The sequence below is a fragment of the Neiella litorisoli genome, assembly GCF_014773395.1.
GTDB classification, from domain to species: domain Bacteria; phylum Pseudomonadota; class Gammaproteobacteria; order Enterobacterales; family Neiellaceae; genus Neiella; species Neiella litorisoli.
In genome coordinates this window covers 1-41,346 of record NZ_JACXAF010000002.1, presented here as the reverse complement: position 1 = coordinate 41,346, position 41,346 = coordinate 1, and the positions used below count along the sequence as shown (strand labels likewise).

The following is a 41,346-nucleotide window of genomic DNA, read 5'->3' as shown; positions in this document are numbered from 1 at the left end:
TTATTAAGTTGTCGCGCAGGCAGGACGCCGGAGCGGGGCTTTGCAGAGGGCAGGAGCCCGCCAGCAAAGTATTTACGGCGTCTCGACGAGACAGCTCGCAAGCGGCGAAGATTTCTCACCAGAAGCAAACAGCATTCGCGAACAACTGCGAGAGCAAACCTCACCCCATGCTGACGCTCAAGCACATCCTTGTGTCGCTCTGCATGCGGCATCCATGCCGCCTGAAGCAGCAAGTTGCGAGGTTTGCTATCGCTTTGGGCATTCGGCAACTGAGTTGTTATTCCACCAAAGTGAACTCAGTCGATTTCACATCATCAGAGCTCGCTCCGATAAACAGCTCAAATTCGCCGGCTTCAATGGTGGGCTGATAGTCAATACCAACAAACGCCAACTTGTCTTTGCTGATGACAAACTCAGCACGCTTAGTCTCACCCGGAGACAAATCGAGAATGGTAAAGTCTTTCAGCAGTTTGACCGGTTGCACCACTGATGCCACTTTGTCGTGAAGATACAACTGGACGATTTCACGCCCTGCCACATCCCCCGTATTGGTCACATCCACTGACGCAGTGATTGAGCCATCCATGGTCATGGTGGCACTACTCAGCTCAATGTCAGAATAGCTGTAGTTGGTATAACTCAAGCCAAAGCCAAATGGATATAGCGGCTCATGGGGCGCATCGCGATAGGTAGTGGTGTAGCGATCTTCGGTGATCCCAGCAACAAACGGATGACTGGTTTTCTTGTAGCTATAGAAAATCGGAACTTGCCCCTGATGCTGCGGGAATGTCACTGGCAATTTCGCTTGCGGATTGAACTTACCCGACAAAATTTCCGCAACCGCAGTGCCGCCGGTTGTACCCGGCATCCACGCCTGTAATAACGCGTCGGAATGCTTCGCCACATCTGTCAAAACATACGGACGGCCAGAGACAATCACAGTTGCAATTGGCTTATTGGTTTTAGCAACAGCTTGCAATAGCTCTTCTTGCAGCCCAGGTAGGTGTAGTGACGCTGTACCACCGCCTTCACCACTCATCCATTCCTTCTCGCCCAACACCATGATCACCATGTCGGCCTGCTCTGCCGCTTTCACCGCCTCTGGGATCAACTCAGCGCCGGCTTTGTTAAAGCGGTCAATGGTCACGCCTTGGGCATAAGTCAGCTCAACCGAATCACCAAACTCAGCTTCCAAGCCCGCCATGATGGACACCACATCTTTGGCTTCGCCCAACCCCGGCCACCAACCCATCAGATCTTTTTGGGCATTGGCAAATGGGCCGATCACGGCAATTCTCTGAACCTTGTCAGAGATTGGCAAAGTCTGCTGATCATTTTTCAGCAACACCATACTCTTCAGAGCCATCTCTTTGGTGGCGGCAAGGTTTGCTGCCGATAGCAATTCCGCTTTTTCAGTCGCTTCATTCAGTCGACCATAAGGGTCTTGCAGTAGCCCAGCTTTGTATTTGAGCATCAGCACCTGACGCACGGCATCGTCGACCACACGTTCATCAACTTTGCCATCGCGCACCAACTGCGGCAGTAACTCCACATACTTCTTCGCCGCCATATCCATGTGAATACTGTTATTGATTGCGGTAATCGTGGCATCTTCAGCATTTGCTGAGACTCCGGCACGCTCTAAGTTATAAATGGTGGCCCAGTCGGTCATGATCAAACCGTTAAAGCCCAAATCACCTTGCAGAACGCCTTGCACCATGTACTGATTTGCCGTTAACGGCACCCCATCATGGGCAGTGTAAGCAACCATCACCGCCGCGACATCGGCATCAACCGCCGCTTTAAATGGTGGCAAATGCACCTCGCGCAGTTCACGCTCACTTAGATCCTGAATGTTGTAATCACGCCCTGCCAGCGATGCGCCATAACCAGCAAAATGTTTGACCGTAGCGAGGATGTTTTGGCCCGGCTCACCTGACTCCTGAAAGCCCTTTACTCGCGCGGCAGCGACCAGACTCGCCAAGTATGGATCTTCACCGGCGGCTTCGATAATTCGGCCCCAGCGCGGATCTCGGCTCATGTCGACCATCGGTGCATAAGTCAGCTGAATACCGCCAGCCGAAGCTTCGCGAGCGGCGATCGCAGCGGATTGTTGAATGGCAGGAATATCCCAGCTAGCCGCTTCAGCTAATGGAATTGGCGCAATGGTTTTGTAACCGTGGATGACATCTTCTTGAAATAAAATCGGCACCCCAGCGCGAGATTGCTCCACAGCAATTTTCTGAAGCTTGAGGTTTTGCGCCGCACCATTCGATTTCAGCAAGCTACCCACCTTACCGTCACGAATCATTTGGTAATGGGTTTCGCCTAACTCGCCTTCAAAGTTAATCAGATTTAGCTGGCCAGCTTTCTCTTCAAGGGTTAAATCGGCAAGGATTGCTTCAATGGTGGGGTTGGTCGGCACTGCCGCAGTTGTTGCTTTATCGTGAGCTGCGCAGGCAGTTAACACCGCCACAGAGCACACCAACAGTGATTTTAATTTGACAGCATTGAACATGCTTTTCTCCGGATAATAATGAGCTCGTCGTGGGTATCGAGCAGGGAGCAATAGACTGCGACAAATATCGCAGTTAAAATTTGCGCGCGATCACATGGTTAACTGTCAACAACGTAACAAACTGTAACATTGCAAAATGCAGCCATGACGCCAATGTAAGCGCATACATAAATCTTGCAAAAAACACGATTAGATACCAGCAACAATCTTACCTAATGCCAATCAGTGGGAGCCATATCACTGTTAAAACCACTATTGTTAAAAGCTTGTAGCTGTAATCGCGAGAACGACAAACCGTTATCCCAGCAATCCCTCTATAAAGAAAGCGCTATCTTTATTGTTCATTCGAGCATAACTACGTAGTCATTCAGGCATAAAAAAACGAAGCACTTTTGCTTCGTTTTTTTATCGCCGCCAGATTAAAGCTGGCTAATTGCCCCATCAATTATGGGCACATCTGGCCGCCGTTCACATCAAGAATCTGACCGGTGATGTAACCAGAGTATTTGTGCGATGAGAAGAACAAGAAGGTCGGCGCCACTTCTTCGATTTTACCGAAACGGCCCATGGCAATGGTGCTGGCAATGTGCGCTTTCAACTCATCGCTTTTGCCATCGTGGAATGCGGTATCAATGGTACCCGGCGCCACAATGTTGAAGCGGATATTATCTTTGGTGAATTCTTTCACCCAATTGCGGTGAATGTCATGCAACCAGGCTTTCGATGCGGCATAAATGCCTGCGCCAACGCCACCACCTTCACGAGCGGCGATTGAGCCAGTGCCAACAACGGCAGCTGTTTCGCCGCTCTCTTTGGCGGATTGACGCAAGTGTGGAATCGAGTACTTGGTCATCATCAGGACAGAGCGACCATTTAAGTCCATCACCCGATCGTAGAATTCATCGTCGATGTTTTCTAAGTTTTCACGGCCACCAAGACCGCCAGCGTTGTTAATCAACACATCCATGCCGCCAAATTCAGCAACGAATTCACTGACGCAGCGCTCGCACTCTGCGGTTTTCATCAGGTTAGCCTGAATAAAGACCACTCCTTGGGCACCGAGCTCTTGCAGTTCAGCAACTGCTTCTTCAGAACCTTCGGTCATATGACTGTTTATACCAATTTTGGCACCGTGCTTAGCAAATTCTCGAGCAGTGGCAAGTCCCATACCAGCTGTAGAGCCGGTGATCAGGACGCGTTTTCCTTTCAGATCTTCAAACATGTTTTGTCCCCGTTGAAATATGGTAATCAGGCTATTCACCCAGATGCCCGAGAACCATAATAAGACAAACAGGTAAAGTCAATTTGCATTACCAATTTAAAATAACTGGATTGACAAAAATAAATTAAAGAGACTCATGAAAAAGTGCTCAAAGCCTTGTTATTTGTGGCTCGAGATAAGATACGACCAATGACTCAATTTTTGGACATACCAATTTAAAGGGTAAAAACGATAGTCCCCAAGCAACAATTTAAACATCGTTGCTTAGGGACTCAGTTGTTCGATTGGAGGAAGTTGGCGCGTTTGAAGTAAGGTTTAGGATTCAACCGTGGCAATAACGACACCAACAGATTTGTCGATGTCTTCGGTCAAGCTGGCACACCCCCAGCCACCAGCCATGAGGTAGAAACCAAATTCCTCAAAGCCGAGAAATGGCTCTCGATCGGCCATATCATCTTCACTGCACAGCAAAAAGCGAATGGCCGGAAAACGCTGACGTAACCATTGCACCGTCTGCCAACTTGGGTGGTAGGCAATCAGCATGTCAGCAAGCTCGTTGAGAAATGCCATCGACAATTGGTTTGAGCTGGCCTCTGGCGTCGGTGAAAACTTCTGAACCAAGGGTGACTCTTCATAAACAGGCATATCAAGCATGGTAATTGTCCTCTGGTTGCTCAGTTTGACTGGTTTTCACTAATGGCTTTTTTCAGCCATGGCGGCGGCCCTTCATGCATCACTTGGCGAATACGACTGAGCATCAAATCGGCATCGGCAGGTGTTGTTTGTTTTAGCGGGTGAACATTGGCGCGCGTCACTCTGGCAGCGGCTGGGCCACCAATCGATAAGGTCGACAAGATCTGACAATCGGCCAGCAGCTCAATCATGAAGCTGGTTCGAGCATCGCCACTGGCGGTGCAAGTGACGGGGCGGACATCGACTAGTTGCCAAGAGTCGGCATTGACTTCATAGACCAAAACCCGCAGGCAAGAACCAAAATGGCCATCGATTTGCTGCTGATTATTGGAAGTCACCGCCACCTTCACCTTAGGCCCAGCAAGCGGCTCAGTGGCCGTTACTTCTGGCGCTTCCATAGTGGCAACTTCTTCGCCGGTCAGGACTGCATGAACTTGTGCCAGTTGCACCCGATCAGGCGGCTCAATCTGCGCAGGTAAATCTTCGCTGAACCAAGTGCGCAATTGCTTGGGGGAGATTGAACGCAGCTTTTTCTCAGTTAATACCTCACCCAATTGACTGACTAAGGTGGTCACCAAGGTCGCCAGTTGTAATTGCGGCACAGCCTTAGCAGCAAGTGCCAGCCGTAAAGCAACGGATTCAGATATGGCTGCATTTGATAACGTGGTGGTCATGACGTACCTCCTGATTGTTCGACTAACAAGTCACTGACGCTGGCGCAACGGTTTGGGTTAGATTCCAGCAACTGAGCGGAATCAAATGTAATCCAGCAAGACGCCGTGAAATCATCCCTGATGGCTCAGCCGCTGCTTCCCTGCAGCGGATGCATGCTGGCTCACATTTGATTCCGTTCACACCAAGCTCAACCCTTGCGTTATTAAGCCCTTCTGGCGCGCATGGTCATTGGTAATTTCGGCTCACCATCCAACGGCTCAATGTAATAACTGGTGCCATCGGCCAGTTCGATTTCGCCGCCCCAACGCTCTGGCTCATCAAATTCAATGGCCACAATGGCCTCTTCTAAATCTTTCTTGGCGATGTAGCACGACAACGCGCCATCGGCTTCTTTGCGGATCATGACGTTTGGCATGTCGGGTTCCTTTTGTTTTATCGCTTTGTTCGTTCTGCGAAATGCAAAGCTAAGCAACAAGACGTAGTGAATCCTTCCGTGGATACTCAGCCGCTGCCTCCATGCAGCGGATGCTTGATGCTTAGCTTTCCATTCCGCGTCTGTCAGTATGTTGCTGACATTTTAGGAATGATTTCTCGGCGTTTTGTTCACGCTTGAATTCACCCTGTGTCAACTCAGAAATATGCAATCCAGTGAATTAACGTAGGAAGAGAACAGGGGCTGATCATTCCTGTTCTCTTCCTCGCCATTCGGTATGACTTAATTAACGCACCAAGTCGTAGCCGTAGTCGGTTTTACCCATCTTGCGAGTATCGTCGTCCAACTTCTCAAGCACTGAATTAACCAAGGTGGTCAGCATGTACATGCCGCCTTCATAACCCAATGTGGTGTTGCGATGCAGATGGTGACGATCAAAGATTGGGAAGCCCAAGCGGATCAGAGGTACTTCAAACTCTTCACCTTTGGCTTTGGTATCGCGCTGAATAAACTTGGCGTACGAGTTACCAATCATGAAGTCTGGCTTGTTGGTGAATACCAGCGAACGGAAATGCCACAAGTCTTTACCAATGTGGATTTCGGCACCAGCCGTACCAGGCGCTTCAGCGATCAATGCTTCCATCTTCTTGCGCCAGCGTTTGTTACCGTTGTTGGCAAGAATATGCTTCACTTCACAACCCAACTCTTGCAGGAATTTGGTCAAGCCCAACAGGTAATCTGGATCGCCGTAGATAGAGAAGCTAACGCCGTGCAACCAAGTGTGTGAGTCGGTCATCATGTCAACCAAACGACCACGCTCTTTGGCCAATGATTCTGGGATCTCTTTGCCGCTGATTTCTGAAATCGTCATCAGGAATTCATCGGTCCAATCCAAGCCCATTGGGATATTGGTCGCCGGTACGTCATGCTTCCACGTGTTAGTGATAAACTTCTTGGTTTTCACCAATTGGTCTGGTTGCAACAAAATGGTGGTTTTGGCGTTTGGCGCATCTTTCATTTCCGCAATTGGCGTGCCGCCTGCGTACATGCGATATTCGCCGTCTGCTGGTGTATCCAATACTTCACTTGGATCGCACAGCAAGCTGTAATCAACACCCATTTCTTGCATCATGCGATGCATCACACGGTAGTTACCCAGATACGTTTCAAAGCCAGGCACTAAGTTGATTTTGCCATTGCTACCAACTTCTTTGTCTTCCATGTAGTTCAAGGTGAAGTAGCGAGCAGCACCTTCAAACATGTTGTCCCAGCCAGTCACATGGCTGCCAACAAAGCTTGGCGTGTGAGCAAATGGTGTTGGTAAATCTTCTGGGATGTAGCCTTCTTTTTTAGCGTTGCCAATAAAGGCGTTCAAGTCATCACCAATTACCTCAGCCATACAGGTGGTCGACACCATGATGACTTCTGGCTTGTAAAGTGCGAGCGAGTTTTGCAGACCATCGAACATGTTCTTCTGGCCACCAAATACCGCTGCATCTTCGGTCATTGAGTCCGAGACACACGCCACAGGCTCTTTGAAGTGACGGTTAAAGTAAGTGCGGAAATAAGCCACACAACCTTGCGAGCCATGCACATAAGGTAAGGTGTTTTCAAAACCCAAGGCACAAAGCACAGAGCCCAATGGTTGACACGCTTTTGCTGGGTTGATGGTGAGGCTCTTACGAGCAAAGTTAAGCTCTTTGTATTCTTCGGACGTGGTCCATTCGAATACTTCTTTGACCTTCTCGGCGTCATGACCTTCTTCGAACATTTCGCGTTTGCGGGCGATCATGTCCTGATATTCCGGCTGGCCGAATAACGGATAACCCGGTTTGATATCTTCTACTGATTGACTCATTTTCTTTCTCCTCCCGCGCCACTCATCTGTGAACAGACGGGTTGAGTGATACACATAAGCGCAATGCGCTCAATTCAGTGTTCTACTTGCCAAAGCGAGGCTTAAACCGCTTCTGCCAGCTCAGCTTCCTCAGACTTTTTCCAAGGGGCGGTGAGCTTGTCCCAGCAAGGGTTGTTCAACGTCATGTCCATATCGCGAGCGAAGATAGCGAAGCCATCAAAGCCGTGGTAAGGACCTGAGTAATCCCAGCTGTGCATCTGACGGAAAGGCACGCCCATTTTCTGGAAGATGTACTTCTCTTTGACACCCGCGCCGATTAGATCTGGCTTGAGTTTTTCGGCGAATTTCTCCAGCTCATAGCCGGTGACATCGTCGTAAATCAAAGTGGCATCTTTCACTTCAGGAATGGTCTTGGTGTAGTCATCGTTGTGGGCAAATTCATAGCCGGTACCAACAATTTCCATACCCAGATCTTCGTAGGCGCCAATCACGTGACGAGGGCGTAAACCACCGACGTACAGCATGACTTTCTTGCCTTCCAATAGTGGCTTGTACTTGGCAACGATGGGTTCCCATTGCTGGCGGTACTTAGCGATGACTTCTTCCGCTTTGGCCTGAATGGTTTCGTCGAAGAAAGCAGCAATCTTACGCAGCGACTCTTCACACTTGGTTGGGCCGAACAGGTTGTACTCCATCCATGGCACACCATATTTTTCTTCCATATGACGTGAGATGTAGTTCATTGAACGGTAACAGTGGATTAGGTTCAGCTTCACTTTCGGGCCGTTTTCCAGCTCGGCGATGGTGCCGTCACCAGACCACTGAGCCACTACGCGAAGACCGATTTCTTCAAGCAGAATACGAGAAGACCAAGCGTCACCACCGATGTTGTAGTCACCGATAATGGCAACGTCATACGGGGTTGTTTCAATCTCTTTGTCTTCTGACTTATCCAGTACGTAGTCACGCAAGGTATCGTTAGCAATGTGGTGACCCAATGACTGGCTGACGCCGCGGAAACCTTCACAACGTACCGGCACGATGGTTTTACCGATTTCAGCGCCTTTGCCTTTAGCAACGGCTTCGATGTCATCACCAATCAAACCAACCGGACACTCCGACTGAATCGAAATACCTTTGTTCAGCGGGAACAGGGTTTCGATTTCATCAACAATGGCCGACAGTTTCTTGTCACCACCGAATACGATGTCACGCTCTTGGAAGTCAGAGGTGAAGTTCATGGTGCCGAAGCTATTCACGCCGGTCATACCGGTGTAGTAGTTACGACGACCCGCACGTGAGTACTGACCACAGCCAACTGGACCATGGGAAATATGCACCATGTCCTTGATTGGGCCCCATACCACACCTTTAGAACCGGCGTAGGCACAACCACGGGCAGTCATTACACCAGGCAAAGATTTACGGTTTGCAGTGACACACTTCTTGCCTGCTTGCTCCGTATCGTTTGCCGTTAAATGTTTCAGGCGATCTTTTTTCGCCTTGTCTGGGTAAACCTCAAGCACTTCACTGATGAGCGCCTGAGTTTCAGCTTTATCCATTGACATAGTCTTCTCCTGAGAAGTTTGTCTAGTGGCAGGTTTGCTTGCTCAGTCGCTTAAGCAACAGCTTCGTCAGCGGTTTTACCGATGATGGATTCATCTTCGACTTCCATGATGCCGAATTCCATCAACAGATCTTCCAACTCGTCCATGGTGCAAGGCTCTGGAACCACGAACAGTTCGTTGGCCATTACTTTTTGAGCCAGCGCGCGGTATTCGTCAGCTTGGTTACATTTAGGGTTGTATTCGATCACGGTCATACGACGGATTTCAGCTTGCTGAACCACGTTGTCACGAGGTACGAAGTGAATCATTTGCGTACCGATCTTGCCGGCCAATGCTTCGATCAGCTCGTCTTCACGGTCACACTTACGTGAGTTACAGATCAAGCCTGCCAAGCGAACGCCACCAGAAGAAGCGTACTTACAGATACCTTTAGAAATGTTGTTGGCCGCGTACATTGCCATCATTTCACCAGATACAACGATGTAGATTTCTTGCGCTTTGTTTTCACGAATTGGCATCGCGAAACCACCACATACAACGTCACCAAGTACGTCGTAGAATACGAAGTCGAGATCTTCTTCGTAGGCACCTTCTTCTTCTAAGAAGTTAATCGCAGTAATCACACCACGACCGGCACAGCCAACACCTGGCTCTGGACCGCCAGATTCAACACAGCGAACGCCGCCGTAACCAACTTTAAGAACATCGTCCAACTCAAGATCTTCAACTGAGCCAGCTTCTGCTGCCATTTCCATAATGGTGTTTTGCGCTTTTGCGTGGAGGATCAGTCGAGTAGAATCCGCTTTCGGATCACAACCGATGATCATGACCTTCTGACCAGCTTCAGCCAGCGCAGCCACGAGGTTTTGCGTAGTGGTGGATTTGCCGATACCACCCTTGCCATAAATTGCACATTGACGAATAGCCATGGTTTGTCCCTTCAAGAAATTGGTTTAAAAACGGTTCCCGATTAGGACAGTGCGAAAACCACACCAAGATCACACAACAAAATAACCTATTGTTTTTATTCGATTTATTAATTTCGAAATAGATCAATGACCGACGAAGCCACAACAAATGGAGGGCTTTTGTCGTAATCAACACAAACAATTTGCAGCAAAAAAGCAAAAACCCGCAGTCCATGCTGCGGGTTTGAAATCAGAGGGGCGCTACGGTGAACACAGAGGCCATGTGGCGGCTTATGCTTCGAAACGTTTGCCTAATGCTCTTTTGAAGCATTGGATGAGTTGGATTCAACTAACCTTTTGAGCCGTCTGCACCACATCATCCGTTTGGCTTCTCAGCGCTTGGGGTAACCAATTAGCTGAGATTTTTGATGTGGACTTAGTGTAGGCAGAAAGTTTGAGCGAGTGGCACTAAAGATCACACTATTTAGCTAACAAATTAGGTTAATTAGCCACTAAATAATAAATTAGTAGTTAGTATAACTACGAAATAAGAAATTGAGATCTATTTCACTCTTTGTTCAACATTAAAGGTATTGCCCAATGCTCAAGCTTGATCGCTACGACAAACTGATTTTGGCCGAGATGCAACAAAATGGCCGTATCTCCAACCTTGAGCTAGCGGAGAAAATTGGCTTGTCGCCAACGCCATGCGCGCGCCGAGTAAAACGGCTAGAACAAAGTGGCATCATCAAAAAACACGTGACGCTACTTGACCAAGAAGCACTCGAGCTGAAACTCACGGTGATTTTGTCGGTTTCCATGGACCGCCATACCCCTGAGCGCTTTGCCAATTTTGAAAAAATCATTGGCGATTTCCCTGAAGTCATCGAATGCAACATTGTGACCGGTCAATCCGCCGACTACTTGTTACGCGTTGTGGTACCTGACATGGATTACTATCAGGCATTCTTGCTTGGCCGCTTAACCCGCATCGAAGGAGTCACCGGCGTCCATTCCAGTTTTGTATTAAGAAAAGTAATTGATAAAACAGAGTTGCCACTTGAGCCATATAATGGCAGCTAGTTATTGTCAATGTGACTAATATATAATTTATTGATATTGCTGATGCTTTGATCACTAAAAAGCTGACTCGATCAATTTGTGTTCAGCGCATTTTTTCGATGATACGTGTCGATGATAAGTTTCAATGATAGTTGCGCTCAGTCCACGGACTGACAACCCACACAAAAAACCACAAGGATCGAACGTTCATGAATGGCCAGCCAAAGGTTTCGTTTTACAAGCATGTATTGACCATATGTTCAGCATTAACTCTATTAACCGCATTTGCCAATAAGGCGCTCGCTGACAATGATTATCCACTTTACCAATTGGGCAATGTTCACATTCGAACAATGACTACCGAGCTGACTAGTAATGGTGATTACGAGCTGCATATTCGGCTACCCGCCGGTTACGCTCAAGACACCAACAAACGTTACCCAGTGGTTTACTACCTCGACGCTTACTGGCACACCCCGCTTATCAACAGCGTCATCGGCGGATTAGTTTACGATGGCAAGATGCCCGATGTGATTGCGGTGGGCATTGGCTATCCTGGGCCAAACGCTGATTATGGCCAACTGCGGCAGAATGATTTTATTCCTGCCGCAGATGCTGATGCCAACACAGGCGCGAAAGCATTTTTGTCGTTTATCGAACAACAGCTGATTCCCTACATTGAACAGAATTTTCGCGCCGACCCCAAGCGTCGCGGGCTAGTCGGTAATTCTTATGGCGGCTTATTTGCCCTGTACAGCTTGTTTCATAAACCAGAGTTATTCCAAATGCACATTGCCGCGACGCCAGCTTGGTATGTAAACGACCGACGATTGTTAATGGAAGAAAGCAAGCTGTACCGAAATGGCGGCGGCGTATTTGTCGAATCAACCAAACAAGCGTTGAATAGCCGGTTTTATATGGCCGTGGGCGGTGCCGAAACGGTGCCCCATGTGATGGAAAGTAAGCTAATGGCAGAAGTGCTTGCCACCCGCAATTACCCCGGCTTTGTTTACCGTTTTGACGTTATTGAAGGCGAAGCCCATGGCGGCGTGACACCAGCGGCATACAACCGCGGCTTCAGGCACATGTTTAACAACACAAATCAGTGAAAATCTTTTGGATGCCTCGCTGGAGCAATTAGCCTCGGGATACCACTAACAAATCATCAGCACATTTTTTCTGGTACACCGCGTTCCACCAATGTGATTCGGCAATACCTGTGGTTGCGGTCATCGCAATCACTTCTCGGGTTAATTCCTGAAAACGCTGATTCTTGGCTTTGTCAGCAAAGGCGACCTGAGTTCCTGCTGCCAGCTCGGGTTTGCTGTCGCTGTTTTCTTGCTGAGCGAACTGAGGAATATGCTGATCAATATAGGTGGCAACAATCCGGCAATCCTGAATTTTCTGCTCATCAGCCAGTGCAGGCATCGACAACAAGCTCGCGCAGGCCACTGCAAATCCAACATTTCTAAACAACTTGAAGCTTGTCATGAGCAATCTCTCCTAGGTGATGATAACACAAATGTACACTTGAAAGTTTACTTTTGTTATCTGAACGCCAGCTGAATTAGCTCCGAGCATTCATCCATCGAACGGAGCCCCCAAATGAATGCCGAGCCATGTAAACCTGAGGTGAAAAAGATAGGACACACTGCCTGCGATGCAAGCAGTGTGGCTTGGGTTAGAGCGGATTTTTTATCCGAAAAATCATGGCGTAGAACAGCGGGATCACCACCAAGGTGAGAATGGTGGCAAACAACAAACCAAACATAATCGTCACTGACATGCTCTTGAAAAACGGATCCATCAATAGCGGCGCCACACCAAGAATCGTGGTACAAGCGCCAAGCATGACGGGTCTGGCCCGACTGGTCGCCGCTTTGATCACCGCTTGATAGGGCTTGGCGCCGGCATTAATTTCCTGATCCGCTTGATCGACCAGGACAATCGCATTTTTGATCATCATGCCAACTAGGCTCAAAAAGCCAAGCGTTGCCATAAATTCAAAAGGCGTTTGGAATACGATTAATCCAACCGCGACACCAACCACTGCCAAAGGCACTGTTAGCCAAATGACCAAGGCTTGGCGAATACCGTTAAACATCAGGATCACCACCAACACCATGGCCGCAAAACCGTATGGCGCTGAAATAGCAATGGCTTCATCTGCTTCTTTGGCATTTTTGTACTCGCCGTACCACTGCAATTCATAACCCGGCGGCAAGGCCATCGCTTCGATTTCTGTGCGAATGCTGGCAAAGGCCTCTGAGGTCAACACGCCCGGCGCAGGGTCTGCTTGCGCCATAATCGTTGGCACCCGATCGAAGCGCTTTAGCACATCGTCTTGCCACACCACCTCAATCGATTCGAGCAATTGGCTGACTTGAATAAAACGATTGCTTTTGGCACTAAACACCTGGCTGTTTTCAATCGCCATTTGCTGATTGCGCTCATGTTCTGGCGAACGCACCATAATCGGAATCAGATCTTTGCCTTGGCGATAGACGCCAACCTGTCGCCCGGCCAGCGTTTGTGCAATGGCCTGATTAACATCAAAGGAAGTTAAACCAAAGCGCTGCAGTTGATCGGCGGCATAGACCGGCTGTAATACCGGAACCTGCTGGCGCCAATCATCTTGTATCGCAATCAGTTGCGGATTGGCATTCATAATATCTTTGGCCTGCTCAGCCAATTGCCGCAACACCTTGCTATCGGGGCCGCGAAAGCCAGCTTCAATTTTTTTGCCGCCACCGGGACCAAGAACAAACTTCCACACCATGACCGCAGCATCTGGATAGCTATCGGTCAATTGCGTTTGCAGCTCAGCCAATAGGCCATCAATCCGCCGGAAATCATCAACGTCGACCAACAATTGGCCATAACTAGGGTTTGCCGCTCCGGGTGAATAGGTCAGCATGAAACGTAAACCGCCAGCGCCAATAAAGCTGCTGGTATTGGTGACGCCCTCTTTTGCTCGAACATCTTGTTCAATTTGCGCAAGCATCTGCTCTGTGCGGCTAATATCGGAGCCTTGGGGCAAGTACACATCAACCACAAACTGGGGCCGCTGCGACTCTGGCATAAAGCCCGGCGGAACAAAACGTAAGGCATAAATCGCCGTCACGAGAATGGATAGAATCATCACAACGGTGGTTTTGCGGTGATGCAACACCCAAGTCAACAGCCCTTGATAACGAGTCATGAAGCGGCTCGGCTGTGTTGCTTTGTTGCTTGATGCCGTCAGAAAGTCATGGCAAAGCAACGGCGTGATGGTGATGGCAAATACCCAACTGAGCATCATTGAATAGAGGATCACCCAGAACAATGAGCCAGCATATTCGCCCATATTTGACGGCGACAAGCCAATCGCACTAAATGCCAGAATGCCGACCACAGTACCGCCCAGTAAAGGCCACTTAGTGGCATCAACCACCTCGGCAATGGCCTGCTTGCGGTCTAATTCAGGATTGTCACGAAGACGCACCTGCACGCCATCGGCAATCACAATGGCATTATCAACCAACATGCCCAATGCGATGATTAGCGCCCCTAGTGAAATTCGTTGCATGGCGATGTCGTCAAACAACATCACACATAAGGTTGCCGCGACCGTCAGCAACAGCACAAAACCGATAATGGCACCGGAGCGCGCGCCCATGGCAAGCAACAACACAATAAATACAATAGCAACGGCCATCGCCAGATTGAGCACAAAATCCGCCACTGAATCGCGCACCGAATCCGACTGCAGCGAAATTTCATGCAGCTCAATGCCCAATGGACGCTGAGCTTGTAACTCGGCAATACGCGCTTTGACCGCATCGCCCATAGCCACCACATTGCCACCGGCGATATTAGAGATGCCCAAGCCAATAGCCCGCTGGCCGTTGTAGCGCATCATCATATCGACCGGCTCTTGGTAGCCATGGGAAACGGAGGCAATATCGCCAAGGCGGATCACTGTGTTATCCGAGCCGAGCGTCAAATGCAGGTTTTTCAGCTCATTGATGGACTGAAAATTACTGGCAGGGATCACCGGCACCCGCATGTTGTCAGTGGCAACGCTGCCGGCCACCGTCACTTGGTTTTGTCGTTCGAGTACGGCGAACACTTGCTCCATTGAAATATCAGCCTGCGCCAAGCGCTCGCTGGCAAACTCAACAAAAATGGCTTGTTGCTTTTCGGCCAAAGTGGCCGTTCGCGCCACCCCAGGCACCAACACGAGCTCGCGACGCAGCTCATCGACATAATCCTGTAATTGTTGGTCGCTAAAGCCCTCGCCGGTAATGGCATAAAACTGCGCATACACATCGCCAAAGTCATCATTGACAATGGATGGCCCTGCGCCCGGCGGAAGCTGACTCTGGACATCATGGATCTTGCGCCGAAGCTTGTCCCAAAGCTGCTGTAGCTCGGTATCGGTCTTGGCAAATTTCATCGCCATTTCAACCGTCACTTCTGACATGCCAGGACGCGAGATCGATTCGACCTCTTTCAACTCCTGCATCGACTGGACCGCACCTTCAATCAGATCGGTGACCTCATCAGCCACCTCTTGTGCAGTGGCGCCTTGATAAGGCGTGACAATCACCGCCTGACGAATAACAAACTCAGGATCTTCAAACCGGCCCAATTGTTGATAACTGAGGTAGCCACCCAACAAGATCAGCGTGATCAACACCCAAACGCTGGTGCGCTTGGTAATGGTGTATTGCGCAATATTCATCGATTACCTCTGCGACTGGTGACTGGTCGGTCGAACTTCAACGCCTGCTTGCAAACTGGCAGTACCGGCAATGGCAATGCGCTCCCCCGCTTTTAGATTGGCGGTAATGGCAATGCGATCGCCGAACAAATTGCCGGTTTCTACAAAGCGTTGCTCGGTGCGATTGGCCTGATTGATGATCCAGACATATTGCTGGCCTTGATTGTCTGGCTGAACGGCAGTCAACGGCACGAAAATAAAGCCATCGACATCGAGCACCTTGTCGTCGGTATCAGCATCCGTGCGAGCAAAGACCCGAGCAGTCATGCCCGGCAAAATGCTGTGACCACGGACGTCTTCAAAAGCCAAAGTGACGGTATAGGTTTGGCTCGTTGGATCGGCCTGTGTGGTGTAAGATTTGACCCGCAATGGAAACAGCTCATCAGGCAGCACAGTTAACTGAGCAACCGCTTGATCGCTGTCGCTATCGAGCATCATGATGTGATCGGGCACTTGAATCGCAACCTCAAGATTGTCGACATCGTGCAGCATTAAAATCACTTCATTGGCTTGCACCTGCACATGGTTATCAACCATGCGCTGGCCAATGACGCCGGCGAATGGCGCCAGCAATTGGGTATGGGCGAGTTGCTGATTGGCTTCATTTAGCCGATTTTCAGCCAACTGCAGACGCGTGGTGATCTGATCCATATCGCTCTTGGAAATGGCCTGATTCTGCTCAAACAACACACTGGCTCGCTGGTGATCCGCTCGCGCGCTTTCATATTCAAGCTCAGCTGCCTTTTTGGCCAACTGCAAATCGCTAGATTCAAGTGTCGCTAGCAATTGCCCTGCTTCGACCACATCGCCCTCTTGCACCAGAATGGCAGTTAAACGACCTGCAATGCGAAACGATAAATCAGCCCGTTGCGCCGCCTGCACAGTGCCCGTCAGACTATGACCATTGGTCGCAGCGGCAGAGACCACTTCGGTCAACACCGGCCGAACAACGGCGGCTTGTGGCTGCTCTGGCGCAGGGCTACAAGCCACTAACGAACCGAACGCTAACACCGCAGCGACCATCACTAAGGCGGAGTGCCTGCTCTGACTGAAATGCCTACTCAATTTGTTTTTCACGATATGCCTCAACTGCACAACAAAGATGAATCTGTGATGAGTGACTGGCGGTTGAAAAGGACAAGACCAAAAGTACACTCTCAAGTTTACTTAAAGCAAGGTTAGCACGATTCCGAAACAAGTAAACTTATAAGTGTACTTTTAGTTGTAAGCTGCTAATCTGGTGGGTGAGAACAGAGGCAAAAAGGTTAGTACACCAAGATGAATCGGTCAGAACAAAAGCGTCAGTCCATTCTGAACGCTGCCAAACAAGAATTTATTGAAAATGGCTTTGCTGGCTCCAACATGAACACGGTTTGTGATAAAGCGGAAGTGTCCAAGCGCACCTTGTATCGCCACTTTGAAAGCAAAGAATTATTGTTTGAAGCCGTGCTGACAATCGAACAGCAACAGCTTGAAGCCCTCCGCGACTATCGCTTTGAGCCCAAAGTTGACCTGCGTCAGCAGTTAATCTCAATTACCCAACAAGAAGCGCAGCGGTTGCTTGCGCCGCACGGCATGGCTCTGGCTCGCATGGTCGTGATGGAATTTTTCCGCCAACCACAAATGGCCAAAGCTTTATCCGAACGGCTTTACCACACCCATGCGGTAACACCATGGCTTCAGCAGGCAATTGCCGCTGGCGCCATCAAGTCGGTGGATGCCAATGATGCGGCAGAAATTTATATGGCGTTGTTCAATGGCTTGTTTTTATGGCCGCAAATTCTGCAACTGGCACAACCGATGGCGGCGACGGAGCTCGGCAGCAAAATCGAAGTCGTTGTCGATACCTTCTTAAACAGCTACGGCAACTGTGAGTCGACGCAATAAATAACCAATCGAACGTAACAAATGGATGACAAATCAGGCAGACATCATCGTGCTGACTTATAACTAAAAGACGTCTTTTAGTTGCTACGGAACAAAACGCCGACGATGAAGCCGACGCAACCAGGCACCACGCCAGCTATTCCTGACTGCTATCAGGAGCAGATCGTGCTCAGCGAATTAGAGCGGCGCTTCTACCTGTACCTTATTGGCGGCGATTATGAGCGGTTGTTTTATTCATTTGTTGGCTCATCGGAAACCGATAGCAACGGCAATGACCAACAGGAGTTGGTTCGAGTCCGCCTCGATGTCGAAGTGAGTGAGTCGGAGCGGCGGCAAAATTTTCAGTCTTGGTGCCCAGATCCTCAGTATCGCAAAATGCTCGACTGGATGCTCACCTCACGGATTAACGCACGGCTGCAACAACAGGATGACTTGCTGCAGGTCTGCCCCGAGATGGTCGATGTTTTGCCGGTGATCCGAGACATCGGCTGCGCCAAGGATTTTAATCGCGATCTGATTAATCATGTCGCGGAAGTTGAATGGCTATCGCGAAAAGTCCGCGCATTCATCGACAATCCGCTGCATCAAGCCTTGTTGGGATTATCTTCCTCGGCCAGTTTTGAACAACATCTCGAAGAAATGGGCTATCCGCTGTTCATCTGGTGCATTGCCAAAATGATTGGCGAGCAGATCAATGAGCATATTCACCCGTCGCTTAAATTTACCTTATCGAAAGTGCGTTATTACGGTCGCATCGTCGGTGGCACGATCGTCTATCTGGCATTACAAGAAGGCTATGATGAAATCGATAAGTGGAAAACCTATTTATTGGCAGGGCTTAGCATTTTGCCGCTCGGGGTGCTGATCTCGTTAGCCAGCTTTGAGATCAGAGAGCTGATTAACCAGCAGCAGAACGCACTGGATGGCCAATCCAACACCGAGTTTCGTCACCAAATTCTCAATCACTACAGCTTACCCGGCGATCGCCTGCGGCACTTAATTGAGCAAGAGGAGAGACTCAAACCACTGCTGTTTCAAGCGATTGGTTTTACTAACTTCGATCCGCTGAAGTTCATTACCCAGAGCAACAAACAGCGCAGCAACAGCCAGCCAAACCTGTTCGAAAAAGCGCGGGCCTACGCTTTCTATCGGCAGCTTTATGGTACGGGTCGCATGAAAGGCCATGAAACCCTCATCTTGCTTAATAGCTTTGGCTTTTCTATGGATTTGTTACACCAGCTCAATCGCATGGATTTAGTCTCTTTTACTAGCCACGTTGAGCTTTATGCCAAATATTTTGCCAAACGATAGCGGTTGTTGGCCCTTCTCTCTGCAACTTTTTGAAAAATAAAATAACTGGCTTATCAATCAGTTGATGTATAACCACACAATAAAAGTATACTTTTAAGTTTACTTTATTCCAGAACACCCTATGATTACCACCAAAGTAAACTCAAAAGTGTACATCAATTAAATCATTGACTCTGAATAGGCTCCGCCTTTTTCAAACAAAAATTAGCTAGGAAGTATTATGCATCGCAAACTCATCATTGCCGCTTTGGCCACTCCTTTTATCAGTACCGCAGCACTGGCTGGCATTGAGATCGTTCCCGATCCAGCCAGCAAAGCCGCCCAACCACAAAGCTCATTGAGCGTGGGCGTTGGCGTCGCCCATTCAGCCAAAGCTTATCTCGGATACGATGAGCGCCAATCGGTCATTCCGATGATTGAGTACAACAACGCTCACATTTACTTTAAAGGGTTTGAGCTGGGCTACAAGCTCCTCGAAGATCAACAAAGACGCTGGAGTGTCTTCATCGGCGCTAGTGGCGAGGAGTTTGATGCCTCGAAAAGCCGTAAATTACGTGCCTTTGACGATCGCGACATGAGCGCCATGCTCGGAACCCGCTACCGTCACGCCAGCAGCTGGGGTGTCATTGACGCCAAAGTCGCAGTTGATGTCTCGGATAATAGTGACGGCTCAGTCGCTAGCATCAGCTATGGTTACCCGATTCAGGCCAATGATGACTGGATGATCATGCCGCGCGGTTTCGTCAAAATGATGGATAGCGATTATGCCAATTATTACTATGGTGTTAGCGAGGAGGAAGCGAGAACCATCGGCGCCACGGCTTATCAACCGGGCAGTTCGATCAAGTATGGTGTGGAGCTCATTAGCAGCTATCAGCTCAATCAAGACTGGCAAATCAACGCCGGCGCCAGATTGCAGATGCTGGATTCGGATCTGCGCGATAGCCCCATGGTCAGTGACGACAATGAAGTAACGTTCTTTACCGGAGTGACATACCGCTTTTGGTGATCGTCGTCAGTTGAACAACCAACCCCCTCCCCAAAAACAACAAAGCTGCCAAATTTGGCAGCTTTGTAATCGAGTCTCGTTTAACTATCGTGGACTTGCTCTGCCCTTGCCCTGACCACGGCGTTTCGATTTTCCATGAGTAGTCTTAGTGGCGCCCGCGCCAGCTGCCTTGCCGCCTTTGCTACGCTTGCCCTTCTCATTGTCACTGCCCTGATTTGCCGAACGCTGGCCGAGCTGACCTTGCTTGTGGTGAGGCTGATTGCTGCTGTGTTTAGTGGCAAATCGATTCGCACCATGGCGCCCTGATTTACGGCGCTGCGCGGGTGTTTGTTCATTACGATCGTCCGCCGGTACCAAACAGCTTGGCTTATCACCAATCAAACGCTTTTTACCCATGGCCACCAACGCTTCGCGGATCAGCTTCCAGTTCGCCGGATCGTGATAGCGCAACAAGGCTTTGTGTAGTCGACGTTGGCGGTCGCCTTTTGGCACCACCACCTCATCGCGCTTTTTGTACTTAACCCGTTTCAGTGGATTCGTTTCCGAATAGTACATGGAAGTCGCATTACACATTGGCGACGGATAGAAATTCTGCACCTGATCGCACTGGAAATCGTTTTGCTTCAGCCATAACGCCAGATTCAACATGTCTTCGTCAGTGGTACCCGGGTGAGCAGAAATGAAATACGGGATCAGATACTGCTTTTTGCCCGCCTCGGCACTGTACTTCTCAAACATGGCCTTGAACTTGTCATAAGTTCCCATGCCCGGCTTCATCATCAAATCAAGCGGCGACTTTTCAGTGTGTTCAGGGGCAATTTTGAGATAACCACCAACATGATGAGTGACCAGCTCTTTGACGTATTCTGGCGACTCAATGGCCAAGTCATAGCGCACCCCAGAGGCCACCATGACTTTTTTGACGCCCTTGACTTTGCGCGCTTCGCGGTACAAATCAATGGTGTGCTTGTGGTCGGTATTGAGCTTTTTACAAATGTCAGGGAACACACAGGAGGGTCGGCGACAGTTGATTTCCGCTTTTTCATCCATGCAACCGAGCCGATACATGTTGGCAGTCGGGCCGCCTAAATCAGAAATGACGCCAGTAAAACCTGGGACTTTGTCGCGAATATCTTCGATCTCACTCAAAATCGACTCTTTCGAGCGATTTTGAATAATGCGCCCTTCATGCTCAGTAATGGAGCAAAAAGAGCAACCGCCAAAACAGCCACGCATGATGTTAATCGAGGTTTTAATCATGTCGTAGGCTGGGATCTTAGCCTTACCATATTTAGGATGCGGCACCCGCGCAAATGGCAGTCCAAAGACATGGTCCATTTCTTCGGTCGTCAACGGGATTGGTGCCTGATTGACCCACAACTCGCGATCACCATGACGCTGGATCAGCGCACGCCCTGAATAAGGGTTGGTTTCAAGATGAAGCACGCGACTGGCATGGGCATACAAAATGCGGTCGTTATGCAGTTTTTCAAAAGGCGGCAGCCGCACAGCCGTGGTCTCGGCATCGTGACGCGATGGTCGCACCACAATCGGCTGGGCCGCAACTCCCTGCGGCTCACTCTGCGCAGATGTTTTGCTATCGCAGTCGGTTTGATATTCATAAGGGTTCGGCGCGACAAAGGCTTTGCCCGGCTTTTCGATCCGGCTTGAATCGATCAATTTGTAGTTTGCCGGCGCTTCGGGCAATACCACCGCCGTACCGCGGATATTGGTTAGGGTTTTGACATCTTCACCGGCTGCGATTCGGTGTGCCACTTCGACCAATGCCCGCTCAGCGTTACCAAACAACAGAATGTCGCCTTTGGCGTCAAACAGCACCGAACGACGAACTTTATCCGACCAATAGTCATAATGAGCGACGCGGCGCAAGCTGGCTTCAATGCCGCCAAGGACAATTGGGGTTTCTTTGTACGCTTCGCGACAGCGCTGAGAATAAACCAACACGGCGCGATCTGGGCGCTTGCCACCTTCATTATTGGGGGTGTAGGCATCGTCATGACGTAACTTGCGATCGGCGGTGTAGCGGTTGATCATCGAGTCCATGTTGCCGGCTGTAATACCGAAAAACAGGTTCGGTTGGCCAAGCGCCATGAAAGCGTCTTTGCTATGCCAATCCGGCTGATCGATGATACCAACTCGAAACCCTTGCGCTTCGAGCAAACGACCAACCACCGCCATGCCGAAACTGGGATGATCAACATAAGCATCACCGGTGACAATGATAATGTCGCAGCTATCCCAGCCCAGCTCGTCCATTTCTGCTCTTGTGGTCGGCAGAAACGGCGCGGTGCCGTAGCACTCAGCCCAATACTTGGGGTGCTCAAAGATAGGTGGAACAGTGATCTTATGCTGCATGTATCAATCGCCTCGCTTTCGGAGCGCGAATTATACACGCATCGTCCAACAAGGTTAATCCCTAGTATTTTACTCAGGTTTATTAGCTTGTTAGCCTCAAGTTGCGACTCAGCGCCAATTGATTTCCAGCTCCAGAGGCCCCGTCATGCTGGCCATGCCACACATTTCATCATACGGCGTTGATTGTTTAAGCATCACTTTGCCAATGCTTTGGTCAGCAAATTGCTCTTTGATCTGACTGATGGAGTGAAAGGTTTTGGCGTGGTTACGTTGATCTTTAACAACGCTGCGATTCTCGGCGCTGCCAGTTGCAACTAAGTAACGGCCGCCTTCGATCGATTCGATAAACAGGTCCATTGGTTTCTCCTGTGATTTGGCTAGAGCCGAGCAATGCGTTCATTATTTGCACAGCCTCATTGCTATAACGTCACCGCTAGCAAATCGATCAGTCACCAGCTAAGGTTGAACGCTAAAACCGAACCGAGGAAGCAATAATGAAAGAAATAGGTCCGTTGACGTTAGGCTAATTAGGCTCGTTCGGCTGGCCTTTGCGCCGTTTATAAGCTGCTTTATTGCGATACAGCATGCGATCGGCCTGCTCCAACGCATGCTCTAACTCTTGTTCCGAGCCACCATTAAACACCTGATATCCCATACAAGACGACACATCCCACGGTAGCGACGATTGCTCGTTACATTGTGCCAGTGACTGCTCAAAGCGCTGCACTAGCGACTCAATATCATTGGGGCCGCAACGTTTGGCACAAACGACAAATTCATCGCCACCAATGCGACCAATAATGTCCTCGTTGCGAAACGTCAGTTGCAGCGCTTTTGCGACTAACTGAATGGCATAGTCGCCCTGATGATGGCCGAGTTTGTCATTGACCATTTTCAGATCGTTCATGTCGGCATAAAACAAGGTACAACGTTTCAGTGTCCGGTCAGTCACGGCGTACTGCCGCACCAATTCAAAGAACCCCCGGCGGTTATATAATCCGGTCAATTCATCGGTGACCGAGCGCTTGGACAATAACTCATTGACCTTTTCAAGCTCAGTATTGAGCTGCAGTAAGCGCGCATTGGCCAGCTCGACCTCCCGCACCGCTTTTGACTTTTCCTCAAATAACAAGGCCGCATTAAGTGTTCGTGCCACTTGCCGGCGAATATCTTCCATGTCTTCGAGCCAACCTTCGCTGACATCAAACACAATGAAGCCAAAGTGTTGGTTGTCGAACATCAACGGCTTAACCAGCAGGGGTAAGGGCTGGTCAACCGCCAAAAAGCTCGCTGGCAAAATGTCGCGGGTATTAAACACTATCGCGCTTTGCAGCGGACAATGCTGATGTTGGTGATAAGCAAAAACCAATCGCGATTGCAGCGGTATCCGCTCATGACCGCTATCGGTATGGTGGAAGCGCCCGCCTTCATAGAGCGCCACGTAACAACTGACCACATCAAAATGCGGCAAACCGGTCGCTAACTGAGCAAATAACTCATCGACATCGTAGCTTTGAGTCATTTCGTGCATTTTGTAATTTGAACCAGCAAACCGATGCAACTGCGCCTGCCGCTCGCTATGCTGCGGGATGCAGCCACAACTGCGACGAAAAATCGGCTCGGTGCCAAAATGATATGTCTGTAGTTTGCCGCGCTGGTTTTTGCCGCTCTGTTTTTTGCCGCTCTGACTAATGCGCTCGATTAAGTCGCCAATGGCTTGTCCAGCAATATCTTCAAAAGGCTGTCTGACCGTGGTCAACGAAGGCGCAATCATGCTGGCATAATGGCAATCATCAAACCCACTGATCACTAGCTGATTAACTAACTCCGGATGCATCCGATTGAGATAATCAATCGCGGCTATCGCCATCTCATCATTGGCAAATGACACCGCATCAATACGTTGGCCTTGGGCGATCATCGCCGCGACTTCAGCCATCGCTTCAACCCCAGACTGAGCGGTAAAATCGCCTGTTAGCCAAATGGTCTGGTGGTCAATCTGATGATTAGCCATGACTTGCCCAAACACCATTTTGCGGTCTTGAGCTTCTTGGTTTTGCTCCACACCACCAACAAAGACAAAATGGCGGCAATGGTGCTGCTCGATAAGATGCTCAATCAGCTTGGTGAAGCCTGCTTGCTCGTCCAATAAAATATTGGATGCCATACGCAGCGGCCAGCCAATGCTGACCAAAGGCAGCTCGAAGCGTTGGTCGAGCCATCGATTGACTTCAAAGGAATCAATAAAGCTAAAGACAGAAGCGGATGAAATCACCAAGCCATCAAGGCTGTGATGATCAATAAAGTCGAAGATGAGGTTATACTGATTGTCGCGGAATAGCGGGCTGTCGATGCAGCGTCCCTCATAGGAAATGAGGTCAACACCTGCAATCTGAGCTTGCTCGACCATTGCTTGAAACAATAGTCGCTGGTAACTACCAATAACTTCATTGGTCATAAAACCAATGCGTAATCGCGACATATGTTCACTTCCCGTATCGGGCTATCACTCACGGTTACCGCGCCTCAGTTGGCGCCTGTCACCGCAGCTATAGCCATTGTCGATCGAGTCCCTAGTCGAGGCAAGACAAGCTTGGTTTTATCGCTCCAGTCCTTGATCCAGACCACAGCCCAGCTGCAAGCTTGGAGCTGACACTATAAAACTGCTCGATGTTGACCGCTGATCACCTGCCGGACAGGTGTTGTCGCGCCACGGTCGGTCAACACCAAATAACTGATTGGCAGTGCCGCCCAATCGTTGATTCGCCAAGAAATCACACAAGAAGCAACGCTCGATGCCAACATGTATTGCAACGATAGAGTTTTGTTGAACACAGCCCGCGGCGCGATGGCGTTTTGGCCTGTTGCTAACAAGGCGACCGATACGCCGGCTTGATCGAACAGCTCAATGGATTCAATCAGCACGGTCTGATAAGGATCGGCATTGACAAAGGTCAACTGTAATTCAAGCTGATGGTCACCCTGAGATTCAATTCGTCCGGCTAGTGGGATGATGGTGCGATGGGCGCCCTCCGAAGCAATACCCACGCGCGACGAAGGGACGGGTGCTTGGCGTTGTTGCAAGCGGATTTGATCGTCAACAGACTCCACTTTATCGAGCAAGTTTGACAAGAACCCGCCACCGATAATGACCAGCAGCATCAAGGTTGAAAACATCAGCTGCAGCAATAATTTTTGTTTTTTCACCGCCACCTCTGCCCGCGCCTTGTTGTCAGCTCAATGCATTTAGCTTAGTTGTGGCAGTGGCGGCTGGCAAAATCACTCGGCAGTGAAGCACTCTTGATACGAACTGCAGTCGACGCAGTTGGGCGCTTTGCAGACATAATCGCCGGAGCGCTCACACAAACAGCGATAGAAAAAACGCTTCCAGCGCATATTCTGCTGATTCAATGCCACCAGTTGCGGAAAGAAAAACGTCAGTAGTTGCCGTAGCTGTTGCCGCGATGTCAATCCGAGTGACTTCCATAAATGAGCCGGCGATAAGCAAGCAGTTGCCACCATCACCGCCACTGAATCGACATGTTGGGCATCCTCAGCAGCATATTCGAGCAGCAGACTGACCAGCTCATTACGCTCTGCTAGTTGCATGGCGAGCAACTCACCCAGCACTGTTGAGCGCATCGTCAGGTGGTTGTCGCCCATGTTCTGCCAATGCTTGTCAGCAGCAAGTAGCGTTTCGTCAGCCAGTTCCAGCAACAAACCATGATAAGCGGCGTACTCCAGTCCCAAACCGTGGGGCAAGTTCACCTGCCCCGCGAGTTGCCCATGGATAATACCGATCAGCAATTGATTGGCATCGCACTGACTGATCGGGTCGCTTTGAGAGAAGCCGCTTAGCTGGCTCGGTGCGCTGTGCTTAGCACGGGTCGAAACACTAACGAGCATGGCCTTCTCCGTGACTTGGCGGGTGATTGGTATGGTTTGACAATCGCTGTTCAAGCAACGAAATTGCAATCACATTACGCTCTGTTGGCAAGCCAGTTAACGACCCCGGCGGATTTAACGCCCGGTGCTCGGCATTGACAATGGCGGTCTCAATCGGACAAATGCTGGCGCATTGTGGATCGGCATGGTGACCGACACATTCATTGCAACGATGGGATGCAATGGCATAGCCATTGGCACCGCTGACAATGGCCTTTTGCGGACAAACCAACTTACAGGCGTTACAGCCGATACAGGCATTGGTGATGGAAAAAGCCATTACATCGCCTCCTTAATGGTTGTCGATGGCACCGCTTGAAGCTGACCATTTTCCAGCAACTGGCTTTGTAATTGCTCCAGCGCATCATCAATGCCAAACAGTGCATACTCGGTCGATGGCATCACGCCATGTTGCTCAAGCGCCTGCCATGGGGTCATGCCGATCCGCGAACACAGCACGTGTTTAACGCCCGATAGGGCCTGCAGGCTGGCGTCCATTCGACTATCAGCCGCGTCACAATCGTCGCCGACGCAATACTGACCAACTGTTCGTTGTTCAGTTCGCTCAATGGCCGTGGCCGATACTCGATAAATGGCAAAGGACTGGGCATAACCGAAGTGCTGATCAATCAACACGCCTGATTTACTGGCGACGGCAACCAACACCGAGCTGTCCACCTCGCTTTCGCTCGATGCCATATCATTCAAGTCAACATCTTGACCCAAGTGGCCTACCGCATCGGCACGACATTGCTGACAGTGGCTCATCTGCGCCATATTGGTCCCTGCCGCTTGTCGTGCGGTACTGACTTCGTCTTCGGTCGGTTGACGTTGACCAGTCAGGCCAAAATAAGTGCCGTGAGCGGGGTCTGAAATAAGCGGCATGATGTTGTGCAGCAACGCACCGTAGTTTTTTAACTCTTGCGATAATGCTTCGATATGGTGGTCATTGATGCCTGGGATTAACACGGTGTTGACCTTGACCAGCATGCCCGCCGCGACCGCAGCTTTTAACCCTGCTAACTGGCGGTCGATCAAGGTTTGCGCTGCTTGCCGCCCCCTGAGCCGCTTATGATTGAAATACACCCATGGGTAAATCTTCTCACCAATGGCTGCATCAATGCAGTTAATGGTGATGGTCAAATGGCTAACGCCGGCTGATTTCAATGCCGAGACCTGCTCCAACAACGCCAAGCCATTGGTCGAGACACACAGATGAACGTCAGGCTCAGCAAGGGCAACGGCCTTGAGCGTTGCCAATGTCGCTGCTGGGTTAGCAAGCGGATCGCCGGGGCCGGCGATGCCGACCACATTGGTTTGAGGAATGCGCTCTTTTACTTTGCTGAAACGTTTCGCGCCCTGAGCCGGAGAGAGTAATTTCGACACCACACCCGGTCGCGATTCGTTGCTGCAATCAAATTTACGATTGCAGTAGTTGCACTGAATATTGCACGCAGGGGCAACGGGCAAGTGAATTCGAGCATACTTGTGACCCTCCGGCGAATAGCAAGGATGAGTAGTGACCTTGTTGACGACCTCGGCTGATAATGAGCCATCGTCTAGCTTTAATCCCAGCGCGCTGTCATCACTCGCTTGGCTGCTGCAGCCAGTGCCGGTCGGCATTGTTCCGCTTGGCTTACAGCTTGTTTGCGTTTGCTCCATAATTCCGCTCCCATGGTCGTTGCCAGACACAATGGCAACAGACAACTTCATCTGGGAGTGTTACTGCAAACCGTATTCCAATCTAAAAAGTAATAAATATCAAAATGTTAAAAAACACCAGATGGCTACAAACCGGCTTTTGTTGAACAACTTGTGACAAAGCCGACATAACTGATGTCAGGCTCTAGTCGTGGTAATCCCAAGCTTCGACTGCGCTTAGATAATGCTCCATGCCATGATCTTCAACGCCATCGATGCCTTTTTCTGTGACTGCATTGACGGCACCATCAAAGGCATCCAAGAACCGGAACCAAAAGCCGGGCTCACGATGAATTTCTTTCTCTTCAGAGATATACAAGTAACGGCCGACATGACTGTAGCCCATCGAGCGGGAGGGAACGCGAGTGACAATGTCATTGTTGTTATGGAAGCGAAACACTCTGGCGCCACATTCAATGTTAAATAAGCGCGAGGTATTTCTGGTCATGGCCCGCGGTTGACCAAAGGTGTACAGGCTGGTGAATGGCTCGTCGCGATGAACAAACATGGCGGCAATCACGGTTGCCATGGCCCCACCTAAACTGTGGCCGCACAAAAACACCGGCAGTTTGGCTTGGCCAGCAGCTTTGCGCGCTTGTTGGATCTGCTCAAGTCGTTGCTCAATCGGTTGCCAAACATCTTGCACCGAACGCCAAAAGCCTCGGTGGAAACGGCCAAACAATTGCTCGGTCGCAAAGGCATCAATATTGTCGAGCCAATCGCGTTTTTCGTCGGTGCCACGGCAGGCCACACATAAATAATCGCGGTGTTCAATCAGCGCTGCTTGGGCACTATTTTGATCGACGCCAAGTACTGCGACAAAGCCATCGTCCTCTTGTTGCAGCTGCTGTAAGATCGCCTCGGCATCGGGCTTAGGGTCTTGTTCAGAGACTTTCAGGTAAACCGCTTGCGACAGCCGCGCCATCCAATAGGCGTTACCGGCATTGAGTTTGGAGGTGTAGGGAGAAACGTCGGGCATTGGCGTGTCCTTTATATGGCCGCAGTGACTATAGAATAGCTGCTATTTGGACCAAGCAAAGTCGACAATCAAGCTGGGGTAGTGCTTACCATTCGCCACTATCGCCTAGTATCTCTCGCCTTCTAAACGCAAACAAAGGCCGATAAGCTGACGATCCAAACCACAATAAACAAGAACGGACAAATAGCAGAGAAGGTTGTGGAGCCCACTTTGGGAATTTTAAAGCACATCAATTTTTTCCACATCGGCATTGTTGCATGCCAACTTCTAACGTGAGAAAAACCGATTTGCGTTTCAATATGGTCACTCTCAAAAGCTCTTAATTTTTCATATCTATCTTCATAAAACCAAAGATCTTGAGCCGCGATCAGAAACCACAATACCGACCAAATCAAACCTAAGCCACCCAAGGCGTATAACCGCAGGCTTTCATCAAGCGACTCAGGACGAATATAAAAAGCACCAATCAAGGCCGATTGAATGGTCAAAAAATAATTAAACCTGGCCCACATGCGATCGCCTTGCGAGGTCAATCGTTCCCTAATATTGCGATAGTACTCGAGCAAGAATTCATCTTCTTTTTCCACGATTAATATCCTCCTTGTGCGACCGATACGATATACCAATCCTCTCCGATAATCATTGAGTTAGCGAAAAATTGGCGCAGAAAAAAGCGGCTCAAATGAGCCGCTTGAATCATCCACTCCGATGTCATGGTGGTTCAGCCAACTACAACTGGCGCATCCGAATGTTCATGGTTTGGATCCGATAGGCGATTTGCCTTGGTGTCATGTTCAGTAATCGCGCCGCTTTCGCCTGCACCCAACCGGCTTGCTCCAACGCAGCAATCACCCGTTCGCGATCATTGAGATTGGGATCTTCGAGATCGGTCTGGGGGGTTGCGCCGCGAGTGGTTAACAAGTCACCGCCAAATTCATCCAGCAATATCAAGTCTTGATCAATCTCGCCGCTTTCACTCATGATCGACGCACGTTCGAGCATGTTCTCTAGCTGACGCACATTACCCGGCCATTCGTAGTTCATCATTTTGCGAATCGCGCCATCAGTCACGGTCAGTTTACGTTTTTGCTGATTGCCAATTTTTTCCACCAAAAAGCTGGTTAATTCCGGCACATCCTCCACCCGCTCACGCAGCGGAGCCGGATAAATCGGCATGACGTTAAGGCGATAATATAAATCCTCTCGAAAACGCTCCTGCCGCACTTCTTCTTCCAAGTTGCGGTTAGTGGCGGCGATGATTCGAACATCAACGGTCAAAGTTTGAGTGCCGCCGACCCGCTCAAACTCACCTTCTTGCAATACCCGCAACAACTTGGCCTGAAATGCCGCTGAGATCTCACCCACCTCATCAAGAAACAAAGTGCCGCCATCGGCCATTTCAAAGCGCCCCTTGCGCTGCTTCATGGCGCCGGTAAACGCGCCCTTTTCATGGCCAAATAGCTCAGATTCCAGCAAGTTGTCCGGCAACGCAGCACAGTTGAGTTTAACGAATGGCCCTGTCGCTCGGGGCGAGTTGTAGTGAATAGCATTGGCAATCAACTCTTTCCCGGTACCCGATTCACCGCGGACCAATACCGTGCTGTCCCATTTCGACACCAAGCGAATTTGCTCAAACACCCGCCGCATCGCTTGCGAATGGCCAACCATATTATCCAAGCTGTAATTGTTGCGAACCTTGCGGCGCAAGCGATCGCGCTCTTGCTGCAAATTATCCTGTTTCGCTTCAACGCCTTTGGCCAGCTCGACATTGCGCGCCACTAGATTGGCTGTCATTTCCATAAAGCGGGTGAAATCAGCCAACAGATGAGTGTCCGAGCTTTCTGGTTGCGCAGCTAACACCCCCAACACGCCTGATTTGCCCTTGGTGACGGGCACCGCAATAAAGGGTTTATCCAACTCGTACAAGGCCAGTTTGTCGGCAAATCGAACATCATTGGACACTTTACTCAACACCACAGGTTGGCCGTGGCGCATCACGGTGCCAAGTACGCCTTCGCCATTGCGGTAACGAATATTGTTGGTTTGCGACGATTCGACGTTACCCGGCGCGTGCAGGTTGTCGATGACCAATGACTCTTTTTCATCATCGAGCAAGGTCAGCATGGCATGGCGCAGCTTGGCTTTGTCGTGCAGCACTTTGAGCACGCTCGTCATGGTTTGCTGATAATCAAGACTATCGCCCAACACACTGCTGACTTCATATAGTGCCGCAAGATGCACTTCTGCCAGCGAACTTTGAGAGGCTGTCATAGGACTCATAATCGACCTCCAAAACTACTTTCCGAATGACGGTTGGGCAAAACGACTCGCACTCGACAGCCACCCAACTCTGCCGAGTGAATATCAACGGTACCGCTGTGCTCATTGATCACCTGTTGGACAATGCTCAAGCCAATGCCACGGCAACCGCCAGATGTGGCCGGTTTGGTGCTAACAAAAGGCTGAAAAATTCGCAGCTTGCGCGATTTATCAACGCCAGGGCCTGAATCATCAAAGGTCACCACCACCTCATCATGATCAACAAAGGTCGAAATCAGAATTTGGCGCTCGGCCGACTTGGCAAAATCAATGGCATCGATGGCATTGTCTAAAAGCTGCTTTAGCGCCACCCGCAACCGAGACGGCTGGCCGTTAATGGATGGCAAAGTTGCCGTTAATGACAGCTGCAACGGGATTGAGCGGCCAAGTAAGCGCTCCGTTGCCATGGCGGAAATATCATGGATAAGTTGATTAACGTTAACCGGTTGGAACGCCTCTTGCGGTCGTTCGGGCAAGGCATTTTTTAACTCTTCGACGGAATTGGCACCAGTGCGTAACGCCTCTTCCATGGCGTCGATACCGGGACATTGCTTGGTGGTTTGGCACATCATGTTGACGGCCGCTTCAATCATATTGATTGGCCCTTGCATCTGATGAATCGCTGCGTGCAAGGTCTCTTGCATGGCGTGGAGCATTTCCGACTCGGCGGTCGAGCGTTGCAGTTCGCTGATCCGCTGCTGCTCAATATGGCGTTTTTCGCGGGTGTATTCGGAAATCGCCAAAATCAGATGTTGTCTCGCTTTGGGCTGAAAGTAATCGTCAACATCGCTATCGTTGACCGCAATGGCCGATAACCGACAGCTAAACCAACGCTGATCTTGCTGACGCTTCATATCAACGCTGACGCTGTGGCCTTCGGCATAGTTGGCCGTCATCAATTTGCGAATGGCATCGGTACCGAGATGTTGCTTGAGGCGAGTGAGCACTTCATAAGCGGGTTCGTTATCAAAATCGGCCGCCAAGGCTTTGTAGGCCAAGTTATCGAGCACCACTTTGTTCTCATCATCGAGCAAAGCAATAGCGACAGGAGCAGCGTTCAGCACCGCTTCAACCACGGTATTTTGATTGTTCAACCGGGTTGAAATAGCGTGCGATTCAGTGACATCGCGGTGCATCCCCATAAAGTGAGTGATGTTGCCAGCGTCATCGCGTATCGGCGAGATGGTCACGTCAGCCAAATAGCGTTCGCCGCTTTTGCGGCGATTAATTAATCGCCCTTGCCAGCAATTACCTTCGGTAATGGTATGCCACAACGCTTGATAAATCTGACTCGGGGTCGTGCGGTAACTCAATACCGAGTGATTGCAACCAATGATCTCGTCACTTTGATAGCCGGTAATGCGGCTAAAGCCTTCGTTAACGTAAATGATTTTGGCCTGAAGATCGGTAATGGAGATCGCCATTGGCGCTTGTTCAACAATTTGCACCATTTGCTGCAGCGACGCGGATGAATCAATTTGGCCAAGCTCAAACTGACTACCAAGCGTGGGTGGCTCGAGAATAGATTTGGTCATGATGGTCCTCGGCAAGTCAAAAGTTACCGCATCAATGCGCTGGCAAGTTGCACAGAACTGCTCGGGCAATGATGCACATCGGTTAATGGACTAGTTGTCCTTTCTGCAAACCCCATTCCCACTTCAATCACCAGTAATCACGCAGCCTGATAAAGCAGTCATTGTTTGATTTGTAACAAACCAGCACAAAGTAATTGGCCCGATTGTCACAAAGCGCCTGCGGAACAATTCTCATTCATCTTGCAAATCCCTCTAAACGCGCACCACAAAAGGGATTTATCGGCTTATTGATTCAAATTGGGGAGCTGGTATGGCACCTGCAATGAGCATCAGCATGATCGTTTTGTATGGGATCACACCATGTCTGAACATTTGCTTTTGCTGCTCAGTACCGCACTGGTTAACAACGTCGTATTAGCCAAGTTCCTCGGCCTTTGCCCGTTTATGGGCGTCTCTGGCAAGATTGATAGCGCCATCGGAATGGGCTTTGCCACCACTTTTGTGTTGTGCCTTACCGCCATTGCCTCGTGGATGGTCGAGCACTTCATTCTTGCCCCGCTCGACCTGCAGATCATGCGCATTTTGGCCTTTATTCTGGTGATTGCAGCAGTGGTGCAATTTACTGAGCTGGTGATTCAAAAAATCAGCCCGCCACTTTACCAAGCACTGGGGATTTTCCTTCCGTTGATCACCACCAACTGCGCCGTGCTCGGTGTTGCCATTTTGGTGGTGCAACAACAGATGACACTGTTTCAAACCCTTTTTTATGCCTTTGGCTCAGCGCTGGGCTTTAGCTTGGTGATCGTGTTATTTGCTGGCTTAAGACAACGATTGAAACTGGCGAACGTGCCGGAGTCACTGGCCGGAATTCCCATTGCCTTTATTACCGCTGGCTTACTGTCGATGGCCTTCATGGGCTTTGCCGGCATGGTCGGCTCAGCCTAAGGAGCACAACGAAAATGATGACATTAATTTCCATCGTCGCATTGGCCGCCATCGGCGGTTTACTCGGGGGCTTGTTAGGTTGGGCGTCAAAAGCACTGAAAGTCGAAGGCGATCCTCGCGTTGATGAACTCGAAGGCATGCTGCCCGGCGGCCAGTGTGGTCAATGCGGTGAGCCAGGCTGTCGGCAAGCTGCCGAGGCTATGGTCGCAGGCAAACTAGGGCCTGATTGTTGCCCGCCGGGAGGTCGTTCGCTGGCTCAGAGTATTTCTTCGCTACTGGGCGTGGCATTAACTGAAGGCGGCGAAGACATCCCTGTGGTTGCCCGTATCGACGAGTCATTGTGTTCGGGTTGTACCCGCTGCTTTAAGGCCTGTCCGTTCGACGCCATCGTCGGCGCCAACCGCCAAATGCACACGGTGATCCGTCATGTTTGCACCGGTTGCCGACTGTGCGAAAAAGCCTGCCCTCAAGGCTGTTTGTCGATGGACCCAGTTGCGCCAGAGCTTCATACCTGGCAATGGCCAAAACCAAAGGTGGCCTGATGAACAGTCGCTTAATGAACCAACACCGAAAGCCATTGCGCTTGGTATTTTCCACAGGCTCGCTCATCGAGCCGGGAGTTGCATCATGCTTGCTTTAAAACGTAAGCCGTTTCATGGTGGCATTCACCCAACGGGCCACAAAGAACTGACGGCCAACGAAGCCACTATTAACAGCGATGAACCACAGCGAGTCTATCTCAGCTTGCAACAACGCAATGGCGTGGTGTTGCGCAGCCATGTCAATGTCGGCGATACCATCGTCAAAGGACAACTGATAGCGACCGGCCCCAACGATATGTGCGTGCCGCTGCATGCGCCCATCAATGGTGTGGTCGACGCCATCGGGCCGCATGTATCGGCGCATCCATCTGGGCTAAAAGTGAACACCTTGGTGATCCGAGGTAACGGCGATCCCAATTGGGGGATCCCCCATGTGCCCTGTGACACCAGCAAATTATCTCCCGAGGAAATCATCCAGCGGGTACTAGACGCTGGCATTGTAGGCCTTGGTGGCGCAGGTTTTCCGAGCGGGATGAAACTGCGATTTGCACGCCAAAAACAGGTTCATACCCTGCTACTCAATGGTGGCGAGTGTGAGCCCTACCTAACCTGTGATGACCGACTGATGCGCGAACGCGCGGCTGAAGTTGCCGCTGGCGCCGCCTTGATGGTGCGCGCTATTGGCTGCAGCCAAGGCATTATCGCCATTGAAGACAACAAGCCTGCCAGTATCGATGCCATGCGCTCAGCGATATCTGATCGGCCTCAGCTTTCAGTACAAGTAGTGCCAAGCCTTTACCCCATGGGCTCCGAGCGCCACTTGATCAAAGCGGTCACTAACCAGACGGTGGCTCCAGGTCAGCTCAGTACTGAAATCGGTATTTTGGTTCATAACGTTGCCACCGCTCAGGCTGTGTATGAAGCGGTGCGTTATCAGCGACCATTAATTCGGCGCATTATGACGGTTTCTGGCGGCGCGCTGGAGCAACCGGCCAACATTAATGTTGCGATGGGGACGCTGGTATCTGACGTGATTGCCAAATGCGGTGGCTTGAAAATGGAAGCCGGCCGACTCATTGCTGGCGGGCCGATGATGGGACAAGTCCTGCCCTCGCCGTTTGTGCCGATTGATAAAAGCATCGGCGGCATTCTGGCACTGAGCAAAGACGAGATCCGCGCCGAGCAAAGCCACGATTGTGTGCGCTGCGGACGTTGCGTTAATGCCTGCCCGATGAGCTTGATGCCATTTCAAATGGCAGCTCACAGTCGCATTTCCGATCTTGATGGCGCCCGCCATTTTGGTCTTGACCACTGTTTGCTGTGCGGTGCGTGCTCGTATGTTTGCCCATCACGAATTCCACTGGTGCAGTACTTCCAGCATGCCCGCAGTTCGCTCAATGCAGCAAGAACAATGGAGCGCAAGTCGGCGCAGGCGCGCCAATTGACCGAAGCGCGACAAGCCCGTTTGCACCGCGAAGCAGAAGCCAAGAAAGCAGCCAAAGCTGCCAAGGCGGCCCGCAAGCCGCGTAAGCGCACCGCTCGCACCAGCACTCGCACGCAACGCAACACCAGTAACAACACTTCTAGTAGTTAAGCGGAGGCAGATCATGGTTCAGTTTACGCCGGTTGCCGGCCCTCACACCCACGGTGGCACCTCGACCACCGATCTGATGTATTTAGTGATCGCCGCCTTGCTGCCAGCGAGCTTGTTTGGTGTCTATCTGTTTGGCATTAATGCCCTCATCGTGCTGCTGACCTGTTGCTGCGGCGCCATGGTGTTTGAGTACCTTGGCTTAAAACTGCTTGGCCGCTCTAGCCACAGCGCGATGGACGGGTCAGCACTGCTCACCGGCCTGCTGCTAGGCTTGAGCTTACCGCCATCAACACCTTGGTGGATTGCCTTAAGCGGCGTGTTCTTTGCCATTATCGTCGGTAAGACAGTGTTCGGCGGCCTCGGTCAAAACCCATTCAACCCCGCCATGCTCGGGCGGGTGATGCTATTAATTTGCTTTCCTGTCGAGCTCACCAACTGGCAGCAACCGACTCCGCCAACCATGACCGATGGTGGCCTAGCAATGAACAATCATTGGTTAAACATCAACATTGACGGTATCAGTGCCGCTACACCGTTGAGCCAGTTGGCGGGTGATGTCAGTCAATCATTGCCGTCTTTCACCGAGCTGAGCTTGGGCCAGCATGCCGGTAGCTTAGGCGAAACCAGCGCCTTGCTGATTCTACTTGGCGGCTTGTTCCTGCTGTGGCGCGGCATCATCCATTGGCGCATACCGGTTGCTTTACTGCTTGGTTTAGCCATTCCAGCTGCCATCAGTCACCTCATTGCGCCAGAGAGCTTTGGCTCAGCCACCAGCCATGTACTCAGCGGTGGTGCCATGCTGGCAGCATTCTTTATTGCCACCGATATGGTCACCTCGCCCACCAGTGCCAAAGGCCAATTATTGTTTGGCGCCGGTTGTGGTCTGCTGATCTGGCTGATCCGCAGCTTTGGTAGTTACCCCGAAGGGGTGGCATTTGCCGTGTTAATCATGAATGCCACAACGCCTGTGATTGACCACTACCTGCGGCCGACGGTCTTCGGTCAAGCCAAACGCTTTCCGCTGTAGGAGATTCGTATGCTTCCTTGTATTCAAAAACAACTCGACCGGATCCGCGATAACACCAGCTATCAGGCATCATCATTGGCAGCGGCAACAGCCATTGCTACCGGCTTGTTGCTGTTAGTCAGCCAACTGACTGCGCCCGCCATTGCCATGCGCCAGCAAGAAGATCAGCAGATGGCATTGGCATTGGTGATGCCAAGTGAGCGCTACAGCAACAATATTCTCGCCACCGCGAAGTCGTTTCGTTTGGATGGCCGCACCTACCAACTTTTTACCGCATTTGATAACGGCGTATCAGCCGGTTACGTAGTAGAAACCGAGGCTGACGGCTACGCCGGTCCAATCAAATTGATGATTGGCTTGGATGAGCGCTTGCAAATCATTGGCGTACGAGTGTTAAGTCATGCTGAAACGCCGGGCTTAGGTGACAAGATTGAGGTGTCGAAACACAAATGGATCACCAGTTTTGATGGCTTGTCGTTAGCCAACACTGGCGATGACAAATGGCAGGTAAAAAAAGACGGCGGCCAATTTGACCAATTCAGTGGCGCCACCATTACCCCGCGAGCGGTTGTTCGTCAGGTGCACCAAACCCTGCGCGATATGGAATCAGTCGCCAATCAACAAGCCACCGAGCAATTATCAGCCGCTGAACAAGGAGCATCATCATGACCGACTATCGCTCAATATTTGCCGAAGGCCTGTGGCGCAACAATGTGGTGCTTAGCCAATGCTTGGCATTGTGCCCTTTGCTCGCAGTGACTTCCTCTGCAACGAATGGCTTGGGGCTTGGTTTAGCAACGCTTGCCGTGATGGTATGCGCCAACTTACTAGCTTCAGTCTTTCAGCCAGCAATTAGCCGTGCGGTTCGCATCCCGATTAACATTTTAATGATTGCGACCTTGGTGACGTTAACTGATTTATTGCTCAATGCTTGGATGCACTCGTTGCATAAAGTACTAGGTTTGTTCATTCCATTGATTGTCACCAACTGTGCCATTCTGGGCCGAGTTGAATCGTTCGCCAGCAAGCAGGCGCCGGTGCCAGCAATTGCCGATGGTGTGGCGATGGGGCTAGGTTTTACTTGGGTACTGGTAGTACTAGGCGGTTTTCGCGAAGTACTGGGCAGCGGCACTTTGTTCGCCGATGCCAGCTTGCTGCTGGGCTCCAGTTTTGAATTTCTCGAACTCACCATTATTCCGGACTACCGCGGCTTACTGTTGATGATCTTACCGCCGGGCGGATTTTTGGTACTGGGCTTTATGCTGATGGCTCAGCGTTTATTGCAAACCTGGTTACAAAGCCGTCAACTGCGGATACAAGGAGAGCAATCATGCGCGTGAGTATTGCCTATGCCGAACCTGAGCAACAATTGTGGATGGAGTTAGACGTACCAGATGGCGCCACCGCGATGACGGCGATCAATCAGTCGGGCATTCTGGAGCTGTGCCCCAATATTCAAATTGAACAACAGAAAGTCGGGGTGTTTGGCAAATTGGTCACGCTTGACGCCGCTCTAGTTGAAGGCGACCGAGTGGAAATCTATCGACCCACAACTTGGGTGGCCGATGACGACGACGATGACGATGACTAATCACAGGCGCTAGCTAGCAATCCACAGATCAACGCACTGCGGATTGCTGGCAGCGGATTATTTCAGAATCAACCAAAGGGCGTGAATCACTCCTGGGATAAATCCGAGAATACACAACACAATATTGATTATTAAATGTTTGCCCACGCCATCTTGCAAAAACACCGCGACAGGCGGTAACAAAATAGCCAAGATCACCAATAACACTTTACTCATCACAATCTCCCTTTGATTGTAAAAACATCATCAACCTGCTCGATTATAGTCGTTCTGCTGTTATCGGTAGTTCGAATTAAGTGGTTAGTTGTTTTTGTTCAGCAAGTTAACTCGGTAGGAACGGTGATTGTCGGATTTACAACAATGCCGTGATAGCACTGTAATAACGACAAAGCCGAAACTGACATAAGATATAAAAATCAATACGTTAGAAAACCACCTTATGTGGCAAAGCAATTGCAAACTCCCTTGTATCTCTCTTTTCATGAAACCGAACTAACCAGCAGGGACATTGACGACACCTCACCCCCGTCGTCAATCATCCCAAACAAGGAGTAGCAACCATGGCCGCAATTGGAATATTTTTCGGAACCGATACCGGAACCACGCGCAAAATTGCCAAAATGATGCACAAAGCATTAGGTGATGACCTCGCTGATAAACCATTGAACATTAACCGCGTTGATGCCGACACATTGATGGGTTACGACTTTCTGATCTTAGGCACCCCAACATTGGGTGAAGGCCAGCTGCCGGGGCTGTCTTCTGAGTGTCAGGCTGAAAGCTGGGAAGAATTTATGCCCAACTTTGATGAGATGGACTTGGCCGACAAAAAAGTTGCTTTGTACGGCCTAGGCGATCAGGTCAATTATCCTGACGAGTTTGTTGATGGTCTTGGCGAACTTTACGATGCCGTTGCCGAATGCGGCGCCGAAATGGTCGGAAGCTGGCCTGCTGAGGGTTACACCTTTAATTCATCTCAAGCACTAGACGAAGATGAGTTTGTTGGCTTGGTACTGGACAATGACAACCAGAGCGACCAACACGCCGAACGCATCGAAGCTTGGTTGACTGACGTTAAAGCAGCATTTGGCGTTTAATCGCCAAATAACAACATCCCCCCTTACTGCTTAACGTTCTTGTGCGCAACGTTCTATCGCTCAACCTTCTACCGCTCGACCATGGCGCCAAGGCTATGGTTGAGCGTTTTTATACCAACGGCATATGGATTCAACTCATGGATTGGTATAAAAATTCTGGTTAATATGCCAACCAACCATCGCAGCCGTTGTTATCGAATTTCCATGAAAAGAATCTTTGGCACCTTTTTCACCTTGCGTACTGTTGCATTGCTTAGTGCCACATTGCTGACCCTTGCTAGTACGCAAGTCGTTGCTTGCCAAACCAATGCCGAACTATTGCCCCGCAAAGAAGCAATGATGAAAGCCATTTCGTTGTCCGATTATGTTTTTGTCGGTTCAGTCACTCGGCTCTATCGTCTGCCCGATCACTATGAAGGCGTCAAAGGCGCCGTCATCAACTTGCAAGAATCATTTCGCGGCGATGTTCCAGTGTTTGTCGATGCCAGCTTCACTGGCTACTGCGGCATCAGCCCGTCGGACAAAAAAGATCCTGACGGTTACTGGCCTGCCGAACTTAATGAAAACTATGTGTTTGCCGGAAATATGATTGACGGCGAGCTGATGATCATTGCCGTGGGCGAGGAGTACGACGCCACAGCCTTTGCCAGCGAAGTAACCTTGCAAGACGCCATGGCGAAAATCGCCGCGGAAAAAGAACAAAAGCGCAAGAAGAAAGAAGACGACAAGATCGAGATCCCAGAGCATTTGAAAATCGACCACTTGGCCGAATTTGAAGATGAATAAGGTGCCACTCAAGCAGACAACCCAGCCCATGCGGAGTGTTTAACTCTTGCTATCTCAACTGCCTAAATGGGTTGAACTGGGCGCATTCGTTCTCGCTTTAATCGCAGGGTGTGTCAATGCGATTGGTTTACTCGGTTTTGAACACCAATCGGTCTCTCATTTGTCAGGCACAGCAACGCTACTTGGCACCGAATTACTCAGCCTCTCATTGCAAAAAATAGTGCACCTCATCGGCATTCTGTTTGCTTTTGTTGGCGGCGCCTCAATTGCTGGATTTTTGCTCCACGGTTCAACTTTAAAGCTTGGCAGACACTACGACACCGCGCTATTTATTGAATTTTTATTATTGGCGGTTTCGTCATGGCTACTCATATCGGGCTCGTTCTTTGGTCATTTCCTTGCTTCTGCCGCTTGCGGCCTGCAAAACGCAATGGCGACTACATATAGCGGCGCCATTATCCGAACCACCCATGTCACCGGTATTTTTACCGATCTTGGCATCATGCTCGGCGCTATTTTCAGAGGTGAAGCACTTGATCAACGAAAAGCAAAACTGTTCATCTTTATCATTGTCGGGTTTGTGTTAGGCGCAACATTCGGCGCCATCCTGCACGCCAAATACGAGTTTAGCGCGCTACTGGTTCCCGCGATCATCTGCCTGTTAATGGCCATCACATACCGTGTTTACGCCAAGCATCACAGTTAGAGCCTGTTGTCGGTTTTGTCACTGATTTTTAGCGGCCAACAGGATATAGTGAACCACACGAAGGGAATCAATCGGTTAGTGCATTCTGCTGATGCCAAGCCTAAAGGACATAGGCGAACACTCTCCGAAAACATCCCCATTATCAAAATAGGTATACAGTCCCCCCTATCTGGATAGTACGGACTCGGTATTCCTACTAAGCGTTGATATGATTCCCGCTGTCAATAGGCGCAGCTGTTTCCCTACCGAACATTCTTTTCCGGCATTGAAGAACCTGAATGAGTGACCTTGGGC

Annotated in this window: 37 protein-coding genes and 1 pseudogene; 15 read left to right on the top strand and 23 right to left on the bottom strand. The window is 50.2% G+C overall.

The genetic code is table 11. The features are described 5' to 3' along the window. Positions 1–277 precede the first annotated feature (277 nt). The 8 genes from bglX to nifH form a co-directional block, all read right to left on the bottom strand. Positions 278–2,518, bottom strand: a complete 2,241-nt coding sequence (bglX, locus tag IC617_RS02235; RefSeq protein ID WP_191143365.1) for a beta-glucosidase BglX — start codon at positions 2,516–2,518, stop codon at positions 278–280. A gap of 445 nt (positions 2,519–2,963) precedes the next feature. Beyond that, positions 2,964–3,740: an SDR family NAD(P)-dependent oxidoreductase gene (locus tag IC617_RS02230; RefSeq protein WP_191143364.1), complete on the bottom strand. Its 777-nt coding sequence runs from the start codon at positions 3,738–3,740 to the stop codon at positions 2,964–2,966. 315 nt (positions 3,741–4,055) lie between these two features. After that, on the bottom strand, positions 4,056–4,394 hold the full coding sequence (locus IC617_RS02225; protein WP_191143363.1) for a DUF6129 family protein: 339 nt from the start codon (positions 4,392–4,394) through the stop codon (positions 4,056–4,058). A 20-nt stretch (positions 4,395–4,414) separates the two neighbouring features. Next, positions 4,415–5,107, bottom strand: coding sequence for a NifB/NifX family molybdenum-iron cluster-binding protein (locus IC617_RS02220; protein WP_191143362.1), 693 nt, complete (start codon positions 5,105–5,107; stop codon positions 4,415–4,417). Positions 5,108–5,310: 203 nt separating this feature from the next. Further along, a complete protein-coding gene (gene nifT / locus IC617_RS02215; RefSeq protein ID WP_191143361.1) occupies positions 5,311–5,523 on the bottom strand; it encodes a putative nitrogen fixation protein NifT in 213 nt (70 codons plus the stop codon). Between the two features lie 304 nt (positions 5,524–5,827). Beyond that, positions 5,828–7,399: a nitrogenase molybdenum-iron protein subunit beta gene (gene nifK / locus IC617_RS02210; protein WP_191143360.1), complete on the bottom strand. Its 1,572-nt coding sequence runs from the start codon at positions 7,397–7,399 to the stop codon at positions 5,828–5,830. Between the two features lie 101 nt (positions 7,400–7,500). Beyond that, on the bottom strand, positions 7,501–8,967 hold the full coding sequence (gene nifD / locus IC617_RS02205) for a nitrogenase molybdenum-iron protein alpha chain (protein WP_191143359.1): 1,467 nt from the start codon (positions 8,965–8,967) through the stop codon (positions 7,501–7,503). 50 nt (positions 8,968–9,017) lie between these two features. Then, positions 9,018–9,896 carry a nitrogenase iron protein gene (gene nifH / locus IC617_RS02200; protein ID WP_191143358.1) on the bottom strand — a complete coding sequence of 293 codons (879 nt, stop codon included), beginning with the start codon at positions 9,894–9,896 and terminating at the stop codon, positions 9,018–9,020. A 579-nt stretch (positions 9,897–10,475) separates the two neighbouring features. Here nifH and IC617_RS02195 point away from each other — a divergent pair. Then, positions 10,476–10,958: an Lrp/AsnC family transcriptional regulator gene (locus IC617_RS02195; RefSeq protein ID WP_191143357.1), complete on the top strand. Its 483-nt coding sequence runs from the start codon at positions 10,476–10,478 to the stop codon at positions 10,956–10,958. 188 nt (positions 10,959–11,146) lie between these two features. Beyond that, a complete protein-coding gene (locus IC617_RS02190; protein WP_191143356.1) occupies positions 11,147–12,046 on the top strand; it encodes an alpha/beta hydrolase in 900 nt (299 codons plus the stop codon). Positions 12,047–12,074: 28 nt separating this feature from the next. Here the strand turns inward: IC617_RS02190 and IC617_RS02185 are convergent, their stop codons facing one another. The 3 genes from IC617_RS02185 to IC617_RS02175 all read right to left on the bottom strand — a co-directional run bounded on the left by IC617_RS02185 (position 12,075) and on the right by IC617_RS02175 (position 16,725). Continuing rightward, the gene (locus tag IC617_RS02185) at positions 12,075–12,428 is read right to left on the bottom strand and encodes a hypothetical protein (RefSeq protein ID WP_191143355.1); all 354 of its coding nucleotides are present in this window, start codon (positions 12,426–12,428) and stop codon (positions 12,075–12,077) included. A 190-nt stretch (positions 12,429–12,618) separates the two neighbouring features. Next, a complete protein-coding gene (locus IC617_RS02180; protein WP_191143354.1) occupies positions 12,619–15,663 on the bottom strand; it encodes an efflux RND transporter permease subunit in 3,045 nt (1,014 codons plus the stop codon). A gap of 3 nt (positions 15,664–15,666) precedes the next feature. Then, the gene (locus tag IC617_RS02175) at positions 15,667–16,725 is read right to left on the bottom strand and encodes an efflux RND transporter periplasmic adaptor subunit (protein ID WP_224745735.1); all 1,059 of its coding nucleotides are present in this window, start codon (positions 16,723–16,725) and stop codon (positions 15,667–15,669) included. Between the two features lie 255 nt (positions 16,726–16,980). Between IC617_RS02175 and IC617_RS02170 the strand changes: the two genes are divergently transcribed. The 3 genes from IC617_RS02170 to IC617_RS02160 all read left to right on the top strand — a co-directional run bounded on the left by IC617_RS02170 (position 16,981) and on the right by IC617_RS02160 (position 19,909). Further along, entirely contained in the window at positions 16,981–17,589 is a 609-nt protein-coding gene (locus IC617_RS02170) for a TetR/AcrR family transcriptional regulator (protein ID WP_191143352.1), read from the top strand. A 105-nt stretch (positions 17,590–17,694) separates the two neighbouring features. Then, positions 17,695–18,900: a hypothetical protein gene (locus IC617_RS02165; protein WP_191143351.1), complete on the top strand. Its 1,206-nt coding sequence runs from the start codon at positions 17,695–17,697 to the stop codon at positions 18,898–18,900. Positions 18,901–19,120: 220 nt separating this feature from the next. Beyond that, a complete protein-coding gene (locus IC617_RS02160) occupies positions 19,121–19,909 on the top strand; it encodes a MipA/OmpV family protein (RefSeq protein WP_191143350.1) in 789 nt (262 codons plus the stop codon). 84 nt (positions 19,910–19,993) lie between these two features. On the opposite strand, the gene IC617_RS02155 is transcribed toward IC617_RS02160, so the two are convergent. The 11 genes and pseudogenes from IC617_RS02155 to nifL form a co-directional block, all read right to left on the bottom strand. Continuing rightward, on the bottom strand, positions 19,994–22,285 hold the full coding sequence (locus IC617_RS02155; RefSeq protein WP_191143349.1) for a YgiQ family radical SAM protein: 2,292 nt from the start codon (positions 22,283–22,285) through the stop codon (positions 19,994–19,996). 108 nt (positions 22,286–22,393) lie between these two features. After that, positions 22,394–22,660: pseudogene (locus IC617_RS02150) on the bottom strand (DUF6482 family protein); the annotation flags it as partial. Positions 22,661–22,808: 148 nt separating this feature from the next. Next, entirely contained in the window at positions 22,809–24,767 is a 1,959-nt protein-coding gene (locus IC617_RS02145; RefSeq protein ID WP_191143347.1) for a diguanylate cyclase, read from the bottom strand. A 173-nt stretch (positions 24,768–24,940) separates the two neighbouring features. After that, entirely contained in the window at positions 24,941–25,492 is a 552-nt protein-coding gene (locus tag IC617_RS02140; RefSeq protein ID WP_191143346.1) for a DUF3124 domain-containing protein, read from the bottom strand. Positions 25,493–25,564: 72 nt separating this feature from the next. Beyond that, positions 25,565–26,191, bottom strand: coding sequence for a nitrogen fixation protein NifQ (locus IC617_RS02135; RefSeq protein WP_191143345.1), 627 nt, complete (start codon positions 26,189–26,191; stop codon positions 25,565–25,567). Continuing rightward, entirely contained in the window at positions 26,181–26,510 is a 330-nt protein-coding gene (locus tag IC617_RS02130; RefSeq protein ID WP_191143344.1) for a 4Fe-4S binding protein, read from the bottom strand. The genes IC617_RS02135 and IC617_RS02130 overlap by 11 nt, the downstream gene beginning before the upstream one ends. Further along, the gene (gene nifB / locus IC617_RS02125) at positions 26,510–27,892 is read right to left on the bottom strand and encodes a nitrogenase cofactor biosynthesis protein NifB (RefSeq protein ID WP_191143343.1); all 1,383 of its coding nucleotides are present in this window, start codon (positions 27,890–27,892) and stop codon (positions 26,510–26,512) included. The genes IC617_RS02130 and nifB overlap by 1 nt, the downstream gene beginning before the upstream one ends. Before the next feature lie 184 nt (positions 27,893–28,076). Then, positions 28,077–28,910: a lipase family protein gene (locus IC617_RS02120; protein ID WP_191143342.1), complete on the bottom strand. Its 834-nt coding sequence runs from the start codon at positions 28,908–28,910 to the stop codon at positions 28,077–28,079. Between the two features lie 122 nt (positions 28,911–29,032). Next, positions 29,033–29,497 carry a RipA family octameric membrane protein gene (locus tag IC617_RS02115; protein ID WP_191143341.1) on the bottom strand — a complete coding sequence of 155 codons (465 nt, stop codon included), beginning with the start codon at positions 29,495–29,497 and terminating at the stop codon, positions 29,033–29,035. A 142-nt stretch (positions 29,498–29,639) separates the two neighbouring features. Next, a complete protein-coding gene (gene nifA, locus IC617_RS02110) occupies positions 29,640–31,190 on the bottom strand; it encodes a nif-specific transcriptional activator NifA (RefSeq protein ID WP_305080174.1) in 1,551 nt (516 codons plus the stop codon). Next, entirely contained in the window at positions 31,187–32,764 is a 1,578-nt protein-coding gene (gene nifL, locus IC617_RS02105) for a nitrogen fixation negative regulator NifL (protein WP_191143340.1), read from the bottom strand. The genes nifA and nifL overlap by 4 nt, the downstream gene beginning before the upstream one ends. A 360-nt stretch (positions 32,765–33,124) precedes the next feature. Here nifL and rsxA point away from each other — a divergent pair, with 360 nt between their 5' ends. From rsxA to IC617_RS02070, 7 genes are all read left to right on the top strand, one after another. Beyond that, positions 33,125–33,709 carry an electron transport complex subunit RsxA gene (rsxA, locus tag IC617_RS02100; protein ID WP_191143339.1) on the top strand — a complete coding sequence of 195 codons (585 nt, stop codon included), beginning with the start codon at positions 33,125–33,127 and terminating at the stop codon, positions 33,707–33,709. Between the two features lie 14 nt (positions 33,710–33,723). Beyond that, a complete protein-coding gene (locus IC617_RS02095) occupies positions 33,724–34,251 on the top strand; it encodes an RnfABCDGE type electron transport complex subunit B (RefSeq protein ID WP_224745733.1) in 528 nt (175 codons plus the stop codon). Between the two features lie 85 nt (positions 34,252–34,336). After that, a complete protein-coding gene (gene rsxC / locus IC617_RS02090) occupies positions 34,337–35,845 on the top strand; it encodes an electron transport complex subunit RsxC (protein ID WP_191143338.1) in 1,509 nt (502 codons plus the stop codon). A 13-nt stretch (positions 35,846–35,858) separates the two neighbouring features. Then, on the top strand, positions 35,859–36,872 hold the full coding sequence (locus IC617_RS02085; RefSeq protein WP_191143337.1) for an RnfABCDGE type electron transport complex subunit D: 1,014 nt from the start codon (positions 35,859–35,861) through the stop codon (positions 36,870–36,872). 9 nt (positions 36,873–36,881) lie between these two features. Then, entirely contained in the window at positions 36,882–37,541 is a 660-nt protein-coding gene (rsxG, locus tag IC617_RS02080; protein WP_191143336.1) for an electron transport complex subunit RsxG, read from the top strand. Beyond that, positions 37,538–38,212, top strand: coding sequence for an electron transport complex subunit E (locus IC617_RS02075; RefSeq protein WP_087506953.1), 675 nt, complete (start codon positions 37,538–37,540; stop codon positions 38,210–38,212). Before rsxG ends, IC617_RS02075 begins: the two co-directional genes overlap by 4 nt. Then, positions 38,203–38,463, top strand: coding sequence for an RnfH family protein (locus IC617_RS02070; RefSeq protein WP_191143335.1), 261 nt, complete (start codon positions 38,203–38,205; stop codon positions 38,461–38,463). The genes IC617_RS02075 and IC617_RS02070 overlap by 10 nt, the downstream gene beginning before the upstream one ends. Positions 38,464–38,520: 57 nt before the next feature. On the opposite strand, the gene IC617_RS02065 is transcribed toward IC617_RS02070, so the two are convergent. Beyond that, a complete protein-coding gene (locus IC617_RS02065) occupies positions 38,521–38,679 on the bottom strand; it encodes a YqaE/Pmp3 family membrane protein (RefSeq protein WP_191143334.1) in 159 nt (52 codons plus the stop codon). A 344-nt stretch (positions 38,680–39,023) separates the two neighbouring features. On the opposite strand from IC617_RS02065, the gene IC617_RS02060 reads away from it, so the two are divergent. From IC617_RS02060 to IC617_RS02050, 3 genes are all read left to right on the top strand, one after another. After that, positions 39,024–39,560 carry a flavodoxin gene (locus tag IC617_RS02060; protein ID WP_191143333.1) on the top strand — a complete coding sequence of 179 codons (537 nt, stop codon included), beginning with the start codon at positions 39,024–39,026 and terminating at the stop codon, positions 39,558–39,560. Positions 39,561–39,764: 204 nt separating this feature from the next. Beyond that, positions 39,765–40,346, top strand: coding sequence for a hypothetical protein (locus tag IC617_RS02055; protein ID WP_191143332.1), 582 nt, complete (start codon positions 39,765–39,767; stop codon positions 40,344–40,346). A gap of 46 nt (positions 40,347–40,392) precedes the next feature. Beyond that, positions 40,393–41,052, top strand: coding sequence for a YoaK family protein (locus tag IC617_RS02050; RefSeq protein ID WP_191143331.1), 660 nt, complete (start codon positions 40,393–40,395; stop codon positions 41,050–41,052). The last annotated feature ends 294 nt before the right edge of the window (positions 41,053–41,346 follow it).

Bases quoted from the DNA above. Each gene is read 5' to 3' on its own strand.
- IC617_RS02060 (WP_191143333.1), top strand. From the start codon at position 39,024: ATGGCCGCAATTGGAATATTTTTCGGAACCGATACCGGAACCACGCGC.
- nifA (WP_305080174.1), bottom strand. From the start codon at position 31,190: ATGAGTCCTATGACAGCCTCTCAAAGTTCGCTGGCAGAAGTGCATCTT.
- IC617_RS02175 (WP_224745735.1), bottom strand. From the start codon at position 16,725: ATGGTCGCTGCGGTGTTAGCGTTCGGTTCGTTAGTGGCTTGTAGCCCT.
- nifK (WP_191143360.1), bottom strand. From the start codon at position 7,399: ATGAGTCAATCAGTAGAAGATATCAAACCGGGTTATCCGTTATTCGGC.
- IC617_RS02135 (WP_191143345.1), bottom strand. From the start codon at position 26,191: ATGCTCGTTAGTGTTTCGACCCGTGCTAAGCACAGCGCACCGAGCCAG.
- rsxC (WP_191143338.1), top strand. From the start codon at position 34,337: ATGCTTGCTTTAAAACGTAAGCCGTTTCATGGTGGCATTCACCCAACG.
- IC617_RS02055 (WP_191143332.1), top strand. From the start codon at position 39,765: ATGAAAAGAATCTTTGGCACCTTTTTCACCTTGCGTACTGTTGCATTG.
- nifD (WP_191143359.1), bottom strand. From the start codon at position 8,967: ATGTCAATGGATAAAGCTGAAACTCAGGCGCTCATCAGTGAAGTGCTT.
- IC617_RS02155 (WP_191143349.1), bottom strand. From the start codon at position 22,285: ATGCAGCATAAGATCACTGTTCCACCTATCTTTGAGCACCCCAAGTAT.
- IC617_RS02185 (WP_191143355.1), bottom strand. From the start codon at position 12,428: ATGACAAGCTTCAAGTTGTTTAGAAATGTTGGATTTGCAGTGGCCTGC.
- bglX (WP_191143365.1), bottom strand. From the start codon at position 2,518: ATGTTCAATGCTGTCAAATTAAAATCACTGTTGGTGTGCTCTGTGGCG.
- nifL (WP_191143340.1), bottom strand. From the start codon at position 32,764: ATGACCAAATCTATTCTCGAGCCACCCACGCTTGGTAGTCAGTTTGAG.
- IC617_RS02230 (WP_191143364.1), bottom strand. From the start codon at position 3,740: ATGTTTGAAGATCTGAAAGGAAAACGCGTCCTGATCACCGGCTCTACA.
- IC617_RS02065 (WP_191143334.1), bottom strand. From the start codon at position 38,679: ATGAGTAAAGTGTTATTGGTGATCTTGGCTATTTTGTTACCGCCTGTC.
- IC617_RS02160 (WP_191143350.1), top strand. From the start codon at position 19,121: ATGCATCGCAAACTCATCATTGCCGCTTTGGCCACTCCTTTTATCAGT.
- IC617_RS02180 (WP_191143354.1), bottom strand. From the start codon at position 15,663: ATGAATATTGCGCAATACACCATTACCAAGCGCACCAGCGTTTGGGTG.
- IC617_RS02095 (WP_224745733.1), top strand. From the start codon at position 33,724: ATGATGACATTAATTTCCATCGTCGCATTGGCCGCCATCGGCGGTTTA.
- IC617_RS02085 (WP_191143337.1), top strand. From the start codon at position 35,859: ATGGTTCAGTTTACGCCGGTTGCCGGCCCTCACACCCACGGTGGCACC.
- IC617_RS02165 (WP_191143351.1), top strand. From the start codon at position 17,695: ATGAAGCCGACGCAACCAGGCACCACGCCAGCTATTCCTGACTGCTAT.
- nifB (WP_191143343.1), bottom strand. From the start codon at position 27,892: ATGGAGCAAACGCAAACAAGCTGTAAGCCAAGCGGAACAATGCCGACC.
- IC617_RS02190 (WP_191143356.1), top strand. From the start codon at position 11,147: ATGAATGGCCAGCCAAAGGTTTCGTTTTACAAGCATGTATTGACCATA.
- IC617_RS02130 (WP_191143344.1), bottom strand. From the start codon at position 26,510: ATGGCTTTTTCCATCACCAATGCCTGTATCGGCTGTAACGCCTGTAAG.
- nifT (WP_191143361.1), bottom strand. From the start codon at position 5,523: ATGCCAAACGTCATGATCCGCAAAGAAGCCGATGGCGCGTTGTCGTGC.
- rsxA (WP_191143339.1), top strand. From the start codon at position 33,125: ATGTCTGAACATTTGCTTTTGCTGCTCAGTACCGCACTGGTTAACAAC.
- IC617_RS02195 (WP_191143357.1), top strand. From the start codon at position 10,476: ATGCTCAAGCTTGATCGCTACGACAAACTGATTTTGGCCGAGATGCAA.
- IC617_RS02170 (WP_191143352.1), top strand. From the start codon at position 16,981: ATGAATCGGTCAGAACAAAAGCGTCAGTCCATTCTGAACGCTGCCAAA.
- nifH (WP_191143358.1), bottom strand. From the start codon at position 9,896: ATGGCTATTCGTCAATGTGCAATTTATGGCAAGGGTGGTATCGGCAAA.
- IC617_RS02220 (WP_191143362.1), bottom strand. From the start codon at position 5,107: ATGACCACCACGTTATCAAATGCAGCCATATCTGAATCCGTTGCTTTA.
- IC617_RS02075 (WP_087506953.1), top strand. From the start codon at position 37,538: ATGACCGACTATCGCTCAATATTTGCCGAAGGCCTGTGGCGCAACAAT.
- IC617_RS02120 (WP_191143342.1), bottom strand. From the start codon at position 28,910: ATGCCCGACGTTTCTCCCTACACCTCCAAACTCAATGCCGGTAACGCC.
- IC617_RS02225 (WP_191143363.1), bottom strand. From the start codon at position 4,394: ATGCTTGATATGCCTGTTTATGAAGAGTCACCCTTGGTTCAGAAGTTT.
- IC617_RS02145 (WP_191143347.1), bottom strand. From the start codon at position 24,767: ATGTCGCGATTACGCATTGGTTTTATGACCAATGAAGTTATTGGTAGT.
- IC617_RS02070 (WP_191143335.1), top strand. From the start codon at position 38,203: ATGCGCGTGAGTATTGCCTATGCCGAACCTGAGCAACAATTGTGGATG.
- rsxG (WP_191143336.1), top strand. From the start codon at position 36,882: ATGCTTCCTTGTATTCAAAAACAACTCGACCGGATCCGCGATAACACC.